The sequence below is a fragment of the Paenibacillus sp. FSL M7-0134 genome (assembly GCF_038007865.1).
In the GTDB taxonomy this organism is placed as follows: domain Bacteria; phylum Bacillota; class Bacilli; order Paenibacillales; family Paenibacillaceae; genus Paenibacillus; species Paenibacillus polymyxa_B.
Genome location: NZ_JBBOXV010000002.1, coordinates 2,075,001 through 2,132,671, shown reverse-complemented (window position 1 = coordinate 2,132,671; position 57,671 = coordinate 2,075,001). Strand labels below are relative to the sequence as shown.

Annotated in this window: 5 protein-coding genes and 2 rRNA genes (2 of these 7 cut by a window edge); all 7 read right to left on the bottom strand. The window is 51.2% G+C overall.

Going from position 1 to position 57,671, the window contains the following annotated elements; all coding sequences use genetic code 11:
* A protein-coding gene (locus tag NSQ58_RS25165; RefSeq protein ID WP_341058404.1) for an amino acid adenylation domain-containing protein crosses the window boundary here: on the bottom strand, window positions 1–7,738 show its 5' portion. Its footprint begins 3,476 nt before the window's first position; the window shows 7,738 of its 11,214 coding nt (coding positions 1–7,738); it begins with the start codon at window positions 7,736–7,738; its stop codon lies off the left edge, out of view.
* Window positions 7,739–7,901: 163 nt separating this feature from the next.
* Window positions 7,902–50,258 carry a non-ribosomal peptide synthase/polyketide synthase gene (locus NSQ58_RS25160; RefSeq protein ID WP_341058403.1) on the bottom strand — a complete coding sequence of 14,119 codons (42,357 nt, stop codon included), beginning with the start codon at window positions 50,256–50,258 and terminating at the stop codon, window positions 7,902–7,904.
* A 50-nt stretch (window positions 50,259–50,308) separates the two neighbouring features.
* On the bottom strand, window positions 50,309–52,174 hold the full coding sequence (locus NSQ58_RS25155) for an ABC transporter ATP-binding protein (protein WP_338533544.1): 1,866 nt from the start codon (window positions 52,172–52,174) through the stop codon (window positions 50,309–50,311).
* Window positions 52,149–54,044 (bottom strand): ABC transporter ATP-binding protein, encoded by a 1,896-nt coding sequence (locus NSQ58_RS25150; protein WP_341058401.1) that lies wholly within the window; start codon window positions 54,042–54,044, stop codon window positions 52,149–52,151. Before NSQ58_RS25150 ends, NSQ58_RS25155 begins: the two co-directional genes overlap by 26 nt.
* 216 nt (window positions 54,045–54,260) lie before the next feature.
* Window positions 54,261–55,085, bottom strand: a complete 825-nt coding sequence (locus NSQ58_RS25145; RefSeq protein WP_028541396.1) for a thioesterase II family protein — start codon at window positions 55,083–55,085, stop codon at window positions 54,261–54,263.
* 956 nt (window positions 55,086–56,041) lie between these two features.
* A 5S ribosomal RNA gene (rrf, locus tag NSQ58_RS25140) occupies window positions 56,042–56,158 on the bottom strand.
* Between the two features lie 151 nt (window positions 56,159–56,309).
* Window positions 56,310–57,671, bottom strand: a 23S ribosomal RNA gene (locus tag NSQ58_RS25135) (it continues 1,564 nt past the right edge of the window).

Sequence of the window (57,671 nt, the reverse complement as noted above, 5' to 3'; positions counted from 1 at the left end):
TGTCTTCTCCGGTACGTAAAATCGCTACACGCAGCAGGACATCCCGACGCAGATCAAAGCCCCGTGCTTTATCTTGTAGCTTGAAATTTTTCACCCAGGAATCTATTTCATCCTCATCTAGATGGTGTAAATCTTCATATTGAAAGCCGCAATCCCGATTTCGATACACCACCTGCAACGGTTCCGTATCTCTGCCAAAATAAAAATGTGTACGTAGCGCCTCATGTCGCCGAACCAGAATATTCAGGCTTTCTGCAAAAGCCCGAATGTCCATCTGACCTCGCATATCATAAGAAACCTGCTCAAAATACGCGTCATTCGCAGCTGCTTGACTATCTAGCTGGCTGTGAAACAGCATCCCTTTCTGCATCGGGGTCAGTGCATATACATTGTCAATCTCACCCGCAGCACCCATTTCAGATAAGAGACTGTCCAAGCCCTCCACACTCATTCCTTTATAGGAAATATCACTTGGGGTAAGCTCCGGGTGTTCTTTATGGATGCAATGCGCCAAAATTTCACGCAGGCTCGATTCTAGAAATTTCGCCAATCGCTCGATCGTCTCCGCTCTATAGCTCGTACGGCTATAGCTAATCGTCAGACCCAGTTGGCCTCCCGAAATGATGCCGCCAAAATCCAGTGTATACGTTCGAGCCATGGTCGGGCTCAGCGGCATCCCACCCTCATATGAGGATGATTGCAAGTCGTTCCCTTTCATATCTTGATCGAACTGTCCCAAATAGTTAAAGCTGATTTCGGGATCTGTCGTAAATATGGCTGGAGATGCCTCCGGTGCCTGTGTCTGACGGTCGGATAAATATTTCAGTACACCGTAGCCAATCCCTTTTTGCGGGATACCGCGCAGTCCTTCCTTCACACCCTTGATCCGTTGCGAAAGTGCCAGTTCTTCCGGCATATCGAGCAAAACAGGATATTGGCTTGTAAACCACCCTATCGTTCGGGTAATGTCCACCTCTGGTAAAATGGCTTCACGTCCATGTCCCTCCAGATTAATCAGGAAACGCTCATGTCCGCTCCATGCTTGCAATGCCATTCCTACCGCCGTCAACAACAGGTCATTAATTTCTGTACGGTAGGCACGATTGGCCTGCTTGAGCAGCTGCTCTGTCTCAGCATGTGTCCACAAAGCAGTAACCGACTCACTATCGCCAATCAATGGCTTTTCGTGCTCGTTATGCCCGTAATCCTGCGGCAAAGGAGCCAGTTCCGCTTGTGCAAGTTTCCCCCAATACGCTCGCTCACGTTCCATAGCTGGACTGTTGGCATAAGCGTGCAGCTGCTCGGCCCACGTTTGGAACGAATCTGTTTTATGAGGCAGCTGAATCACCTGTTCACCCTTGGAGGCTTGATCATAGGCAGTCGCCAAATCCTCGAATAAAATGCGCCAGGATACCCCGTCCACCGCCAAATGATGAATCACGACCAGCAGATGATCTCCATCCGGGCAACGGAACAGCCCCAGTCTCATCAGCGGACCTTCGCTTAGGGAAATACCAGATTGAATTTCATTACATTTCGCTTCAATTATCTTCGCCAAATCTTGCTTGTTTACATCGCTGTCATTATAGTCAAAGCATTCCAGATGGTACGGCTCGCCTTCCTCTACACTGCGGTTCCATGCTGTACATCCGTTCTCCGACAAACTAAAAACCATACGCAATGCATCATGGTGCGAAGTAATCTGATGGAGCGCCCGCCGTAGTGCCTGTTCGTCATAGCCTTCCTGACGATAGAGCATGACAGATTGGTTAAAATAGTGTGGTTCTTCCGTTGGCTGTTCAAAAAACCAGCGCTGAATCGGTGTAAGCACTACATTTCCTGTAACCTCGCCCTGCTCGGCTATTCGGTTAACAGGCTGAATATATGTGCTTAGTCCCGCAATTGTCGGGTATTTGAACAAGTCCTTCATTTCCAGCTTGTATCCAGCCTGAAACAAGCGGGACGATACTTGGATGGCCTTGATGGAGTCACCACCCAAATGGAAAAAGTTATCCTGTATTCCGACTTTCAGGATACCAAGAATGGCTCCCCAAGCCGTAGCCAGTGCCTGTTGAACATCCGTCTCGGGTGCCATATAATCCATACCTGTATCGAGATTGTGCTCAGGTGCGGGCAGTGCCCTGCGGTCTACTTTGCCATTCAGCGTCAAAGGCAGTCTGGAGAGCTGCACAAAGTAGGACGGCACCATATAGCCAGGCAGATTCTGCGACAAAATGTTACGTAAGTCGCTGGCGCTCAATTCACTGTCTGTTGCAAAATAGGCACACAGCTGTTTTTGTCCGTTATCATCCTGCCGCACGGTAACAACCGATTCCTTCACACCTGGAATCGTGGACAAACGGGTTTCAATTTCACCCAGTTCAATGCGGTAGCCGCGAATTTTGACCTGTTCATCCATTCTTCCCTTGTACTCCAGCACACCATCAGCACGCCAACGCACTAAGTCCCCTGTACGATAGCAATATTCTCCAGACCGGAATGGACTTTCAATAAATTTTTCCGCCGTAAGCTCGGGCCGATTCAGATATCCTCGCCCAACACCGTCGCCACCGACGATCAGCTCTCCCCAGGCTCCGATAGGCTGCAGCTTCAACGAACGATTGACCACATAAGCGGTCGAGTGATCAATTGGACGTCCAATGGGAATAGCCTGGGTTTGCGGTTCTGTAATGTCATAGATGGTGGAAAAGGTGGTGTTCTCCGTCGGACCATAAATATTGGCCAGGCGAAGCTGCGGGTACTCCTTCAACACACGATTGACGTGTGGTACAGACAACACATCACCACCCACGAGCAACTCCTTCAAGGACGCAAACACTCCGATTTCTTGCTGCGAATACTGATTGAATAAAGCCGTGGTCATGAACATCGTGTTAACACGATACTTGTCAATCGCCTGCTTGAGCTTGGAGGCATCCAGAATAGTATCATGACTTACCACATACAGTTGTCCCCCGTTCAGCAGCGTTCCCCAAATTTCAAATGTGGAGGCATCGAACACAACTGCACCCAATTGCAGCATACGTGTATTTTCATCAAGCATGGCATAGCTTTTGTTTTTCACTAGGCGCACGACATTACGGTGCTCAATCATCACGCCCTTCGGTTTGCCTGTCGTACCAGAGGTGTAGATCACGTACGCAAGATCGGAGGAAGATCCCCCTGTTGTAATCGCAATTGTTCCATCCGTCTGAGCGTCACATTCAGATTTGCTATTGCATCGCTGTTCATCACTCAAATCGATGACCGGAATGCCGGGTTCAAAAGGAATCTGCTCACGTCGCTGTAACAGTAACAGCCCAGCACTGGAATCCTCCAGTAAATAACGGATACGCTCCTCAGGATAATCGGGATCAATGGGAACGTAAGCCCCTCCGACCTTCAAAATCGCCAGCATACCGACGACCATTTCAATGGAGCGTTCAGCCATAATCCCTACTCGCTGTGTCTCTGGCTCGAACCCGCGCCGTATCCCATGGGAAGCGAGTATGCGTGCCAGACGGTCGGCACGTTCATTCAGCTCGCGGTAGGTAAGCTGCGTGTCCGCAAAGGTGACGGCCAGCCGATCTGGTGATTGCACTACCTGTTCCTCGAACAGCACATGCAGTGCTTGATCTCGTGGATACGGATAGTCTGCTACCGTATCATTGAATCTCTGCACAAGCAGCTCTTTTTCTTGGGCCGAAACCATTTCAATAGCCGAAAGAACGATATCCGGCTGTTCTATAACCGCATTGATAAGCTGCTGCAAATGTTCAGTCAGTCGTTCAATGGTTTCCCGTTTGTACAGCCGAGTTCCGTATTGAAGAGCACAGGAAATTTGTTCTCCATCCTCCACTGCGAACAGACTCAAATCAAATTTGGCCGTCGTTTGTTCACTTGGATAGGATGCCAATTGCAGCCCTGCCAGCTGCTGCTCTTTTTGTTCTATGTTTTGCAGTGCAAACATGGTATCAAATAACGGATTACGGCTTAAATCTCGATCCACGCCCAGCTTCTCCACCAGCTCTTCAAACGGATAATCCTGATGTTCAAAAGCTGTTAACGCGTTATCCTTGACCTCCAACACATAATCGCGGAACGTTTTCCCGCCTTCTGGATAATTACGGATTGCCAGTGTATTCACGAACATCCCGATCAGACTGCCAAGATCTGCATGGGGCCGCCCTGCAATTGGCGAACCGACAATAATATCTTCCTGCCCGCTATAGTGGCTAAGCAAAGCCGAATAGGCAGCCAACAGCACCATATATAATGTCGATTCCGTCTGCAACGCAATGCTTTTTAAGCCTTCGCTTTGTCGTTGGTCAAGCGTAAATTCCAGCACATCTCCTTCAAAGCTTCTCACCGCTGGGCGTGAATAATCAGTCGGTAGATCAAGCACAGGTAGCTCTCCTGCGAAGGTATTGAGCCAGTAGTTTTCCTGTTCCCGGTAGCGTTCACTTTGCTGCTGCTTCTGTTGCCAAGCGGCGTAGTCTTTATACTGAATGCGCAGCGATGGCAACGTGTCGCCTGCATATAAATGAATGAAGTCCTGAATCAGTACATTTATAGAGGTACCGTCCGAAATGATATGATGCATATCCATGAGCAAAATATGATGCTCTGGGTCTGTTTCAATCAAACCAACTCGGAATAACGGAGCTTGCCCCAGATCGAACGGCTGAACAAAGTTACGTACCAGCTCATCCGTTTCCTTTGGGGCAGCTCCGTGAGCATAGGTCAATTCCATGCGAAAAGGAACCTCGTCATGCACTCGCTGGACAGGTTCACCGTTCATGGTCTCAAAACTTGTGCGCAATGTTTCATGGCGTTCAATAAGCTGACGGAACGCGTTATCCAGTGCCTTGTGATCAAGTGAACCGGTCAGAGTCAGGGCACCAGGTATGTTATAGCTAATTCCCGCTCCATCAAGCTGATTGAGGATATACATCCGTTTTTGAGCCGAAGAGACCGCATAAAATGGCTTATTCTCCGTAACAGGGATGGATTCATAGGTGGTTTGCTCCAGTGCTTCAATAACCTGCGCCAGCTGTTCAATTGTCGGATGCTGGAACAAATCCTTTAGCTGCACATTTTTATGCAATTCCTTATAGATGAGTGATATGACATGTGTCGCCCGCAGGGAATGTCCTCCTGCCTCAAAAAAGTTATCCTTAATCCCAATGCGCTCAAGCTCCAGCACATCTTTCCAGATGCTAGCCAGTTGTGCTTGTAATTGATTTTGAGGAGGTACATATTCTGCGCCTGAGCTTACACCTCCCTCTGGCTGTGGCAACGCTCGGCGATCCACCTTGCCGTTGGGCGTCAGTGGCAATTGCTCCAGCTGTACAAAATACGACGGTACCATGTAGCCCGGCAGCTCCTGACTCAAAGCACTACGCAGCTCACTTGTCGCTACTTCCGCATGGGTGACCACATATGCGCAGAGCAGCTTTTGCCCCTGCTCATCTTCATGTGCAATTACAACAGCTTCTCGGACTGCCTCCAGCTTCAACAGCTGTGCTTCCACCTCGCCCAGCTCAATCCGGTAGCCTCGAATTTTCACCTGCGCGTCGATTCGTCCCTTATATTCCAGCGTCCCGTCCGCATTCCAACGCACCAGGTCCCCTGTACGATAGCAGCGTTCGCCGCCACGGAACGGGCTGTCGATGAACTTTTCGGTCGTCAGGTCTGGGCGGTTGCGATATCCGCGAGCCACCCCGTCACCGCCGACGATCAGCTCCCCCCACGCTCCAATAGGCTGGAGCTGCATCGAACGGTCCACGACATATGCCGTCGAGTTATGGATCGGGCTGCCAATAGGCACAGATCCCGATTGAACGCTGGTAATGGCATGTGTAGTGGAAAAGGTCGTATTTTCCGTCGGACCATAGCCGTTAATGATATGTAGATTCGGATGGGCCTCCAATACCCGGTTAATATGCGGTACGGACAGCACATCACCACCAACCAATAGCTCCCGTATCCCCTCAAATAGTTCCAAGTCCTGCTGGGATAGCTGATTAAAGAGTGGTGCGGTCAGCCACATCGTGGTAATGCCGTGATTGCGAACAACTTCCTTGAGCTTGGGCGCGTCCAAAATAACATCCTGACTCACCAGCACCAGCTGTCCACCGTTCAATAACGCACCCCAAATTTCGAAGGTGGACGCGTCAAAGACAACAGACCCGGTCTGCAAAATGCGCGTGTCGGCATTCAAGCGTGCATAATTTGTGTTTGTCACCAAACGCACGACATTACGGTGCTCCACCATAACCCCTTTGGGCTGGCCTGTAGTCCCTGAGGTGTACATAATATAGGCCAAACGACCAGCTGCGCTCGCCTTCGGTTGTTCTCCAGCTGCATAAGCCTGCTGTATTTGTTCTGCTTGTTCTGATTGCGTAGCTTTTGGTTGCATGGTTTCTGGTTGTATGGTTGTCGTAGAAGCAAGTTCGGGACTGGCGAAAATGGAGTAGAACGGATCTAGGCAGTCCACGTCTCCCGGATCAGTATTCGTCCCGTGATCATTCGGCAAAATTGGATCGTAACGATCAGCATCATCCGTTCCATAAATTGCAGCATCGCTAAGGTCAAGCACCATTCCCTTAAAATCAGTGGGCCGATGTTCCATTCGCTGCACGAGCAGTATGTCCGCACCGGAATCCTGCAGCAAATAGCGTATACGCTCATCCGGGTAATCAGAATCAATGGGTACATACGCTCCACCTGCTTTGAGAATTCCGAGCATACCGACAATCATCTCGATCGAGCGTTCAGCTACAATGCCGACCGTCTGCTCGGTGCGGATTCCCTGCTTACGTAAAGAATGAGCCAGTCGGTTGGCCTTTTCATTCAATTCTGCATAGGTTAGGCTATCTTGCCCACACACTACCGCCACCTGCTGTGGTGCCTGCTTCGCCTGTTTCACGAACAATTCATGAATAGACGCATGACATGGATAATCCACATTTGTATCGTTGAAGGTATGGACCAGCTGCTCTACTTCTTGCTCTGACAGTACTTGTGCTGTGGAAATCGCCAACTCTGGCTGCTGCAAAACAATAGTGTACAGCCGCAGAAGCTGCTCAACAAAGTGCTCAATCGTCGTCTCGCTATAACGGTCGCTACTATACTTTACGTTCAGGGAGACTGCTTCATGTTCCCATTGAAACTGGAAATCCAGTTCAGATTGTACGTGATTTAAAAAATCAGAAATATGAATATTTTGCAAGGATACTGTGGTGTGAATAAGAGGCTTTTCATCCTCATTACGTTGAATGTCAAGTAATTCAGAATAGTTCCAAAAAGGAATGTTTTGATGTTCAATAGCTTCGCCGACAGAGGTTTTGATTTGAGACAGCAAAGCTTTGAAGGTTGTACTGGAATCCAGCGTATTTTTCAATAAAAGCAGATGGTTGATCGGCTTTGTAGCACCGTTGCCAGACTTGGCTACCGGGATGCCCAGCAGCACACGTTCCTCACCTGTGTATTTATGCAATAAGCTCTCTACTCCAGCAAGCAGGACCATAAACACGGCCCATGGAGCGCCACCTGTTATAGATGATATTCTTTGGGAAATTTCAGTTGGAAATGTGAGTGTGTACGTATGGGAATTTAAACTCGTTACAGTTGTACTTCTGGACACATGGTTGGTGTATGGCAGGCAGATGATATGATCCTCAGATTCCAGTTTATGACTCCAGTAATTTTTTTCCTTCTCAAATAAGGCTTTCAATGACATCCCTCCTGCTTCTCAGGGCCTGTTCCCCCGGTTGGATGGTGCGTTGTTACGTACATGAGCGTTGTGTCAGAAAAAGAATACTTTGCAGGCAAGGGCAGTCGGACAAGCCGCCGCCCTCTGCACAGCAAAGTAAATCATTGCATCTTAGAAAACTGATTTAGAAAACAAAGTCGATGGAATCCGGCGAGAAGCCTTCTGGCTGCTCGTCCGTGTTCACCTGAATATCGCTTAACAGCAAATCTGGGTCGGTTCCAATCTGGGACAGGATCGCTATCAAATCTCTGGTTAATCTCTCAATAGCGTCGGCTCCAAACAGCTTCGTGCAATATTCAAAGGAACCCTTGATTTCCCCATCTTCATCACTCATGGACAAAGTCAAATCGAATTTGGAGATACGATGCTCCTGAACATACGGGCTGAAGGACAGCGTCTCAAGCTTCGCTTCCTGTGACTCCGTATTTTGCAGTACAAACATAGTGTCGAATAACGGGTTACGGCTTGCATCCCGTGCTACATCCAGCTTTTCCACCAACTCTTCCAGTGGATAATCCTGATGCTCGAAGGCTTGCAACGTACGATCTCTGGCTTCCAGCAAGTAGCTGTGGAACGTTTGGTTGCCCCTCGGCTGATGCCGGATGGCTAGCGTGTTGACGAACATTCCGATCAGCGGCTCCAGTTCAGGTAACAAGCGTCCTGCTACTGGCGTACCGATGATCAAATCGTCCTGACCGCTGTATTTGGACAGCAGAACGGTGTAGGCACTCAATAGCACCATGTACATCGTACTTCCGGTCTGTGCCGCAATTCGGCGCAGTTGCTCAGATACATTCGCGTCCACTGTAAATTCATACATCGCACCCTCGAAGCTGCGAACAGCAGGTCTAGGATAAGCAATTGGCAAATCCAGTATCGGCAATTCTCCGGCTAAATGCTCCAGCCAGAAGTGTTCCCGGCGTTGGTATGACTCACGCTGCGTCTCCTGCTGCTGCCATACGGCATAGTCCTTGTACTGAATTTGCAGCTGCTGCAATTCCTGCCCTTCGTACAGTTGTACCAGCTCCTGCACGATATTGCTCGACGATACACCGTCTGAAATAATATGGTGCATGTCGTACATCAGGAGGTGGCGCTCTGGTCCAGTTTGAATGAGACGGACACGCAGCAGTGGTGCCTGGCGAAGATCAAAGCTGCGTACAAAGGACTCGATATAGGCTTCGGCTTCGGACTCCCTGGCCTGCAGGTGTTCTACTGCAAACTCCACTTGATCGTAAACCCGCTGAACGACCTCGCCTTCCAGCATTTCAAAGGAAGTCCGCAGCGTTTCATGGCGGGCTATTAACTGACGGAACGCATCCTCCAGCCGATCGGCCTGAAGCGGTCCCTCCACGGTTAATACACCCGGCATATTGTAGCTGAGATCCCCACCTTCCAGATGGCTCAAAATGTACAGTCGTTTTTGAGCCGAGGAAACCGGGTAGTACGCCTGTTGCGCCGCCGCAGGGATCACCGTATAGGTGTCTGTACCGTGCGTTGCGATGAGCTGGGCTTGCTGCTCAATCGTGAAGTGTTGGAACACCTCACGCAGTGTAATCCGACTGTCCAGTTCCTGATGGATTTTGGCCACCAGCGTCGTTGCCCGCAGGGAGTGTCCACCCACGTCAAAGAATGAGTCGGTGACTCCTACGCTGGACAGCTTCAAGACATCCTGCCAGATTTGGGCTAGCTTGGTTTCCAGTGGTGTCCGCGGTGCAACGTACTCCAGGCCTCCTTCGAGGCGTGCTTCCGGTGCCGGCAACGCCTTGCGGTCGATTTTCCCGTTCGGTGTCAGCGGGAAACGATCCAGTTGTACCACATACGTCGGGATCATGTAATCCGGCAGCTTCGGCTGCAGCGCATTGCGCAGCTCCGTCAAACTCAGGGACTCTGAAGCTATGATATAGGCACACAGGTCCTTGTGTCCGTCTTCGTTGTCCCATGCTGTGACCACGGCTTTCTGAATGCCGTCCACGGTCAGCAGCTGCGCTTCCACCTCGCCCAGCTCGATCCGGTAGCCCCGGATTTTCACCTGGTGGTCGATCCGGCCCAAATACTCAATACTGCCGTCTGGCAACCACCGTGCCAAGTCACCCGTCCGGTACATCCGGTTTGCGTGAATGCTGTCCGCTGGATCGGCTGCTGCCGCATCAGCGAACGGATTCAGGACGAACTTCTCTGCCGTCAGCTCCGGCAGGTTCAGGTACCCTCGTCCCACGCCTGCACCTCCGATATAAAGCTCACCTGCGATACCGATCGGTACCAGCTGTTGCTGGCTGTTCAGGATGTACACCGACTGGTTCGCTATCGGCGTTCCGATGGATACCGTATGCTCCCCTTTTTCCAGCAGTACGTTCAGGGACTCCACATCTTCAATCGTATAAGCGGTCGCATCTACCGTCGTTTCGGTCGGACCGTACACGTTCGTAATGACCGGACGATACCCAGACCACTTGTGCAGGAACACATTTACCAGCTGCACGGATAATGCTTCGCCACCGATCAGGTAATGCTTCACTTCCGGCGCTTCCGTCACACTGACGCTTTCGTTCAAAATATGCAGATGTGCAGGTGTGCCGTCCGACAGATCAATCCGGTGCGTGCGGTAGTAGGCGATCAAATGCTCTCCGCTCAGACTGACGTCACGGGACACCACGTGCAGGGTGTGGCCTAACAGCAAGCTGGCAAAGATTTGCTTCACTGAAGCGTCAAATACAAATGCCGAAAGCCATGCGACATGAAGCGGCTGTTCATAACGGCTGTATACTCGTTCCAATAAAGCATCTACCAGATTGCTAACACTGCCCTGCTCGATCATGACCCCTTTCGGCTGACCGGTGGTACCTGACGTGTAAATCATATAGGCCAGGTTGTGCGGGCCGGCGACAGGGATCAGATTGCCCGCATCCTGTGCTCCCAACTGAGCTTGAACGTCCTCGTCATCCAAGACTACAGCTCGAACTGTGGATGGCAAGCTGAGCGACAGGTTGGCGACTCTGCTTGTAATCACGACCTTGGCCCCACTGTCTTGGAGCATGTAGTCGATGCGCTCCTGTGGATACACCGTATCCATTGGTACATATGCGCCTCCGGCCTTAAGTACCCCCAGAATACTCACCAGAATATCCGCAGAACGTTCCAGCAATACGCCAACCGGTTGATCTGCTTCGACCCCTTCCGCTCGTAACACACGAGCCAATTGGTTCGCACGCTCATTCAGCTCAGTGTAGGTCAGCGCGGTGGCCCCAGACACAACTGCTATCCGCTCAGGGTTGCGCTTCGCTTGCTCTTCAAAGCGCTCGCTGAGCGAACGGCCTTGTAATGCTCCAAGCAGGCTGTGCGCATTCGGATCATTGAACACCTTCAGAATCTGCTCGGTTTCTTCTGCCGTAATCAACTCCAGCTCACCCAATTTCGCATCCGGGTTCGCCGCGACGGCTTCGGCCAAGCGAACAAAGTGACGCGTCATCCGTTCTACCGTTTCGCGCTCGTACAACGCAGTTGCATACTGCAATCCGAACTGGATACCTGCCTCTTCCTCTCTGGCTTCCAGCGTCAAATCAAACTTCGCTGGCGTTTGTTCCAAGCCGTATGGACGGAAGCTCAGATCTGCCAGCTGCAACTCGCCTTCCTCGGTGGTTTGCAGGGTAAACATCGTATCAAACAGCGGATGGCGGCTCATATCCCGCTTAACATTTAGCTTTTCCACCAGTTCCTCAAATGGGTAGTCCTGATGTTCATAGGCTTGCAGAGCACAAACTTTCACTTCTTCCACGTAGCTGCGGAAGGTATGTTCCGCTGTCGGATAGTTTCGCAATGCCAACGTACCGACGAACATCCCGAGGATCGGTTCCAAATCTGCATGCGGTCGTCCGGCAATCGGTGTGCCGACCACAATATCTTCTTGCCCGCTGTATTGGTGTAAGAGCGCGGTGTACGCAGCCAGCAGCACCATATACAGCGTAGAGCCTGTGTGCGCCGCCAGTTCCTTCAGACGTTCGCTAGCTTCTCGCTCCAGCCCGAACACCACCGTATCACCTGCCGTACTTCGTACCGACGGACGGGCAAAGTCCGTAGGTAGATCCAGCACAGGCAGTTCACCCCGGAAGGTGTCGAGCCAGTACGCTTCCTGACGTTGCATCCACTCTTGATGTGCTTCGCTTTGCTGCCATACCGCATAATCCTTGTACTGGATACGCATTGGCGAAAGCTCTTCACCGTCGTATAAGCGGACAAATTCATCGGTCAGTACTCCCATGGACACACCATCCGAGACGATATGGTGCATATCGAGCATGAGCAAATGCTGCGGTTCCTGCTCGGTTTCTTGTACACCCAAATCTACCAAGCCTACCCGCAGCAGCGGAGCGACTTGCAGATCGAACGGACGTACAAACTGTTGCACACGTTCCTGTGCTTCCTGGCTGACCCTTGTGTCCGCAGTCGCACCCTCTACCTGTACCTTCGTATATTCCACCTCGAACGGCACGGTGTCCTCAATCCATTGCACCGGCTCACTGTCCACCAGTTCAAAGTGGGTACGCAACGTTGCATGACGGGCGATCAGTTGACGGAACACGTCCTCCACTCGCTTCACGTCCAGCGGGCCACTCACTTGCAGCACTGACGGCATGTTGTAGTTCACATCATTCGGGTCGAACTGATGCAGCACATACAGTCGTTTTTGCGCCGAGGAAAGCGGGTAGGAGCTGCGTTCTTCCGTCACCGGAATGGACGCATACGCCACTTGATCCAGACCTTCCATGACCGCTGCCAGTTGTTCAATCGTTGGCGCTTCAAAAATACTGCGTAGTGGAAGCGGCTTGTTCAGCTCCTTGTGAATTTTCGAGGCCAGCGTCGTCGCCCGCAGCGAGTGTCCGCCAATCTCGAAGAAGTTTTCCTTCACACCGACCTGTGCCAGACCCAGCACATCCTGCCAAATTTGCGCCAGCTTCACTTCCACCCATGTCCGCGGTGCTACATAATCCGCTCCGCTTTGCAGGCTGCCTTCCGGTGTTGGCAGTGCCTTGCGGTCGATTTTACCGTTCGGTGTCAACGGCATCTGCTCCAGCTGCACCAAATACGAAGGCACCATGTAGTTTGGAAGCTCCTCGCTCAGTAAGCTGCGCAGCTCACCAGTGCTCACTTCCCGTTCAGCAACATAGTACGCCACCAGTTGGTTTTGCCCCTGTTCGTCCGCTTGTGCCAGTACGATGACCTCTTGTACGTCCTCCACTTTCAAAATTTGTGCCTCGACCTCACCCAGCTCGATCCGGTAGCCCCGGATTTTCACCTGATGGTCGATCCGGCCCAAATATTCGATGTTGCCGTCCGGCATCCATCTCGCCAAGTCACCTGTACGGTACATCCTTTCATAGCCCGCTTCGCCAGCCGCAAACGGATTCGATACAAATTTCTCAGCCGTCAGCTCTGGACGATCTAGATAACCCCGAGCCAGACCCGGACCGGACACGCACAGTTCACCCGCTACGCCCACCGGAGCCAAATGTCCATGCACATCCACCATGTATACCCGATGATTCGGCACAGGGCGTCCGATAGAAATCAGCTGTCCGGCTCTCTCATCCTCGGATACCGGCCAGATGGACGTCGCCACCGAGTTTTCGGTTGGACCGTAGCCGTTGTAGTACGCCACCTGATCCTTCCACTTGTATACCAGCTCGGTTGAGGATGCTGAACCCGCAGTAAACAGAATACGCAAGTTTGGCATCCGTTCTGGCTCCAGATACACCGCATAGGTTGGCGGCAAAGCGGCCACGGTGATTTGGTGATCCGCCATATATTGCTCAAACCGCTCGTAGTTCAGAATCGTCTCTGACGTTGGCACATACAACGTGGCTCCACAGAACAGCGCTTGGAAGATTTCCCAGCAAGCCGCATCAAACGAATAGCTGGCGAACAGCAACGCATGATCCGACGTGCTCATCCGAAGCGTCTGATCAAAATACGTTTTCAGATTGCATAGCCCGTGATGCTCGAGCATTACACCCTTCGGCTGCCCCGTTGTACCCGACGTATAAATCACATACGCCAAATCATTCGGACCAGACCACGGCTCCAAATTGGAATCATCCTCGTGATACACCGTTTGCTCCCCATCTAGCACCAGCACGTGACCGTCAATAGCTGCTTTGTCCACCAGATGGCTTTGCGTCAACAACAGCTTCGCACCCGAGTCATCCAGCATATAGCGGATACGCTCTTCTGGATACGTCGGATCGATGGGGACATACGCGCCACCGGCCTTCAAAATCCCGAAGATACCTACGATCATGTCCACCGAGCGCTCGGTCATCAGACCCACCAGACGATCTTTTGTCACACCTTGACTGCGCAAGGTACGAGCTAATCGATTGGCGCGTGCATTCAGTTCACGATAGGTCAACTGCTCTCCTTCGAAGAACAGGGCTGTCTGCTCCGGCGTCCGCGCGGTTTGCGCCTCGAACAAGCCATGAATCGTTTGCTCGTTTGGATACTCAGCAGCTGTATTTCCCCATACGCTGAGAATTTGCTTGCGCTCCTGCTCACTTAACATATCTAGCTCCTGCACTCGAATGTCCGGCTTCGCCACCACCTGCTCCAACAGCTGTATCAGATGGCCCTGAGTCCGTTCAACGGCTTCACGATCATATAACTTCGCATTGTATTCAAATCGGATTTTCATCGCTTCCTGCGGCATAACGACCAGATTGAAATCATAGTTGGTTTGTTCAATCATGCCGGCATTGCGAATTTCAAAATCCGACTCTGCACCTTCGCCAAGTTGCTCGACCTGCTCCTCCACCGGATAGTTTTCAAACACGATAATGTGGTTGATCAGATCTTGCTTTTGCTCGCTCAAGGCTTGAATTTCATACAGCGGATACGTTTCATAATCTTGAGAAGTCAGCGCCTGCTTCTGATTCGTTCTGATCATATCGGCAAAGGTGTCCTCAGCCCCGCTGCGGATCCGTATTGGAATGGTGTTAATGAACAAGCCCACCATATTTTCGATCCCCGGAATATCCGCTGGACGACCAGACACTACACCGCCAAAAACAGCGTCGTCACTACCGTTGTACTTTTGGAGCAGCAAGCCCCAGGCTGTTTGCAGCAATGTATTCGCGGTCACGTGGTGCTGCTTGGCCACCATTTCCATACGTCCGGTCAAGTCCTTGCCCAGATCGCACAGGATATGCTCAAATTGTGCACCGTCCGCTTTCACGCCTACTTTCCCGGTCGGAATCGAAGTTTGCTGATCATAGCCGAGCAAATAATCCTTCCAATAGGAAGCTGCAGCCCCTACATCCTGTGCTTCAAGCCACTCAATATACTGACTATATGGAGTAACGGGGGCAAGCTTCGGCTCTCTATGCTCCACGGCTGCAAAATAAGCCTCAAACACCTCATCCGTGACTAACGCCACACACCAGCCATCCATCAAGATGTGATGAGAGCTCCACACAAAATAATAATCCTCGTCACCTGTTCGTAAAATCGCCACGCGCATCAACGCATCCCGGGACAAATCAAATCCGGCTGCCTTGTCCTTGCGAATAAATTCCTGCACATACGCGTCACGTTCCTGATCATCCAAATGACGCAAATCTTCACATTTGAAACCAACATCCTTGCGGCGGAAAATGACCTGCACGGGCTCATCCTGCCAACCGCTGATGAAATTGGCTCTAAATATCTCATGCCGCTGCGCCAAATGATTCAAGCTATCTTGGAAAATATCCGCTTGGAAGCGTCCGTGCAAATCAAAGGTCGTTTGTTCAAAATAAGCACCTGACTCTGCATCCATCAGACTATGGAACAACATGCCTTTTTGCATCGGCGTCAGCGCATATACATTTTCCAGTTCCCCCATGTCACAAGTCTGCTCTACCAACTGATCCAGCTCGGCCATGGTTACATGTTTAAGCATGACATCGCTTGGCGTCAGCTCTTGCCGTTTGCGGCCTACACAATGCGCAATGATTTCCTGCAAGCTGGTTCTGAACGCTTCGGCTAGCTGCTCCATCGTTTCATGGCGATATTCCTGCTTGCTGTAGCTGATCGTCAATTGCAGCTCGCCTTCGGAAATCAGTCCGTTCATATCCAGCGTGTGCGTTCTAGCTGCATGGGCGCTAAGCTCTGCACCACTAGCGTAAGGAGATACGCCAATGGATTGATTTTGCATATCTTGGTCAAATTGTCCCAAATAGTTAAAGCTGATTTCAGGTTCGGTTACAAAACGCTCTTGCTCACGTGCTGCGGACAGGTATCTCAACATCCCGTAGCCAATGCCCTTTTGCGGAATGCGGCGTAGTCCTTCTTTCACATGTTTGATGCGTTGTGAAAGGTCTTGCCCCACGCTCATATCCAGCACAACCGGGAATTGAGTCGTAAACCAGCCCACGGTGCGCGTAATATCCAGTTCTGGCAAAATGGACTCCCGTCCATGACCTTCCAGGCTCACGAGCACTCGTTCCAGGCCCGCCCAGCGATAAATCGTCAGTCCCAATGCGGTAAGCAGCAAATCATTCATCTCCGTGTTGTAGGCACGATGCGCCTGTTTTAACAGCTGCTCCGTTTCCTGAGCTGTCCACGTAACTGTAATGTTCTCGCTGTCCCTATTTAAGGAATGAGAATGGGATTCGTCTTTTGGAAGCGGCTCATACATTCCCTGTTCAATTTCCTGCCAGAATGCGAGTTCTGCTGCCATGGCCGGACTGTTCGCATATTGAGACTGCCCATCAGCCCAGGTGCGGAACGAATCCGTTTTGTGCGGAAGACGAGCCGCTTGTCCGTTCAATGCCTGCTCATAGGCTGTCGTAATATCCTCGAACAAAATACGCCAAGATACGGTATCCACCACTAAGTGATGAATCGCCATCAGCAAATGATCTCCATCCGGGCAATGGAACAGCCCCAGCTTCACCAGCGGTCCTTCGCTTACATGAATACCCGCCTGAATTTCATTTACTTTGGCCTCGATCGCCGCAGATACCTCAGACTCATTTCTGAAGTCGGCCCGATCCAGCGTATACAGCTCGCCCTCCCCAACCGCACGGTTCCAAGCTTCATATCCGTACTCCGTAGGACGGAAAATGATACGCAGTGCGTCGTGATGGCTCACGACGTGATCCATCGCTGTGCGCAGGGCCGTTTCATCAAAACCGTCCTCGCTATGCAGCATAATGGACTGGTTATGATGATGAGCATCCGTCAGGTTCTGCTCAAAAAACCATTGTTGAACAGGTGTCAGTTTCACAGCGCCCACCACTTCACTCTGATCCGCCAATCTGGTCACCGTTTGGACTTTCAGTGCCAATGCAGACACGGTTGGATGACTGAACAGGTCTTTCATCTCCAGTCGATAACCTGCTTGCAGCAATCGGGAGGATACTTGCAGCGCCTTGATCGAATCGCCACCCAGTTCGAAGAAGTTATCCTGCGTGCCTACCGCTTCCACGCCGAGTACTCCGGCCCATACCGCAGCCAATACTTGTTCCACCGTGGTACGCGGTGCCACATAGGCTGCACCTGTATGGATGCTTCCTTCCGGTTCCGGCAAGGCCTTACGGTCGATTTTTCCATTGTGGGTCAGTGGCAAGGTCTTCAGTCGCATCAAGCGTGCAGGTACCATATGTGCTGGCAGTCCGGCTTCCAGCTCGGCCTGTACCTCCTCAATCCGCAGCTCTGCTTCTCCTGTGATGTATCCGCACAAATACTTGTGTCCACGCTCATCCGTCCGGTCGATGACTACCGCTTGACGCACACCCGGCACCCGCTGGATCGCCGTTTCAATCTCACCCAGCTCGATCCGGTAGCCCCGGATTTTCACTTGATAGTCCATCCGGCCGATAAAGTCCACATTGCCGTCCGGCATCCACCGCGCCAAGTCGCCTGTGCGGTACAATCGTTCACCCGGTACGTACGGGTTCGCTACAAATTTCTCGGCCGTCAGTTCTGCACGGTTCAGGTAGCCCCGTGCTACCCCAGCTCCGCCAATACACAGCTCACCCAGTACACCGATCGGCACCGGATTCAGCTGGCTGTCCACGATGTAGAAGCGCGCGTTCAGCCACGCTTGGCCAATCGGTACACTGCCGCTGCTTGGCAGCTTCGACAGCTCTTCATCATAGAAGCTAGAGTCAATCGCTGCTTCCGTGACGCCGTAGCTGTTCATAATGCGGATATCTGCGCCAAATCGTTCTTGCAGTGCCCGATAATCCGTCACGCTGCAGCTATCCGAGCTGGTGATCAGCAATTCCAGACTGCTCATGTCCAGTCCCTGTTCATATACATGCTGCATAAACGGTACGATCAGGGCCGGGGTCGATTCGAATACCGTAATCTGGTAATCGCGAATCCAGCCATATAGACGGCTTGGATCAATCCGGTCGTCCTTCGGACAGATGACCATCGTGCCGCCGTTATAAAGCGTCCGCGCAATATCGCCGACGAACACGTCGAAGGAGAAGCTTGCCAGTTGTAGCAATCGTACCGGGAAACGGTTCAGACGGTAATCCCGACGATACGCCGCAGCCGTATTCACCAAGCTGCGATGCTCAATCATGACGCCCTTCGGACGTCCCGTTGTACCGGACGTGTAGATCACATACGCCAGATCCTGCGGTTCGTTGATGTGCTCGATATCGGTGGTGTTTCCGGTATACAGCGACTCATCGTCCAGCGCCAGCACGGTATGCAGACGCAAGTTCGCTACGGATTCGGATGCTGCTTCGCTATTAGATGGCGAATCTGCTGTTCCATTCAGATTTCCATGGAGAGTACCTGATTCCATCGTTTCAGCGCCAGCCACTGTTTCCAACTCGCCTTCAGACTGCCCTCCGGTCGAGGCCTGTCGGCTTTCATCCAGCCAGACCTGTGCACGCTCCTGCAAGCCCGTTTGGGTCAGTAGCACCGTCGCACCACTGTCCTCCAGCATGAAACGAATGCGTTCTGACGGATAGTCTGCATCTAGCGGCACATAGGCACCTCCAGCTTTCCACACCGCCAATACGCCGACCAGCATGTCGACCGAACGTTCACTCAAAATGCCAACAATCGACTCGCGGCCAATACCTTCATTTCGCAGTCTGCGCGCCAATTGGTTCGCACGCTCGTTCAGTGTGCGGTACGTAAGCTGCTGCTCCTCGTACACCACCGCCACGTGATCCGGTACAAGCTGCGCTTGTTCTTCCACAAAGGTATGGAACAGTGCTCCTGCTTCTACCGCAGCAACATCCGACACCCCTACATCTCCAAAACCGTAGATGATTTGTGCCTTTTCCTCGACGGTTACCATATCCAAAGCTGCCAGTGACTGCTGCGGATGAAGGGTAATTGCACGAACAAGCTCGGTAAAATGCTGTGCCAATCGCGCGATGGTTTCAGGCTTGTACAGCGCCGTGCTGTATTCCAGACTGCACAGAATACCCTCCGGTTGCTCCACTGCATCCAAAGTCAGATCAAACTTGGCCGTATGATTGTCCGTCGGATACGTCTTAAAGGTCAGACCCTCCAGTTCGAACTCCTGCTGCTCAAATGTTTTCAACTCAAACATCGTGTCAAACAGCGCATTCCGGCTCGTATCCCGCGTTAAATTCAGCTTTTCAACCAGTTCTTCAAAAGGATACTCCTGATGTTCATAAGCACTGAGCGCATGCTCTTTCACCTCTTGCAAGTAATCCAGGAACGTTTTGTCGCCAGACGGATAATTGCGGATCGCCAGCGTGTTGAGGAATACGCCTACCAAGCCCTCCAGTTCCGCATGCGGTCTTCCGGCAATCGGCGTGCCGACGATGATGTCCTCCTGCCCCGAATATTTATGCAAGAGTGTGCTATACGCGGCCAGCAACACCATGTACAAGGTGGAGCCGGTTTGCGCGGCCAGCTGTTTCAACTGCTCGCTGTCCTCCAGGCTGATCGCAAATTCCAATCGAGCTCCTTCCAGACGCTGTACGGCAGGTCTTGCAAAATCCGTTGGCATATCCAGCGCCGGAATGTCACCAGCCATCGTGTTCAGCCAATAGCTTTCCTGCTCACGAAGACGTTCACTTTGCATATCGGCATGCTGCCAAACGGCATATTCCTTGTATTGGATGCGCAGGGGCGGCAGTTCCTTGCCTTCATACAATTGAGAGAACTCCTGCACGATGATTCCTTCAGTGACACCATCCGAAATAATATGATGCATGTCATAGAGCATGACGTGACGCTCCGGTCCGGTTTCCACCAACTGAACCCGCAGCAACGGTGCTTGTGCGAGATCAAATGCACGTACAAAGTCCTGTGCGTACTGCTGGGTCTCTTCTTCGCTTGCCTGCACATGCTCCACGTTGAATGCGACGCCCGATTCAATCCGTTGAATCACCTCGCCATCCACCATGTCGAATCGGGTTCGCAGGGCTTCATGACGGGCAATCAGCTGGCGGAAGGCTTGCTCCAGTCGCGTTTTATCCAAGGAACCTTCAATAATCAAAGCGCCCGGCATATTGTAGCTAACCTCTCCGCCTTCCAGGTGACTCAGCACGTACATCCGTTTTTGCGCCGAGGAAACGGGATAATATGCACGCTCCTCCGCCACAGGGATGGATACATACGTTTGCTGCGTCTGATCTTCTCCCATCACCTGCACCAGTTGCTCAATCGTCGGATATTGGAAAATATCTCGCAGGGCCAGCTTGTAATTCAGCTCCTGATGGATTTTCGCCATCAGTGTTGTGGCGCGCAGAGAATGTCCTCCCACTTCAAAGAAATGGTCCTTAATACCGATCTGCGGATGATTCAGAACACTTTGCCAAATACGTACCAGTAGCTCTTCCAGCAGTGTCCGCGGTGCCACATACGCCGTGCCTCCTTCGAGGCGCGCTTCCGGCGCAGGCAACGCTTTGCGGTCAATTTTCCCGTTTGGTGTCAGCGGGAAATGATCCAGTTGTACGACATACGTCGGGATCATATAACCCGGTAGCTTGGGCTGCAGCATGTTACGCAGCTCGGGCAAATTCAGCGCCTCAGAGGCTACGATATACGCACACAAATCCTTGTCTCCGTCTTCGTTTTCCCAGGCGGTGACGATGGCTTTCTGAATGCCTTCCACGGTCAACAGCTGCGCTTCCACCTCGCCCAGTTCAATCCGGAAGCCCCGGATTTTGACCTGATCATCCATCCGGCCGATAAAGTCCACATTGCCGTCCGGCATCCACCGTGCCAGGTCACCTGTGCGGTACAATCGTTCACCCGCTACATACGGATTCGCTACGAATTTCTCGGCCGACAAGTCCGCACGATTCAGGTAGCCTCGTGCCACTCCAGCTCCGCCAATGCACAGCTCGCCCAGTACGCCGATCGGCACCGGATTCAGCTGGCTGTCCACGATGTAGAAGCGTGCGTTCAGCCACGCCTGACCAATCGGTACATTGCCACTGCTTGGTAGCTTCGACAGCTCTTCATCATAGAAGCTAGAGTCGATTGCCGCTTCTGTGACGCCGTAGCTGTTCATAATGCGGATATCTGCGCCAAATCGTTCTTGCAGCACCCGATAATCCGTCACACTGCAGCTATCCGAGCTGGTAATCAGCAGTTCCAGACTGCTCATGTCTAGCCCCTGTTCATACACATGCTGCATAAACGGTACGATCAGGGCCGGGGTCGATTCGAACACTGTAATCTGGTAATCGCGAATCCAGCCATACAAACGGCTAAAATCAATCCGGTCGTCTTTCGGACAAATAACCATCGTGCCACCGTTATAGAGCGTCCGCGCGATATCCCCGACGAAGACGTCGAAGGAGAAGCTCGCCAGCTGCAGCAGTCGTACCGGGAACTGGCTCAGACGGTAATCCCGACGATACGCCGCAGCCGTATTGACCAAGCTGTGATGTTCGATCATGACGCCCTTCGGACGTCCTGTTGTCCCGGACGTGTAGATCACATACGCCAGATCCTGCGGTTCGTTAATATGATCGACGTCTGTGGTATCACCGATGTACAGCGACTCATCATCCAAAGCCAGCATCGTCTGCAGACGCAAGTTCGCTGCGGATTCGGATGCTGCTTCGCTAGGTGGCGAATCTGCTGTTCCATTCAGGGTTCCATGGAGAGTACCTGATTCCATCGTTCCAGCCGCTGTTTCTAACTCGGCCTTAAACTGCCCTCCCGTCAAGGCCTGTCGGCTTTCATCCAGCCAGACCTGCGCACGGTCCTGCAAGCCTGTTTGGGTCAACAGTACCGTGGCGCAGCTGTCTTCTAACATGAAACGAATACGTTCGGACGGATAGTCTGCATCCAGCGGCACATAGGCGCCTCCAGCTTTCCATACCGCCAATACGCCGACCAGCATGTCGACCGAACGTTCACTCAAAATGCCGACAATCGACTCGCGTCCAATGCCTTCATTCCGCAATCTCCGCGCCAATTGGTTCGCACGCTCGTTCAGTTTCCGGTACGTAAGCTGCTGCTCCTCGTACACCACCGCCACGTGATCCGGCACAAGCTGTGCCTGTTCTTCCACAAAGGTATGGAATAAGGCTTCTGCTTCAACAGCAGCAACATCCGATACCCCCACATTTCCAAATCCATGGATGATTTGTGCTTTTTCCTCGGCAGGTACCATCTCCAAAGCTGCCAGTGGCTGCTGCGGATGCAGTGTAATTGCACGTACGAGTTCGGTAAAATGCTGCGCCAATTGCGCAATAGTCTCAGGCTTGTACAGCGCCGTGCTGTATTCCAGACTGCACAGAATACCCTCCGGTTGCTCCACTGCATCCAAGGTCAGATCAAATTTGGCCGTATTATTGGCTATCGGATACGAATGTAAGGTCAGACCTTCCAGCTGCAATTCCTGTTGCTCCAATGTTTTCAACTCAAACATCGTGTCAAACAGCGCATTCCGGCTCGTATCCCGCGTCAAATTCAGCTTTTCAACCAGCTCTTCAAAAGGATAGTCCTGATGCTCATAAGCACTGAGTGCATGCTCCTTTACCTCTTGCAGATAATCCAGGAACGATTGGTCGCCAGACGGATAATTGCGGATTGCCAGCGTGTTGATGAAGACACCTACCAGGCTCTCCAGTTCCGTATGCGGTCTTCCGGCAATCGGCGTTCCCACTACGATATCTTCTTGGCCTGTGTATTTATGCAAGAGCGTAGTGTACGCCGCCAGCAGCACCATATACAAGGTTGCGCCGGTTTGCGAAGCCAGTTCTTTCAGGCGTTCGCTAACTTCACGCTCCAGTGCAAATTCGATCGTATCCCCTGCCGTACTCTGCACCGCCGGGCGGGCAAAGTCGGTTGACAGATCCAGCACAGGCACTCCGCCCCGGAAGGTGTCGAGCCAGTACGCTTCCTGACGCTGCATCCACTCCTGATGGGCTTCGCTTTGCTGCCAGACCGCATAGTCTTTGTACTGAATCCGCAATGGCGATAGCTCTTCACCGCCATACAAGCGAACAAATTCATCGGTCAGTACCTCCATCGACACACCATCCGAAACGATATGGTGCATGTCGAGCATGAGCAGATGCTGTGATTCTTTCTCTGCTCCTTGTACGCCCAAGTCTACCAAGCCTACCCGCAGCAGCGGTGCAGCTTTCAGATCAAACGGACGGACAAACTGCCGAACCCGTTCTTGTGCTTCCTGACTGATCGTCGTGTACGTAGCTGTGTCTTGATCTGTATCCGAAGTCGCACGCTCTGCCTGTACCTTCGTATATTCCACCTCGAACGGCACGGTGTCCTCAACCCATTGCATCGGCTCATTGTCCACTAGCTCAAAGCGGGTACGCAAGGTTGCATGGCGATCGATCAATTGACGGAACACATCTTCTACTCGTTTCACATCCAGCGGGCCGCTCACTTGCAGCACCGACGGCATGTTGTAGTTCACATCATTCGGGTCGAACTGATGCAATACATACAGTCGTTTTTGCGCCGAAGATAACGGGTAGAAGCTGCGTTCTTCCGTTACCGGAATGGACGCGTATGTTACTTGATCCAGCTGTTCCAGTACGACTGCCAACTGTTCAATGGTTGGTGCTTCAAAAATACTGCGCAGTGGAAGTGGCTTGTTCAGCTCCTTGTGAATCTTCGAGGCCAGTGTCGTCGCCCGCAGCGAGTGTCCGCCAATCTCGAAGAAGTTTTCCTTCACACCGACCTGCGTGAGGCCCAGCACATCCTGCCAAATGTGTGCCAGCTTCACTTCCACCCACGTCCGCGGTGCGACATAATCGGCTCCGCTTTGCAGGCTGCCTTCCGGTGCTGGCAGGGCCTTGCGGTCAATTTTGCCATTTGGACTCAGCGGCATTTGCTCCAGCTGTACAAAGTACGATGGCACCATGTAGCTTGGCAGCTCCCGGCCCAGCTCACTTCTCAGCTCGCTGGCACCCATTTCTTGTCCGGCGACATAGTACGCCACCATTTGTTTTTGTCCCGTTTCATCCGCGCGAGCCGTGACTACGGCTTCGCGTACCGATTCCACTTGGAGCAGCTGCGTTTCGACCTCTCCCAGTTCAATCCGGTAGCCCCGGATTTTGACTTGATGGTCGATCCGGCCCAGATATTCAATGTTGCCGTCCGGCATCCATCTCGCCAAATCGCCTGTGCGGTACATCCGCTCATAGCCTGCTTCCCCGCCAGCAAACGGATCTTTCACAAATTTCTCGGCCGTCAGTTCTGGACGGTTCAGATAACCTCGGGCTACGCCGACACCGCCGATGCACAGCTCACCCGCAACCCCGATCGGCTGCAATTGCTCCGTGCCTTCCTTCACGATGTACAGACGAATGTTTTGAATCGGTTTTCCGATCGGAATAACTCCATATTCCTCATCCGGTTCACAATCGAAGTACGACACGTCCACCGTCGCTTCGGTTGGACCATACAGGTTGATCAGCTTTGCTCCCGCTAGGCTCGACACAAGCCGTTGGAATCGTGCGACATGCTGTGGCGGTAATGCTTCACCACTGGCAAAGACATGGCGCAACGTACCCAGCTTCGCTTGCATCACTTCCCGTGGCTGCTGCTCTACATATTCCAGGAACGCATGCAGCATGGCGGGTACAAAGTGCATCGTGCTCACACCATCGCGAGCAATCGTGTCGACGATGTCTTCCGGGTTCTTTTCCCCGCCGACCGACAGCAAGCTCACCTTCGAGCCGACCAGCGACCACCAGAACAGCTCCCACACCGACACGTCGAACGTGATGGCCGTCTTTTGCAGAATCGTATCTTCCGCACTCAAGCCATAACGATCATGCATCCACAAAATCCGGTTCAAAACGGAATGGTGCTCCACCATCACGCCCTTCGGTTTCCCCGTGGAGCCAGAGGTATAGATGACATAGGCTACATGGTGCGGTCCGGCCAGTGGCTCCAAATTCGAGCCATCTTCGTGGTAAATGTCCTCGCGATCCAGCAACAGCACCTTGCCGTCGAAACTCAGTGATGCTTGCTCCGCCAGATGCGATTGCGTCAGTACCAACTTCGCTTCCGAGTCCTCCAGCATAAAGCGGATACGATCCGCTGGATAGTCTGGATCGATGGGCACGTAGGCTCCGCCTGCTTTGAGGATCGCGTAGATGCCTACGATCATGTCCAGCGAACGGTGAACCAGTATGCCTACAGGCTGATCCGGTTCAACACCTTCCGCACGCAAGGTGCGTGCGAGACGGTTGGCTCGCTCATTCAGCTCCGCGTAGGTCAACGATTCCGCTCCGCACAACACTGCCACCTGATCCGGTGTTCGTGCCGCCTGCTGCTCAAACGTTGCACTTAGCGTCTGATCCTGCGGATAGGCTGCCGCCGTATCTCCCCACACCTGAACGATCTGCGCCTGCTCTTCCGGTGTCACCAATTCTAGCTCATTTACTCGGATATGCGGATTGTCGATAATTTGCTCGATGACATGCAGTACATGTCCTTGCATCCGCTCTATCGTAGACCGGTCGTATACATTGGCGTTATATCTGAACATGATGCGGAAAAGCTCATCGGGCATCACAATCAAGTCCAGATCATAATTCGTTTGCTCAACAACCTCTACATTCGTAATTTCAAAAGCGGACGGACGAACTTCACCCAGCTGCTCAACTTGCTCCTCTACCGGATAATTCTCAAATACCATAATGTGGTTAATCAGATTTTGCTTCTGCTCGGTCAACGCCTGAATTTCATACAGAGGGAAGCTGTCATAGGCTCCCGAGGCCAGTGCCTGTTCCTGCGTTTTCCGCATCACTTCCACAAAAGTGGCATTCCGTTCACTTTGAATCCGAACCGGGATCGTATTAATGAACAAACCGATCATATGCTCTACGCCGGCAATATCTGTTGGACGTCCCGATACGACACTACCGAAAATAACATCCTCATTGTTGTTATATTTCTGCAAAATAAGGCCCCACACGCTCTGCATCAGCGTATTAATCGTGACCTGCTGCTGCTTCGCAATCCGGTGTATGGCTTCGCTCCACGTTGGATCCAGATCTACCGTTATTTTTTCAGAGATATATTCGCTGGTGTCGCTTGTTGTAGTGGATACAGTATGATCTCCGCTGTCCGCCACTTGGTCTTTCGGTGAAGTATCCGATCCAGGTAATAACGTCTGCTGTTCAAAGCCCGCCAAATAGCTGCTCCAATACTCTTTTGCCGCACGTTCATCCTGACGCTCTAGCCATTCGATATATTGGCCATACGGTGTGATAGGAGCAAGCTCTGGCTGCTTCTGCTCCAGCAGCGCAAAGTACGTACCAAACACTTCACCAGTAACCAGCGATAAGCACCAGCCATCCATGACAATGTGATGGAAGCTCCATACCAAGTGATACGTTTCTTCATCTGTTTGCAATACCTGTACGCGCATGAGTGCATCGGTTCCGAGATTAAAGCCTCTAGCTTGGTCCTCCAGTTTAAACGCCTGGATATACGCCTGTTGCTCCGCTTCCTGCATGCCGCGTACATCCTGGAAGGAAAGGTCGCTATCTTTGTGACGGAACACGATCTGCAATGGCTCCTGACTGTGCCCTGTCTCAAACATATGGAAATTCGTCCGCAGCGCTTCATGACGCTGTGTCAGTACATCCAGACTCTTGCGGAAAATTTCAACATCAAAGCTTCCTTTTTGATCAAACGACGCTTGCTGGAAGTAGGCGCCTGACTCCGGCTCCATCAGATTATGGAACAGCATCCCCTTCTGCATAGGCGAAAGAGCATACACATTTTCCAGCTCGCCTACAGAAGAAGTTTGCTCCGTCAACTGTTCCAGTTGTTCCAGTGACAAGCCCTTGAACAATACATCGCTTGGTGTTAGCTCACTCCGCTCTTTGGAGGCACAATGAGCGATCACTTCCTGCAAGCTTTCCTGCAGCAACTGCGCAAAGTTTTCTACATTTTGCTGATGATATACCTTACTGTCATAGCGAATTTCCAGTGTCAGCGCGCCCGCCGTAATCATTCCGTTCACATTCAAAGGATGCTCCAGTACGGTATGATCACTCATCGGCTCTCCACCTAGATGTGAAGACAGCGTGATATCCCCATTTTCCAAGTCCTGATCAAATTGTCCCAAATAGTTAAAGCTAATTTCAGGCTGCAAGGCAAGGGAATGATGGGCATCATCCTGAGACATATATTTCAAAATGCCGTAGCCAATGCCCTTTTGTGGCACATGGCGCAGGTCTTCCTTCACCCGTTTGATTCGCTGCCCTACTTCTGCCTTTCCGTCCACACCCAGCAGCACCGGATATTGGCTTGTAAACCAGCCCACGGTACGGGTGATGTCGATATCTGGAACAATGGCTTCCCGGCCATGTCCCTCCAGATTGACCAGCACACGCTCCTGCCCGCTCCAGTTATATACCGCTGTGCCGAGTGCGGTTAACAGCAGATCATTGACCTCGGTGTGGTACGCACGGTGTACTTCTTGAAGCAACATCCGTGTTTCCTGCTCGCTCCAAGCCACGGTCACAATTTCACTGTCTCTCAGCGGATAATGCTGTCCTTCCGCTCTCTCATGATCCTTAGACAACGATGCGACTTCCGTTTGGGCAAGACGGTGCCAGTATTCGCGTTCGTCTTCGATGGCCGGACTATTCGCATATTGTGATAAGCGCTCTGCCCAAGTGGAGAAAGAGTCCGTTTTATAGGGCAAACGAATGGCTTCTCCACGAACCGCCTGCTCATATCCCGTGGCAAAATCCTCAAACACAATCCGCCACGAAATCCCGTCTACGACCAAATGGTGAATGGCAATCAGTAGATGATCCCCATCCATGCAGCGGAAAAGTCCCAGCTTCACCAGCGGTCCTTCGTTCAGACGAATGGAACCTTGGATGGCATTGGCTTTCGTTTCAATCGCCACCGCCACATCTGCAGCGTCTTCGATACCCGTCAAATCAACAACGTCCAGACTGTATAGCTGACCTTCGTTCAAACCGCGATTCCACGCTTCATAGCCCTGTTCGGTCTGACGGAAGACCATACGCAACGCATCATGATGCTCCGTTACCTTGGTCACCGTTTGATGCAATGCGGCTTCATCAAAGCCTTGTGCTCTATACAGCATCACCGACTGGTTAAAATAATACGGCTCTGCCGAGGATTGTCCAAAGAACCATTGCTGAATCGGGGTTAGCTTGGCGCTTCCCAAAACTACCCGCTGATCGGCTGTACGGCTGACCTTGTGTACATAACCACTCAGCAACGAGACAGAAGGATATTGGAACAAATCCTTCATGTCCAGCTTATAGCCCGCTTGCAGCAAACGGGAGGATACCTGGATTGCCTTGATCGAATCGCCGCCCAGATCAAAGAAATTATCCAAAATCCCGATTCTCTTCGCCCCCAACACGGCCTGCCAAATGGAAACCAAAGTCTGCTCCAGCGCTGTGCGCGGCTCTACATAGTCCGCTCCGCTTTGCAGGCTGCCTTCTGGTGCCGGCAGGGCCTTGCGGTCGATTTTACCGTTCGGTGTCAGCGGCATTTGCTCCAGCTGGATGAAATACGATGGCACCATGTAGTTTGGCAACTCCTCACCCAGTAAACTGCGTAGCTCACCCGCGCTTACATCTTGTTCAGCGACATAGTACGCCACCAGTTGGTTTTGCCCCTGCTCGTCTGCCTGGGCCAGTACGATGACCTCTTGTACGTCCTCCACTTTCAAAATTTGTGCTTCAACCTCACCCAGTTCGATCCGGTAGCCCCGGATTTTCACTTGATGGTCGATCCGGCCCAAATATTCGATGTTGCCGTCTGGCATCCATCTCGCCAAGTCACCCGTACGGTACATCCGTTCATAGCCTGCTTCGCCAGCTGCAAACGGGTTCGATACAAATTTCTCAGCCGTCAGCTCTGGACGATCTAGATAACCCCGAGCCAGACCCGGACCGGACACGCACAGTTCACCCGCTACGCCCACCGGAGCCAAATGTCCATGCACATCCACCATGTATACCCGATGATTCGGCACAGGGCGTCCGATAGAAATCAGCTGTCCGGCTCTCTCATCCTCGGATACCGGCCAGATGGACGTCGCCACCGAGTTTTCGGTTGGACCGTAGCCGTTGTAGTACGCCACCTGATCCTTCCACTTGTATACCAGCTCGGTTGAGGATGCTGAACCCGCAGTAAACAGAATACGCAAGTTTGGCATCCGTTCTGGCTCCAGATACACCGCATAGGTTGGCGGCAAAGCTGCTACCGTGATTTGGTGATCCGCCATATATTGCTCAAACCGCTCGTAGTTCAGAATCGTCTCTGACGTTGGCACATACAACGTGGCTCCACAGAACAGCGCTTGGAAGATTTCCCAGCAAGCCGCATCAAACGAATAGCTGGCGAACAGCAACGCATGATCCGACGTGCTCATCCGAAGCGTCTGATCAAAATACGTTTTCAGATTGCACAGCCCATGATGCTCGAGCATTACACCCTTCGGCTGCCCCGTTGTACCCGACGTATAAATGACATACGCCAGATCGTTCGGACCAGACAACGACTCCAGATTGGAACCATCCTCGTGATACACACTCTGTGCTCCATCCAGCACCAGCACGTTACCGTCAAAAGCTGCTTTATCCACCAGATGGTTTTGCGTTAACAACAGCTTCGCACCCGAGTCATCCAGCATATAGCGGATACGCTCTTCTGGATACGTCGGATCGATGGGGACATACGCGCCACCGGCCTTCAAAATCCCGAAGATACCTACGATCATGTCCACCGAGCGCTCGGTCATCAGACCCACCAGACGATCCTTCGTCACACCTTGACTGCGCAAGGTACGAGCTAATCGATTGGCGCGTGCATTCAGTTCACGATAGGTCAACTGCTCTCCTTCGAAGAACAGGGCTGTCTGCTCCGGCGTCCGCGCGGTTTGCGCCTCGAACAAGCCATGAATCGTTTGCTCGTTTGGATACTCAGCAGCTGTATTTCCCCATACGCTGAGAATTTGCTTGCGCTCCTGCGCGGTTACCATATCCAGCTCATGTACGCGAATGTCCGGCTTCGCTGTCACCTGTTCCAGCAGCTGTACCAGATGACCTCGAATTTGCTCTACACTTTCCCGTTCAAAGGCCAGTGCATTATAACCAAAGCTCATGTGAATGGTGTTCCCTGGCAGTACCACCAGGTTAAAGTCATAGTTGGTCTGCTCGACAGACTCGGCTCCGGTGATGCTGAAGCTGGACTCATCGTCGTTGCCTAATTGCTCCAATTGTTCCTCTACCGGATAGTTCTCAAAAATAAGAATATGATTGATCAAATCCTGCTTAAGCTCCGACAGCCCCAGAATTTCATACAGCGGGTACGTATCATAGGCATGGGAAGCAATGGATTGCTCCTGGGTTTGCTTCATCACGTCTGAGAATAAGCTGTCCACTTGACTGCGGATGCGTACAGGAATGGTATTGATAAACAAACCTATGATGTGCTCCACATTCGGAATGTCTGCCGGACGTCCAGATACCACGCTGCCAAACACCACATCATCTGTGCCATTATATTTTTGCAGCAAAAGGCCCCACACCGTCTGCATCAACGTATTGATCGTTACCTGATAACGCTTGGCTATGCGCTGAATGCCTGCCGTTAGCTCCGCGCCCAAGTCAAAATCTAGACGCTCCGCCTGATATCCTGTTTTGCCCTGAATTTTAGCCTGTGGCAGGCGGGACTGTTCCTCATATCCTTCCAGAACCTTGCTCCAGTAACCTGATGCGGCCTGACGATCCTGCTGCTCCAGCCATTCGATATATTGACTGTATGGCGTTACAGGGGCCAGTTCCGGCTGTTTATGGGCCAGTATCGAAAAATAACTTGCAAACACTTCATTGGTCACCAGCGACAAGCACCAGCCGTCCATCACGATATGATGGAAGCTCCATACAAAACGGTACGCATCCTCACCTATGCGCAAAACGGCGACACGCATCAAAGCATCCTGCGCCAGATCAAAGCCTCTTTGCTTGTCTTTGCGCGTATATTCGAGGATGTACTCGTTTTGCTGCACTTCCTCCATATCTCGCAAATCTTCCACATAGAGTTCACTGTGCTTATTGCGGTACACGACCTGCAGCGGTTCATCCTTCCAGCCACTGTAGAAGTTCGTGCGCAGTGCTGTATGCCGCTGCACCAATACATCCAAACTTGCCGCAAACGCATCGATATTAAAATGTCCTTGCAGATCAAAGGAGGCCTGTTCAAAATAAGCTCCCGATTGAGAGTCCATCAGATTGTAAAAGAGCATGCCCTTTTGCATCGGCGTCAGCGCGTATACATTTTCCAGCTCACCTATATGTGCGGCCTGCGCTGCCATGTGCTCCAGTTCTCCAGTCGTCAGACCCTGGAAGGACACATCACTCGGCGTCAGCTCCGGCTGTTCCTGAGCGACACAATGTGTAATCACCTCTTGCAAAGCGGATTGTAGCAGTCCCGCCACACGTTCCAGCGTTTCTTTGCGATACTGCTTACGACTGTAAGCGATCGTCAAGTGCAGCGTGCCTTCCGAGATCATCGCATTCAAATCCAGCGTGTAGAGTAACGGTGAATGGGCATCCTCTGTCTCCCCTGCGCTATAGGATGACAATGAGATTCCACTATTTTGCACATCCTGATCGACCTGTCCCAAATAGTTAAAGCTGATTTCCGGTTCTGCTCCAATCGCCTGCGCTTCATCCGACGCGAACGCAGGGGACAGGTAGCGCCATGTGCCATAGGTCAACCCTTTATGTGGAATGCGGCGCAGACCTTCCTTCGTTTCTTTAATCCGCTGGGCCAGTGTCAGGTTGACATCTGTGTCCAGCAGCACCGGATACAAGCTCGTAAACCAGCCTACTGTACGTGTTATATCCACCTCTGGCAGGATTGCTTCCCGGCCATGTCCCTCCAGATTCACCAGCACCTGTCCGGCGCCTGTCCAATTGTGCATCGCCAATCCTAACGCGGTCAGCAGCAAATCATTGACCTCGGTGTTATAGGCGCGATGGGCCTGCTTCAGCAGCTGCTGAGTTTCAGCTTCGGTCCACTCTACCGTCAGCACTTCGCTGTCTGCATTCAAGGAGCCCTCATAGGCAAAATCCTTAGGCAGCGGCGCCGCTTCCGCTTTGGCCTGTTCCAGCTGCTTCCAGTAAATTTCATCCGACGCCTCCGCAGGACGGTTGGCGTAAGACGACAGCTCCCGTGCCCATGTTTGGAAGGAATCCGTTTTATAGGGCAATCGTACAGGGTCGCCTTTGATCGCCTGTTCGTAGCCAGTCGAGAAATCTTCAAACAGAATCCGCCACGACACCCCGTCTATCACCAAATGGTGAATGGCTATGAGCAAATGATCTCCCTTTGCTGTGCGGAACAATCCGAGTTTGACCAAAGGTCCTGCGGACAGGTCGATGCTGCTTTGGATTTCATCTGCCTTCGCTTCCAGCGCTTCCGCATAGGCTACTTGTTCACGGTAGTCTGCGGTTTCCAGCGTATACAACGCGCCTTCATCTACACCGCGTGTCCAAGCCGTATAACCCGAGGAAGTCTGACGGAAAACTGTACGAAGCGCATCATGATGCTTCACGATGTGATCCATGACTTGGCGAACCGACGTCTCATCAAAGCCCTCGGCACGATAGAGCATGACCGCCTGATTAAAGTGCTGCGGACGCTCGCGCTCCTGCGCAAAGAACCAATGCTGGATCGGAATCAAAGCGGTTTCCCCGCTCACTTCTCCTTGATCTGCCATACGACTGACCTCGTGCATATGCGGTGCCAGTGTTGCAACCGTTGGATACTGGAATAAATCCTTCATGTCCAGCTTATAGCCGGCCTGGAATGCACGCGATGCGATTTGGATCGCCTTGATCGAATCGCCGCCCAGATCAAAGAAATTGTCCAAAATACCGACAGTCTGTAGTCCCAGTACCGACTGCCAGACCGCTACCAGAGCGCGTTCTTGCGCGGTACGCGGCTCAGCATAATCGGCTCCGGTTTGCAGGCTGCCTGCCGGTGCGGGCAGGGCCTTGCGGTCGATTTTGCCATTTGGACTCAGCGGCATCTGCTCCAGCTGTACAAAGTACGATGGCACCATGTAGCTTGGCAGCTCCCGGCCCAGCTCACTTCTCAGCTCGCTGGCTCCGAGCTCTTGTCCGGCGACATAGTACGCCACCATTTGTTTCTGGCCCGTTTCGTCTGCACGCGCCATGACCACGGCTTCGCGTACCGATTCCACTTGCAGCAGCTGCGATTCGACCTCGCCCAGCTCAATCCGGTAACCCCGGATTTTCACTTGATGGTCGATCCGGCCCAGATATTCAATGTTGCCGTCCGGCATCCATCTCGCCAAATCGCCTGTGCGGTACATCCGTTCATACCCGGCTTCACCACCGGAAAACGGATCGGCTACGAATTTCTCGGCCGTCAGCTCCGGTCGGTTCAGATAGCCCCGTGCTACGCCGACACCGCCGATGCACAGCTCCCCTGCAACCCCGATCGGCTGCAATTGCTCCGTGCCTTCCTTCACGATGTACAGACGAATATTCTGAATCGGTTTCCCGATTGGAATGACCGCATAGGTTTCATTCGGCTCGCAATCGAAGTACGACACGTCCACCGTCGCTTCGGTTGGACCATACAGGTTGATCAGCTTCGCTCCAGCCAGGCTCGACACAAGCCGTTGGAACCGTGCGACATGCTGTGGCGGTAATGCTTCGCCACTGGCAAAGACATGGCGCAACGTACCCAGCTTCGCTTGCATCACTTCCCGTGGCTGCTGCTCTACATATTCCAGGAACGCATGCAGCATGGAGGGTACAAAGTGCATCGTGCTCACGCCATCGCGGGCAATCGTGTCGACGATGTCTTCCGGGTTCTTTTCCCCACCCACCGACAGCAGGCTTACCTTTGAGCCGACCAGCGACCACCAGAACAGCTCCCACACCGACACGTCGAACGTGAAGGCCGTCTTTTGCAGAATCGTATCTTCCGCACTCAAGCCGTAACGATCATGCATCCACAAAATCCGATTTAGCACAGAATGGTGCTCCACCATCACGCCCTTCGGTTTCCCCGTGGAACCGGACGTATAGATGACATAGGCTACATGGTGTGGTCCGGCCAGTGGCTCCAGATTCGAGCCATCTTCGTGGTAAATGTCCTCGCGATCCAGCACCAGCACCTTGCCGTCGAAACTCAGTGATGCTTGCTCCGCCAGATGCGATTGCGTCAGAACTAGCTTCGCGCCCGAGTCCTCCAGCATAAAGCGGATACGATCCGCCGGATAGTCTGGATCGATGGGCACGTAGGCTCCGCCTGCTTTGAGGATCGCGTAGATGCCTACGATCATGTCCAGCGAACGGTGAACCAGTATGCCTACAGGCTGATCTGGTTCAACACCTTCCGCACGTAGCGTCCGAGCCAAACGGTTGGCTCGCTCACTCAGCTCCGCGTAGGTCAACGACTCCGCTCCGCATAGTACCGCCACTTGCTCCGGTGTGTTCGCTACCTGCTGCTCGAACAGCACACTTAACGTCTGATCCTGCGGATAGGCTGCCGCCGTATCCCCCCAGACCTGAACGATCTGTGCCTGTTCTACCGGTGTTACCAATTCCAGCTCATTCAAACGGATATTCGGATTGTCCACAATTTGTCCGATGACATGGTCGATATGCCCCTGGATACGCTCCATGGCAGACCGACTATACACCAGAGCATTGTATTCAAGCAGGATGGAGATATCCTCGTCAGGCACGACAATCAGGTTGAAATCGTAGTTGGTTTGCTCGGCAAGTGCCACATTGGCAATAGAGAAGCCATTTTGTGCTCTTGTCTCACCGGAACCGCCCATCTGCTTCATCTGTTGCCCGATCGGGTAGTTTTCAAAGACCATAATGTGATGAATCAGGTCTTGTTTTTGTGCAGTCAGTGCCTGAATGTCGTATAACGGGAACGTGTCATAGACACCAGAGGCCAAAGCCTGTTCCTGTGTGCGCTGCAATACTTCTGCAAATGTAGCATCCGGTGCACTGCAAATACGTACCGGAATCGTGTTGATAAACAACCCGATCATATTCTCCACACCCGGAATGTCTGCTGGACGACCGGATACCACACCACCAAATACAACATCCTGATGATTATTGTATTGCTGTAAAATAACGCCCCACACGCTTTGCAGCAAGGTGTTAATCGTGACATGTTGTTGCTTAGCCATTTGGTTCAATGCCGCGGTCCGTTCTTTACCCAACATAAACGGCAGCTTTTCTGAAACATAGCCGGAATGGGAACCCGCACCGCTTCCGTCTGGTTCTTCATCCCGTGCGACTACAGAAGCTTGTGCGTTCTCACCAGGCAACAAGGTTTGCTGCTCAAAACCCGCCAAATAGTCACTCCAATAACGGGTCGCTTCCTGTGCATCCTGATCTTCCAACCATTCGATATAGTCACTATACGGCTTGACAGGCGCGAGCTCTGGCTGCTTGTGCTCCAGCAGGGCAACATATGCACCAAACACTTCGTCCGTCACCAGCGACAGGCACCAGCCGTCCATCACAATATGATGGAAGCTCCATACAAAACGGTAGGAGCTATCACCCGTGCGGAAGACGGTTACGCGCATGAGCGCATCCTTGCCTAAATCAAAGTTTTGAGCTTTATCCTGGGCCACAAATTCAGCTACAGCGTGCTCACGCCCTCGGACATCCTCATAACGGAAGCTCGGATTTTTATGACGATAGACGATCTGCAACGGTTGACCATACCAGCCGCTGTAGAAATTCGTCCGTAATATAGCATGCCGGCTAACCAGCAGCTTCAAGCTTTCCTCGAATAGGGACGGCTCCAAGTGGCCCTCCAGATCAAAGGTCGCCTGCTCAAAATACACGCCTGTTTCTGCATTCATCAGACTATGGAACAGCATCCCCTTTTGCATGGGGGTTAACGGATACATATTTTCCAATTCCCCAACCGTCTTGGTCTGCTCCTTAATCGTATCTAATTGCTCCAGGGTCAGACCTTTTAGCAATACATCACTTGGAGTCAATTCGGTCCGCTCCTGCGTAACACAATGCTCGATCATTTCAAGCAGGTTGGATTTTAACAGATTAGCCAGCATGTGGACGGTGTCCTTACGAAAGGCTTTGCCGTTATACCGAATGCCCAGTTCCAGGATGCCGTTCGTTACGATTCCGCTCACATCCAGAGCATATTTCATCTTCGTCCGGTCACTAACGACCGATCCAATCGAGTAAGGAGACCAACGCATATCGCTATTTTGCAAGTCCTGATCAAACTGGCCGAGATAGTTAAAGCTCACTTGTGGCTCGACAAAAACTTGATATTGACCAAGGTGCTGTGCATCTGCTTGCTGACCAACGGCTTGGCCGGATTCACTCAAATATCTCCAGATTCCGTAGCCCATTCCTTTATTCGGAATATGACGCAGACTCTCTTTGACCTGTTTGATGTGTCCCGACAAGGCGTGATCACGACCGATGTCCAGCAATACCGGATATTGACTCGTAAACCAGCCTACCGTACGAGAAATGTCCATATCCGGCAAAATATCCTCACGTCCGTGTCCCTCCAGGTTGATCAGGCTGCGTTCATGGCCGGTCCATGTGTACAGCATCATGCCCAAAGCAGTCAGAAGCAGATCATTCACTTCCGTGTTATATGCGCGGTGTGCTTGCTTCAACAGCCGTTCAGTCTCTTCTTCCGTAAGCTGGACGACCACTGTATCCGTGTCAGCCAAGGTAAATGGCTCAGCCTGCGCTTGATCCTCAGGCAAACGTACTTGGTCAGCCCAAGCGGCAGCGTTCAGTTGCTCCCAGTAGGCGTGTTCACTGTCCATAGCTGTGCTATTCGCATAGGTGGAAAGTTTTTGTGACCAGGAACGGAAGGAATCCGTTTTGTCCGGCAGCTGAAGCACTTCCTGATGAACAGCCTGTTCATAGGCAGTAGCCAAATCCTCGAACAAAATACGCCAGGATACCCCGTCCACCACCAAATGGTGAATTGCCATCAGGAGATGATCCCCGTCTGCACAGTGGAACAAACCAGCCTTTAACAGCGGCCCTTCATGCAGTTGGATACTGCTTTGAATTTCGGTGGATTTCGCTTCAATTGCCGCGCTGAGCATGACTTCATCCGTCAAATTGCTAAAGTCCAGCACGTCCAGGTGATACAGCTCGCCTTCCTGTATTCTGCGGTTCCATGCTTTATAGCCTTGCTCGGTCTTGCTGAACACCATCCGCAGAGCATCGTGGTGCTCCGTCAGCTTGATAAGCGCCTGACGCAGAGCAGCTTCGTCAAACCCCTGCTCCCGGTGCAGCATAACGGCCTGATTAAAGTGATGCGCATCCACTTGCTCCTGTGCAAAGAACCCGTGCTGGATCGGAAGCAACGCCGTTTCTCCGCTCACTTCTCCCTGATCTGCCATACGACTGACCTCGTGCATATGCGGTGCCAGGGTTGCGACGAGGGGATAGCGGAACAAATCCTTCATGTCCAGCTTGTAGCCTGCCTGGAACGCACGGGACACGATTTGAATCGCCTTGATCGAATCGCCGCCCAGGTCAAAGAAATTGTCCAACATTCCGACGGTTGGCACGCCTAGGACGGATTGCCAGACCGCTACGAGTGCCCGTTCCGGTGCAGTGCGCGGCTCTACATAATCTGCTCCGCTTTGCAGGCTGCCTTCCGGTGCTGGCAGGGACTTGCGGTCGGTTTTACCGTTTGGTGTCAGCGGCATCTGCTCCAACTGAATGAAATACGACGGCATCATATAGCTTGGCAATTCCCGCCCCAGCTCATGTCTCAGCTCACCGGGGCCAAGCTCTTGACTCGCGACGTAGTACGCCACGAGCTGTGTTTGGCCCGTTTCGTCCCCACGGGCCATGATGACCGCTTCTTGTACCGACTCCACCTGCAACAGCTGCGATTCGATCTCGCCCAGTTCGATCCGGTAGCCCCGGATTTTGACCTGATGGTCCATCCGCCCCAAATATTCAATGTTGCCGTCCGGCGTCCATCTCGCCAAATCGCCTGTATGGTACATCCGCTCATGGCCTGCCTTGCCACCAGCAAATGGATTATTTACAAATTTCTCAGCCGTCAGTTCTTCACGTTTCCAATACCCACGGGCTAATCCTTCCCCTGCAATACATAACTCGCCCGGCACACCGACTGGCTGCAACTCTCCACTCGCATTCATGATATAGATTTGGGTATTCGCGATAGGACGTCCGATATTAATGTCTTGAGCATGGGTCAGTTCCTGTACGGCCGACCACACCGTCGTTTCTGTAGGTCCGTACATGTTATAAATGCGGGGACCGTTTATTTCTTGCAGTGCTGTGAGCAGCTTGGACGGAAGGGCTTCACCCCCGACCATAATGACCTTCACGTTTCGCAGCGCGCGGGAACCTGCTTCATGACCCAGCAGCATTTGCAGCCGGGATGGGGTCATTTGCAACATCTCAATAGAATGTTGAGTAATCAACTCACCAAGCGCCTGAGGATTCACCTGATGCTGGCGGTCGCCAAGCACAACAGACATTCCACCCAGCAGGGGCAGGATGGTTTCCAAGACGAAAATATCGAATGAAATGGTCGTGAGTGACAAAATGGTTTGGCTCGTTTCAAAGTCAATGGCTTCACGCATCCCGGTAATAAAGTTGAGTACCGAGCGATGCTGGAGCATAACTCCTTTCGGATTTCCAGTCGAACCCGAGGTATAGATGACGTAAGCCAAAAGCTCTGGGCGGGCAATCGTCTCCAGGTTGCTACTTTCTCCCTGATACAATGCGGCATCCTCAAGAAACATGGTATGGGCATGGCAATGGTGCTCTTCTGCCAGCTCACGACTGGTCAGAAGCACTGCGGCCTCGCTGTCTTCCAGCATGTATTCAATACGAGAGGACGGAAATTCGGGATCGATTGGCACATAAGCACCACCTGCTTTGAGAACGGCCAGGAGACCTACAATCATTTCCACTGAGCGCTGCACCATCAGACCGACCAGCTTGTCAGGTCCTACTCCCTGGGCTTGAAGCATTCGGGCCAATGAGTTTGCCCGTTCATTCAGTTCCCGATAAGTCAGACTCTGATTTCCAAACACCAATGCCACTTGGTCTGGCGTACACTCCACCTGATCCTCGAACAGCTGATGGATCGTCTGTTTGGACGGAAATGCACAAGCAGTGTCATTAAATGCCGCTGTAATCTGTTGTTTTTCCGCTGCTGTGACCAATTCCAACTCTTCAACCCGAACATTTGGGTTGAGCGAAATTTGCTCCAGGAGGCGAGTAAAATGTCCATACAGACGCTCAATGCCTTTCCGATCAAAACAGAGCGTGTTATACATAAAGCGAATCTTTATGCCTTCTCCCGGCATAACGGCTACGTTCAGATCGTAGTTGGTTTGCTCTGTAGCCACCACATTCGAAATCGTGAACGGTTCCTGTCCTTGGCCTCCCAGCTGCTCTACCTGCTGCTCCACCGGATAATTTTCAAATATCATAATATGATTGATTAAATCCTGCTTCTGCTCGGTCAGTGCCTGAATTTCATACAGCGGGAACGCATCATAGGCATTGGACGCCAGCGCTTGCCGCTGTGTTCGTTTCATCAGCTCGTTAAAGGCTTCGCCCTCTTCAGACTGCACACGCACTGGAATCGTATTAATAAATAGCCCGATCATGTGCTCCACACCTGGAATATCGCCTGGACGACCAGACACTACGCTACCGAACACGACATCCGAACTGTTGTTATATTTTTGCAACAGAACGCCCCATACGGTCTGAATCAACGTGTTGACCGTCACCTGATTTTGCTTCGCCACCCGTTCGATCTGAGCAACCAGCTCCGGCTGGAAGTCACATTCCAGATCTTCAGCAACATATTCCCCATCTTGCATCGATTTAGGCTGTGTTTTTTGCTGTGGAAGCGTAATTTGCTGCTCATAATCAGCCAGATACCTGCTCCAGTATTGCAGGGACGCCTCACGGTCCTGACGCTCCAACCATTCAATAAATCGACTAAACGGCGTGACAGGCTCCAGCGTTGGCTCATGACCCGCACGCAGTGCCAGATAGCTACCGAATACCTCCTGTGTCATAAAGGACAAGCACCAGCCATCCATCAAAATGTGATGGAAGCTCCAAACAAAGTGGTACGTATCATCCCCGGTTTGCAAAATGGAGACACGAATGAGTGCATCCTCTGCAAGATTGAATCCTTTCGCTTTATCCTCGATGACAAAAGCTTCAACACAAGCTTCTCGTTCCTCTTTTTCTAGTCCGCGCAAGTCTTCATAATATAATTGCCCGCTACGATTACGGAAGACGACCTGCACAGGTTCATCCTTCCATGAACTGATAAAGTTCGTCCGTAACGCCTCATGACGCTGTACGAGCAAATCAAAGCTTTTGCTGAAAGCAACCACATCAAAACGTCCATTCAATTCAAAGGTTGCCTGCTCAAAATAAGCTGCCGAACTCTCATCCATTAGACTGAAGAAGAGCATGCCCTTTTGCATCGGCGTCAAAGCATACACATTTTCTAGTTCACCCATATCTTGTGTATCTTTCACCAATTGCTCCAGCTCGTCCAGCGTTACATGTTTTAACAAGACATCACTTGGGGTCAACACCGTTCTTTCCTGCGCAATGCAATGGCTAATCACCTCACGCAAGCCGGATGCCAGTAGTTCTCCAAGCCGTGCAATCGTTTCGTGCCGGAATTGTGTGGTACCGTAGCGAATAGTGAACATCAGCTCGCCATCCTCGATTAATCCATTGATATCTAGTGCAAAATCCATAGCCGCGTTCGTGCCAACAGGCACACCAATGGAATAGGAGGAAGGCTTCAGATCGTTGCCTTTATAATCCTGATCGAATTGGCCCAGATAGTTAAAACTGATCTCAGGCTGAGTCTTTAACTGCACGCCTGCTTTCTCCAGAACATTCATATCTGACAGGTATCGTAAAATACCATAGCCGATGCCTTTTTGCGGAATATGACGCAGCCCTTCCTTGACCCGTTTAATCAGCCGAGCGGTATTTCCACCTTGTCCCAGACTTCCATCCAGTACAACCGGAAATTGGCTCGTAAACCAGCCGACTGTGCGCGTAATATCCACGTCGGGTACAACGGCTTCCCGTCCGTGGCCTTCCAAGTTAACCAGCACCCGTTCGGAACCAGACCATTCATACACGGCTTTGCCGAGTGCGGCCAGCAACAGATCATTCATTTCCGTGTTGTATGCGCGATGAGCTTGTTTGAGCAGCTGCTCGGTTTCCTGCTTCGTCCAGCGGACCGTCACAACCTCACTGTCTCCAAGCAGTGCATTGTCATTCGCAAAATCCTTCGGCAAAGGCTTCGCAAGACTGGCTTCTGCTTGTTCGATATGCTGCCAGTATGCGAGCTCCCGCTCTATCGTCGCACTATTCGCGTAGGCTGACAGCTGTTTAGCCCATGCCTGGAACGAATCTGTTTTATGCGGCAGTCGAATAGCTGTGCCTGTTTTACCTTCAACGGCCTGCTCATAACCAGATGCCAGGTCCTCCAGTAAAATACGCCACGATACACCGTCCACGACCAAATGATGAATGACGATTAGCAAATGATCGCCCTCAGCGCAATGGAACAGACCGAGCTTCACAAGTGGACCCTCGCTCAAGTGAATGCTTGCTTGAATTTCACTCGCCTTGGCTTCTACAGCGGTGGATTCGTCTTCAACTCTGCTAAAATCTACGATGTCCAGCGTGTATAGCTCGCCTTCCACCACACTGCGGTTCCAAGCGGCATAGCCTTGCTCCGTCTCACGGAATACAGTGCGCAATGCGTCATGATGCTGGACAATGCGTTCCATCGTACAGCGCAGCGCGTCGACGTCAAAGCGCCCGGCTCGATACAGCATCATCGCCTGGTTGCTGTGGTGCAGGTCTACCGGCTGTTGCTCGAAGAACCACCGTTGAATGGGTGTCAGATCTACCTGGCCTACTGCCTCTTCCTGACTGGCAATCTTGCCATCTGTACGAAGCAAAGGACTGAGTGACGCTACCGTCGGATTGCTGAACAAATCCTTCATGTCCAGTCGATACCCTGCTTGCAGCAAGCGGGATGATACTTGCAGCGCTTTGATCGAATCGCCGCCCAGTTCAAAGAAGTTATCCTGCGTGCCTACCGTTTCCACGCCCAGCACCCCGGCCCACACTGAAGCTAAAACCTGTTCTACCGTAGTACGTGGAGCCACATAGGCTGCGCCGGTATGGATGCTTCCTTCCGGTTCCGGCAAGGCCTTGCGGTCGATTTTGCCGTTGCTCGTCAGCGGGATCATCTCCAGTCGCATCAAGCGTGCCGGCACCATATGTGCTGGCAGTCCGGCTTCCAGCTCCGCCTGTACCTCCTCGATCCGAAGCTCCGCTTCTCCCGTGATGTATCCGCACAAATACTTGTGTCCGCGTTCGTCCGTCCGGTCGATGACTACCGCTTGACGCACACCCGGCACCCGCTGAATTGCCGTTTCAATCTCGCCCAGCTCGATCCGGTAGCCCCGAATTTTCACTTGATAGTCCATCCGGCCGATAAAGTCCACATTGCCGTCTGGCATCCACCGCGCCAAGTCACCTGTGCGGTACAATCGTTCACCCGGTACATACGGATTTGCTACGAATTTCTCGGCCGTCAGATCCGCACGGTTCAGGTAGCCCCGTGCTACCCCGGCACCGCCAATGCACAGCTCGCCCAGCACACCGATCGGTACCGGATTCAGCTGGCTGTCCACGATGTAGAAGCGCGCATTCAGCCACGCCTGACCAATCGGCACACTGCCGCTGTCCGGCAGCTTCGACAGTTCTTCGTCGTAGAAGCTGGAGTCGATTGCCGCTTCCGTGACTCCGTAGCTGTTCATAATGCGAATATCTGCGCCAAACCGTTCCTGCAGCACCCGATAATCTGTCACGTTGCAGCTATCCGAGCTGGTAATCAGCAATTCCAGACTGCTCATGTCCAGTCCCTGTTCATGCACATGCTGCATAAACGGTACAATCAAGGCCGGGGTCGATTCGAACACCGTAATCTGATATTCGCGAATCCAGCCGTATAGACGGCTTGGGTCAATGCGATCATCTTTCGGACAGATGACCATTGTGCCACCGTTATAAAGCGTCCGCGCGATATCCCCGACGAATACGTCGAAGGAGAAGCTTGCCAATTGCAGCAGCCGTACCGGGAACTGGTTCAGACGGTAATCCCGGCGATACGCCGCAGCTGTATTCACCAAGCTGCGATGCTCAATCATGACGCCCTTCGGACGTCCCGTTGTCCCGGACGTGTAGATCACGTACGCCAGATCCTGCGGCTCATTGATGTGCTCCACATCCGTGGGATCCCCGGTGTACAGCGACTCATCTTCCAGCGCCAGCACGGCATGCAGACGCAAGTTCGCTGCGGATTCGGATGCTGCTTCGCTGTCAGATGGCGAATCTGATTTCAAGCTTAATCCCTCATTAAGGCTGTCTCTTTCCATCGTTTCAATGCTAACCGCCGTTTCCAGCTCACCCTCAGCCTTTCCTTCGGCCAAAGCCCATCGGCTTTCATTCAGCCATGCTTGGGCACGCTCCTGCAAACCTGTTTGCGTAAGCAGCACCGTAGCACCGCTGTCCTCCAGCATAAAGCGGATACGGTCAGACGGATAATCCGCATCTAAAGGTACATATGCACCTCCGGCTTTCCATACCGCCAATACGCCGACCAGCATGTCCACCGAGCGCTCGCTCAAAATACCAACAATGGATTCACGCCCAATGCCTTCATTCCGCAATCTACGAGCAAGTTGGTTCCCACGCTCGTTCAGCTCGCGATACGTAAGTTGCCGCTCCTCGTATACAACTGCCACGTGATCCGGCACAAGCTGCGCTTGTTCTTCCACATAGGCGTGGAACAACCCTTCTGATTGCTTTTCATTACTCCATGCAGATACGCCCACTGATCCAAAACCGTCGATGATTTTCGCTTTTTCCGAAGCAGTCACCAACTCAAGCTCATCTACCAGCGCATCTGGTCTGTTAATCGCTTCTTCAATAATATGCAGCAAATGCCCGCGGATTTGCTCTATAGCTGTACGTTCCAATACTCGCGCGTTGTACTCTAAATGGACATGAATTTCATCACCCGGCACAACCGTAATGTTGAAATCATAGTTCGTTTGCTCCGATACGGAAGCATTTGTAATCGTAAAACCATTCTCACCACGGCTACCCATTTGCTCCATACGCTGTTCCACTGGGTAGTTTTCAAACACCATAATATGGTTCACCAGGTCCTGTTTTTGCTCTGTCAGGGCCTGAATTTCATACAACGGATAGGTTTCATAAGCACGGGAAGCCAGTGCCTGCTCCTGTATCTGCTTCATTAACGCAGCAAACGTAATATCTTTCTCACTGTGAATCCGTACAGGAACCGTATTAATGAACAAACCAATCATTTTGTCTATGCCCGGAATATCCGCTGATCTGCCGGATACGACACTGCCAAATACAACATCCCGACTGTTGTTATACCGTTGCAGCACAACGCCCCATGCTGCTTGCAGAAGGGTGTTGACCGTCACTTGCTTTTGCTTAACCAGCTTGTTCATCCGTTCCGTCACTTCGCGGCCCAGTGTAAACGAAAGCTTGTCCGCTTCATATTCTTTAGCGTGACCGTCCAGCTGTTTTGCCTGCGGCAATACCGTCTGCTGCTCGAAACCAGCAAAGTAATCACTCCAGAACCGTTCAGCCTCCGCGTTGTCCTGTCGCTCCAGCCATTCAATATATTCGCTGTATGGCGTTATCGGGACAAGCTCCGGCTTGCGGTCTTCGAGGATGGCAAAGTACGTATTAAATGCTTCCCCCACAACCAGGAACAAGCACCAGCCGTCCATCAAAATATGGTGGAAGCTCCATACAAAACGGTACGACTCCTCGCCTGTACGCAAAACAGACACCCGCATCAGCTCGCCTGAGTTGAAATTAAAGCCTTCGACTTTGTCACGCTCAGCAAAATCAGCAATGTATGCGTCCTGCTCTCCTTGTCCCATTGAACGCACATCTTCAAAACGGAACCCGGCATGTTTGTGGCGGTACACCACCTGTAAAGGCTGCTCATTCCAGCCGCTATAAAAATTAGTTCTGAATATTTGATGGCGATCCACCAGTTGATTTAAGCTTTCGGCAAAAGCCTCCACTTGAAAGCTGCCTTGCAGATCAAATGTCGCCTGCTCAAAGTACGCCCCGGATTTCGGCTCCATTAAGCCGTGGAACAGGATGCCTTTTTGCATGGGTGTGAGCGAATAAATGTTTTCCAGTTCTCCCGCAACAGCCGTCTGCTCTACAATATGATCCAGCTCTCCAGCCGTCAGTCCTTGGAAGGACAAATCGCTTGGCGTCAGCTCTGGCAACTCTTTTTCCACACAGTGAGCCAATACCTCACGCAAGCTCTCCTGAAGCAGATCAGCCAGCTTTTTGATTGACTTTTTCATGAACGTTTTGTTGCTGTAGCTGATCGTCAGCTCCAGTGCACCGTCCATGATCATGCCGTTGATATCCAGAGCATACCGCTTGGTTAACGTGTCACTAATGGAAGCTCCGATGGAATAAGGAGACATGCGAAAGGCATTATTCTTTAAATCCTGATCGAATTGTCCGAGATAGTTAAAGCTGATTTCCGGCTCGCTGATAAAAGGGGCTTCCCCTTCCCTGTCAGCAAGATATCTCAAAATCCCGTATCCAATCCCTTTATGCGGCAAACGGCGCAGTCCTTCTTTGACGTTCTTGACACGCCGTCCCACATTCCGATCCTCGCCCATATCGAGTACAACCGGGAATTGGCTGGTAAACCAACCGATCGTCCGCGTAATATCCACATCCGGCAAAATGGCTTCCCGTCCGTGACCCTCCAGATTTACAAGCACCTGACGGATGCCTGCCCACTCCTGAATTGCAGTGCCCAAAGCTGTCAGCAACAGGTCGTTTGCTTCCGTATTGTAGGCACGATGAGCTTGTTTCAAGAATTGTTCCGTTTCTTCTACCGTCCACGCTACTGTCAGTGTCCGATCATCGCGAAGCTGTGGCTTAGCCTGAGATTTACGAGTGTAATCTTTAGGCAAGGATGTCTGACTCTTCCCTGCTTGCTCAATCTGCTCCCAATACGCACGCTCATTCTCCAACGCTCCACTGTTCGCATAAGCGGATAGCTGATCTGCCCACAGACGGAAGGAATCCGTTTTGTTGGGTAAACGGACAGACTCGCCCTGTAAAGCCTGCTCATAACCGGATGCCAAATCCTCTAGTAAAATACGCCAAGACACGCCGTCGACCACAAAATGGTGGATCGCTACCAACAAATGGTCTCCATCGGTGCAACGGAACAGACCCAGCTTCACCAAAGGGCCTTTATCTAGACGGATACTGCTTTGAATTTCGCTGGCTTTGTTCTCCAGCAAATGAGCAAAGTCAGACTCATTTGTAAAATCAACCACTTCGAGGCTGTACAATTCTCCTTCTTGCACGCCACGGTTCCATGCTTCATACCCACCGTCCGCATTTTGGCGGAATACGATGCGCAAAGCATCATGGTGCTCGACAATGCGTTGCAGTGCCTGACGAAGCGCCGTTTCGTCCAATCGATCCTCACGATGCAGCATCAGAGCCTGGTTATAGTGTTCAGGATTGGATGGCTGCTGTTCAATGAACCAGTGTTGAATCGGTGTCAATGCCACGTTTCCACTGACTTCTCCTTGATCGGAAACACGGCTCACCCGCTGCACTCGTCCATTCAGCTCAGCAATCGTCGGATACTGGAATAACTCCCTCATTTCCAGCTTGTAACCATTTTGCAGCAGTCTTGAAGACACCTGGATGGCCTTAATCGAGTCGCCCCCCAGATGGAAAAAGTTATCCACCACACCAATATGCTCAATACCAAGTACAGATTGCCACACAGACACTAGCGTACGTTCTACCTCATTACGTGCCGCTACGTAATCCTCACCGGAATCCACGCTTCCTTCTGGTTGCGGCAATGCCCGACGATCCACTTTGCCATTTGGTGTCAACGGCAATTGCTCCAACTGCACAAAATATGACGGTACCATGTAACCCGGCAATTCTTGGCTCAAGGCGCTTCGCAGCTCGCTAGCCGCGATATTCGCAAGGGTGACTACATATGCACAGAGCTGCTTTTGCCCCTGCTCATCCTCACGTGCAATGACGACGGCTTCTTGCACCGCCTCCAGCTTCAGCAGCTGTGCTTCCACCTCGCCCAACTCAATCCGGTAGCCCCGGATTTTCACCTGTGCGTCAATCCGTCCTTTGTATTCCAACGTCCCGTCCTCATTCCAGCGCACCAAATCGCCTGTGCGGTAGCAGCGCTCTCCGCTGCGGAACGGGCTGTCTACAAACTTTTCAGCCGTTAAATCCGGACGGTTCCGGTAGCCACGTGCCACCCCGTCGCCGCCGACGATCAACTCCCCCCATGCCCCGACAGGCTGAAGCTGCATGGAACGGTCTACGACATACGCTGTGGAGTTGTGAATCGGACGCCCAATCGGCACCGCTTCCAATTGCACGCTGGCAATCGCTTGAGTTGTAGAAAAAGTTGTATTTTCTGTCGGCCCATAGCCGTTAATGATCCGCAGGGACGGATGAGCCTCCAGCACCCGGTTAATGTGCGGTACGGACAGCACATCACCACCGACCAGCAGTTCTTGTACCCCCTCGAACAGCTCCAAGTCCTGCTGAGATAGCTGGTTAAAGAGCGGCGCAGTCAGCCACATTGTCGTGATACCATGGTTGCGCACGGCTGCCTTGAGCTTTGGAGCGTCCAAAATGACATCCTGACTTACCAGCACGAGCTGTCCACCATTCAATAGCGCACCCCAAATTTCGAAGGTGGACGCGTCAAAGACAACGGCGCCAGTTTGCAAAATGCGTGTATCAGCATCTAATTGCGCATAGTTTGTACTTTTCACCAAACGCACGACATTGCGATGTTCTACCATAACCCCTTTGGGCTGTCCGGTCGTGCCCGAAGTGTACATCAAATAAGCTAGTCGGTTTCCAAATTTACGTTCTTGTTCTCCAGCAGTGCTGTCTACGACAGACGAGGATGATTCATTTAAAATCTCATTTTTCAGATTAGTATAATCGGTATAATCCGCATGATAAGCCTCGTTTTGCTCCCAATGTACGGTATTCAAGCCTTGGTCATTCTCTGCCCCGTACACCTTAGCATCGCTCAGATCCAGTACGATTCCGGTGTATTCCTCCAGTTGCTGTTCTGCATGCTGCACCAGCAGCAACTTCGCCCCCGAATCTTCCAGCAGGTAACGGACACGTTCAGCCGGATAATCAGGGTCAATCGGCACATATGCGCCGCCCGCTTTGAGAATCGCCAACATGCCGACAATCATATCGGTGGAACGCTCAGCAACGATACCTACAGTTTGCTCGGCGGTAACACCGTGTCCGCGCAACGTGTGAGCCAGTCGATTTGCTTTTACATTCAGTTCGCCATAAGTTAAACGGGCATTTCCGAACACGACTGCTGTCTGATTCGGTGTACGTTCAGCCTGTTCCTCAAACAACTCATGAATGCCTGCTTCGTGTGGATATTCCACCGCAGTAGCATTGAATACGTCGACGATTTGTGCCCGTTCTTCCTCACTGATCAGCGACAATTCCTGTATCCGCTTGTGTGGGCCCTGCACCATATGCTCCGCCACACTCAAAAATTGTCGAATAATTCGAGCAATTTCCTGTTCACTAAACAGCTCGGTACGATAATCTAGGTACAGCACGAGTCTATCGTCATCCAGCATTTCAACCATGTGAATATCGAAGTCGTTCACCGTATCTCCGCAGAAATCGTTATCTACCTGCTGAATGGCTTCATCAAACCGGGAGAAACTCAATGTACGATACTGGATGGAAGCACCAAACAGACGCTGAATGTCCAGACTGCTTTGCTGTTCACGCAAATCCTGAATAATTTTGTTGTATGGGTAACGCTGATGCCGCAAAATGGACGCCTGCTCCTTCCCTACACCTTGCAAGAAGGTCAGCAGTTCGGATTCTGGTTCGACTAACAGACGCGTAGCCACGGTGCTGACGAACATACCGATGGTATCCTTTTCCTTCTTAGACGTACGGTTGGCATAGAGTGTCCCCACGGTTAGGTCCTGCTCTCCCGTCACTTTATGCAAATAAATATACAGAGCTGCCAGGAAGAACGTGAAAATACTAATTTTATGTTCCTCGCAAAAAGCCGTAACACCACGATACAACTCATGTTCCAGTATAAAGCTCTCCCGGCGTGCAGTTGTGCTCAGTGTCAGCGGGTTATATGATTTCAAACCTGTAGTCTCTGGCAAATCGGCAAACTTTTCTGTCCAGTACGTTTTATCCTTTTGGTAACGGTCTGATTGCTCATAGCTTTGCTCTACCTGGATAAAATCCAGATAGGGATTGCCTTTGGTCGGTGCATCTTGACCTGTACCATGCACAATATCCATATAATGTCCGGTGATTTCATTAATGGCCTGATTCATGGACACGCCATCTGAAATAATATGATGCATTTTAAAATTAAACCATGTTTCTTCTGCTGCGAGCTGCAAGATAACAAATCGGTACAGCTGCGAATCCAACAATGAGAATGGCTGTGGATTATGGCGCTTTAACCATTCCTTTGCTTCTTCCGGGGTAACTTGGAGCGTTTCTATACTTTCCGCCGTAAACGGCTCTACATATTGATATGGAATCCCATCCTGAGCAGTGATCTTGATACGGAAAGAATCATTTTGGGCAATCACCCGGTTCATTGCTTGTTGCAAGGCATCTATACGAACAGTTCCCCTGATTTTTACTGTTGCAATAATTGTTGATGTGTTCCGATTAGGATACAGAAGCTCCGTATACCAAATCCGTTGCTGTGGCTGGCTTAGCGAAAACAATTGAACATCTTGCTGTGTCATCCGTTTCTCTCCTCGCAAAATAGATATTGGTAAAAAGGAAATTCGCATATTTATGCGGTTTGTTCCTCGGGATGCTTTCGAAATTGAAGCTCATACAGCTCTGCATAATGACCTCCCTCGGCAAGGAGCTGATCATGGGTACCCTGCTCTTTCAGTTCGCCATCGGCAAGGACACAGATCGTATCCGCCCGTTCAATCGTAGACAATCGATGGGCAATAACTAATGTCGTACGATCCTTCATCAGCTCATTTAAGCCCTGCTGGACTTCATATTCCGATTCTGCATCCAAAGCCGAGGTCGCTTCATCCAACAGCAAAATCGGTGCATTTTTGAGCAAAGCACGGGCAATTGCGATCCGCTGTCTTTGACCGCCGGACAAATTGGCTCCGCGTTCACCGACAATCGTGTCGTACCCCTCTGGCAGCTCGCCTATGAAGCCGCTGGCATAGGCTGTTTTGGCCGCAGCCTCTACTTCTTCATCCGTGGCAGCCGGTGAGCCAAAACGGATATTATCCGCTACTGTACCGTGGAACAGCGTAGCCTCCTGTGGTACATAGGCCATTAAATCCCTGACCTCATCCAACGGAAATTCTTCTGCCAAGCGACCACGAACCCGCAGCACACCTTCGTCCGGTGGGTAAAATCCCAGCAACAGCTTCATGACTGTGCTTTTGCCACCACCACTCGGGCCGACAAGCGCGGTTACCTGCCCTTCTGGCACGACCAAGTTTAACCTTTGCAGCGTTGGATGGTCAGGCTGATAGCCAAAGGTGATGTCGTGCAGCTCCAGCGCAGCCGGAGTCTGTTCAATGGCGTGGTCTGAACGCAAAGTCTCAACATCGCCATAGAATTCCCCAGATTCACAGGCTGATAAAGCTGCCGTCTCGGGATCGATAAGCCTAGTCAGCGGTCCCTTCTTTTTAGCCGCGGGGAACTGCTCCTCTTCCTTCGACTCATCCAGAATTTCGCGAATACGCGCCAAGCCTGCCAAGGAGTTTTGTAACAGTGTTACAGCCGCCCCTAGCTCCAAAAACACCGTTGAAATACCGGTTTGCAGCTGCACAATCTGTCCCAATACCCCCAGTTCCATTTGCTTCTGCGATACCAGAATCAATCCGGCGACAAGCACACCGCCCAGCGTGATGAACTCTATGACAAAATTGCACATATCCTGCAAGCCCATATGACGTCCCTGCCGAATGCTGATGCGGTTTATGTCCTCGCTTGCATCGTTACAAAGTCCACCTACCTTTGTCCTCAACCCAAACAACTTCACCGTCTGCAAACCGGAAAGCAAATCACTCAATCGTTCCGTGAACCTGCTCATCCGTCCCTGTAACTCTTCACTCGTCTTTCGCATTTTCTTCGCGAAATGAGCGTTTATCCAGGCTGAAGCCAGCCCAAGTAAAACCGCCATAATCCCAAATCGCCAATCCAGAACCATCAAAATGACCAACGAGCCCAAGAAAAGCGAAATTTCTAGTATAATCGAGCGGATATGAACGGTGTAAGCCTGCTCCAGCGCCTGTACATCGTTCGTCATACGGGATACAAGATCACCCGAATGGTGTTTTTCGGCTTTTTCGTACGATAGCTTGACAATGTGGCCAAATAGTTTCATTCGTACATCGGCAATCGCCAGCTTTACACACCGTTTATACATATAGCTGCACAGGGGGGAAATAAGACTTAATGCCAAAAATGTACCACTGACCAAATAGACCGCTCGGTATAGCTCCTGTACATCGCCATTAACCGCAAAATTCAGCAAATAATGCACCACGAAAGAAAGTAAAATCGTGATGCTGGCATTGGTCAGACTATTGCCAACCAGCCCGGTAAAATACCATTTTCGATGCGGCTTCATCAGGGACATCAACTGCTTAAATTCATAAAACCCCTGCTTGAAGGTCACGACGCTCACTCCTTTCCTCAGGCAACGAATTACCGTTTTCCGCCGTATGCTGTTCTTCTTCAAAATTTTTCAAATACAGCTTTCGGTACACACCATCACGACCTAGTAATTCCTCATGAGAACCCGATTCCACAATGCTCCCCTGATCGAGTACAATAATACGGTTCGCCTGACGTACGGTTGACAGTCGATGAGCAATGACCAGTACCGTCCGGTTTTGCATTACCGCATTCATCGCATTCTGCACCTGAGCCTCCGACTGACTATCGAGTGCTGAAGTCGGCTCGTCCAATAGAAGCAGCGGAGCATTTTTCAGTAATGCTCTTGCTATAGAAATACGCTGTTTTTGACCGCCAGACAATCCGCCTCCCCGCTCGCTCAACAGGGTTTCATAGCCCTCGGGAAGTTGAACAATAAAATCATGCGCATATGCCGCTTTCGCCGCCTCGACAATTTCTTCCCGAGTCGCCTCCAGACGTCCATATCCGATATTTTCTGCAATGGTGGCCGGAAAAAGCGACGACTCCTGAGATACCATCGAAATATGACTGCGCAGGCTTGTTAAATTCCAATCTGTCAAACTCTTTCCAAATAGTTGAATGGTTCCGGCATGCTCTCCAGGTTCATTAAATCCGCAAAGCAGCTTGAAAATCGTGCTTTTACCGCCACCGCTGGCACCGACAATCGCCACCATATCCCCTTGCCCTGCCTGGAAGCTGATATCCTTCAGCACTGTGTTCCCTTCATCGTAGCCAAAGGTCAAATGCTCAAAGCTGACTATAGCAACACCATCAACGCCATCATCGCTTTCTGCTCCGCCTTCACTCATTCGGTTGGCTTCCCCATCTGCATCGTCTTCCAAATGAGGCGCCCTATTCTCTCGCCTCTGATCTACCAAGGTCATTTCGCCGTCCTGACGTTCATTCTGCCAATCCAGCACCTCAAACAAATGCTTTGCGGCTCCACCCGCTTCCTTCATTTGCGAAATGATTGTCGGCAGCATGGCAATCGGCTGTAATATGAACGAAATCAGGTATAAAAAAAGTACAATGCCTCCAGCATTCAGCTCTCCTTGTTGTATCAGGTATCCTCCGTATACAATGACCAAAATAATTGGTGTTGCCAGCATCATCACACCTACTGGAGTAATGGCTGCATAGCGCTTTTCTAGCCTTAAGCCGCGCTTGACGACCTCCTCCATAATCACCATATACTTCTTCAACAGCACAGCTTGCATATTGAATGCCTTGACGATAGGGATTCCTCCGATTGCATCTTGCCCCACAGCGTTCAAATGAGCAATTTTCTCCTGAAGATCTGCGGAATATTTTTCAATCGGCTTGCTCATTAGTGATGTTATGATCATTCCTATTGGCATGAGCGCAAGACTTGCCAATATCAGTTTCCAGCTTGTCAGTAAAAGCAATATGAGTGATGCCGTAAACACAAGCGGTAAATAAAACAGATTGGAAAACTGCTGGATAAAAAAGTTCTGTAATACTGCCGTATTATTGGTTAGACGGGATACCAAATCTCCGGTAAATTTCCTTTCCACGCTGGAAACCGGTAAATCGCAAAACTTATGTACGAGATCGCCTCTCAAGTCGCGCAGAGCACTAACACTAAAACGCGCTGAAGCGTACCTCATCACAAACTTACAGGGCATTCCAATTAGCGTCATACCAACAACCAGATAGATCATGTTCTGGGTAGAGGAGAATGTCCCCTGTGCCATTTGCTCAATAGCCTTACCCAAAATAATGTCAATAGCTGCCAAACACAAGGAGGCGATCACCGTTATGAAAACCCATAGATTATACGGCCTTACATAACGTGCGACTCTCCGAAAAGCAGAATTTGATCGAAACAAGGGCATCCCTCTTTTCGTTGCCCACACTTTTTCAGTGGGAACTTTTTATATTGGCTGTGGACGTCGTTGAGATAAACTCTGGGTTTGGATGCATGAGTATCCGTACAGAATAAAATGCGATTTTGAACTATGCTGGAATTTGCATCTTGTTTGTGGGTTGGTTGTCGATTGTTGCTGAGATGGTAATAACGAAGTGTATCGTGATGTGTGGGACATTCAACTCTGTCTGAATCGTGGTTGTAGGGTGCTTGTGTTGTAAGCTGTATGAGCTGCTGCCGCGTGGGCCATCGGCGAGGATGTAGAAAGAATGTTCTCGACTGCGCTCATAACTTCTTGTTCTTGTTCATGGATGAAAAAGTGATTACCTTCGAACATCTGAACATCCATAGGTGATGTCGTATGCTGTTGCCAGGCATGGAGTGAATCTGTGCTAACCTCAAAATCCTTCATTCCGCCTAAAACGGTCATCGGACATACCAGTGGATTTCCCGGCTGATAAACATAAGTTTCACATACCTTAAAATCTGCACGCAGACGAGGCATAATAATTTGCATCAATTCTGCATTTTGCAGCACCTCTTCAGGTGTTCCCTGCATCAAACGAAGCTCTTCGGTGAAAGAATCGTCTGCTAAATCATGGAGTCGTTTTTTGGAGTATGGAAGATGTGGTGCGGATTTACCAGATATGATGATATGCACAGGTAGCTTTCCAGTTTTGCTGTACAACTGTCGTGCTGTTTCAAATGCAATCAGTGCACCCATACTGTGCCCAAAAAAAGCGAACGGCTTATGCATGTATGGGGCCATAGCGGGAATCAACGATTGAACGATGTCCTGAAGAGTATCCATTGGAGCTTCTGTTGAGCGGCTTTCACGTCCTGGAAGTTGTATAGGCAACACGTTAATATCAGGCGCGAACCTAGACTTCCAAGAGTTAAATATGTAAGCGCCACCACCAGCGTAGGGGAAGCAAAATAGTTGGAGCTTCGCAGTCGGTTGGACCTCTGTTTTTGCGAACCAAGATTGTGATCGAGTTGTCAAATGAATTCCTCCATCCTCTATGCAGTTCATAATTTTACAGTAAATCCTTATATCTCTTTTTTTCTTCCAACACTTTCTAACTGTTTTTAAATATACAAACTTTAAAACCGCTTGGCATGGGACAAAAGGGCTAAATTGATGGAGCTCATAAAAATAAAACAAAATCCATATTATGTTATTTGTTTCCAAATTTCAAAAGCAACAATTTCACTTTTTGTATTAGTTATCTGTCAATCATGATCTGTTAATTTAGTTTAAAACGAAATTTTTGGTTTTCACGAATTTTGTAAAACTAAACTCATTATGATTTACATTGAAGCTCCAACCCCTTATCCTACAACAATTTTATCTTTACATGCCATTAACATAAATGTAACAAATTCAACCTGATATCATCCGACAAATTCCGCCTTTTTCCGCAACTCTCTTTAACCTCCTAAATAATGGATATAATTTGTATCAAGCTCACATAAGCCAAAATTAATAACTCTTTAATTTTGTAATAAATATTGTTATTTCATAGTCCTAAATGACTATATTTTTCATATTTTTTTCTGACTCTTCGTCTAAAAAATTCAGTTCGGATTGAGTTTTTCTCTCCCAAAGCTATGAATTTTCTTTTCAAACTCTAATAGAAACGTTTCTATCTCGCTTCAAAAGTACCTGTTCTCTAGAAATTTATAGCCTTACTTTTAATCTTCCCCCTCAAAAAACAGTAACGGCAAACAGCAAGGCTCCCTGTTGTTGGAGACTTGCTGCTTTATAAATTTCATTATGTTTGACTTCACTATCGGTCGATATGCAGAGTGTTGTAAGCTTTATTGTAGTTATCCCCCAATCATATTAATTTAGTGGAATGGAGTATATGTATGGGTTTCTTGTATATTTTCCAAAACGCGAAAGCCTTATGGTATACAAAAAGAGCACAGCCCATCAAGGCTGTGCTCTTTTATCTTGCTTGGCGACGTCCTACTCTCCCAGGACCCTGCGGTCCAAGTACCATCGGCGCTGGAGGGCTTAACGGTCGTGTTCGGGATGGGTACGTGTGGAACCCCTCCGCTATCGCCACCAAACATGAATTTACATCGTAAATTCTTCCGTATGGTTATTCGGTTCATCACTTATCGTGTGAATGAATAGCCATGCGCTTATCATATGTCACTTGTACATACTTTCAAGGTTACACCCTGAAAACTGGATCCGAAACTCATTGCGTTTTATTCTTAGGATAAGCCCTCGACCGATTAGTATTGGTCAGCTCCATGCATTACTGCACTTCCACCCCCAACCTATCTACCTCGTCGTCTTCAAGGGGTCTTACTAATTGGGAAATCTCATCTTGAGGGGGGCTTCACGCTTAGATGCTTTCAGCGCTTATCCCTTCCGTACATAGCTACCCAGCGGTGCTCCTGGCGGAACAACTGGTACACCAGCGGTACGTCCATCCCGGTCCTCTCGTACTAAGGACAGCTCCTCTCAAATTTCCTACGCCCACGACAGATAGGGACCGAACTGTCTCACGACGTTCTGAACCCAGCTCGCGTACCGCTTTAATGGGCGAACAGCCCAACCCTTGGGACCTACTTCAGCCCCAGGATGCGATGAGCCGACATCGAGGTGCCAAACCTCCCCGTCGATGTGGACTCTTGGGGGAGATAAGCCTGTTATCCCCAGGGTAGCTTTTATCCGTTGAGCGATGGCCCTTCCATGCGGTACCACCGGATCACTAAGCCCGACTTTCGTCCCTGCTCGACTTGTAGGTCTCGCAGTCAAGCTCCCTTCTGCCTTTGCACTCTTCGAATGATTTCCAACCATTCTGAGGGAACCTTGGGGCGCCTCCGTTACTCTTTAGGAGGCGACCGCCCCAGTCAAACTGCCCACCTGACACTGTCCTCGCACCGGATCACGGTACCAAGTTAGAACCTAGATACGATCAGGGTGGTATCCCAAGGATGCCTCCCTTCAAGCTGGCGCTCAAAGTTCTACGGCTCCCACCTATCCTGTACAGATCGTACCCAAATTCAATATCAAGCTGCAGTAAAGCTCCATGGGGTCTTTCCGTCTTGTCGCGGGTAACCTGCATCTTCACAGGTATTAAAATTTCACCGGATCTCTCGTTGAGACAGCGCCCAAGTCGTTACGCCATTCGTGCGGGTCAGAATTTACCTGACAAGGAATTTCGCTACCTTAGGACCGTTATAGTTACGGCCGCCGTTTACTGGGGCTTCGGTTCATAGCTTCGCCCGAAGGCTTACCACTCCCCTTAACCTTCCAGCACCGGGCAGGCGTCAGCCCGTATACTTCGCCTTGCGGCTTCGCACAGACCTGTGTTTTTGCTAAACAGTCGCTTGGGCCTTTTCACTGCGGCCCCCTCGGGCTATTCACCCTACCGAGGCACCCCTTCTCCCGAAGTTACGGGGTCATTTTGCCGAGTTCCTTAACGAGAGTTCTTCCGCGCGCCTTAGAATTCTCTTCTCGCCTACCTGTGTCGGTTTGCGGTACGGGCACCTTCTCCTGGCTAGAGGCTTTTCTTGGCAGTCTGAGATCATGACCTTCGCTACTACAATTTTCGCTCCCCATCACAGC

Bases quoted from the DNA above. Each gene is read 5' to 3' on its own strand.
- NSQ58_RS25160 (WP_341058403.1), bottom strand. From the start codon at position 50,258: ATGACACAGCAAGATGTTCAATTGTTTTCGCTAAGCCAGCCACAGCAA.